Source organism: Rhodobium gokarnense (genome assembly GCF_025961475.1).
Classification (GTDB): Bacteria; Pseudomonadota; Alphaproteobacteria; order Rhizobiales; family Rhodobiaceae; genus Rhodobium; species Rhodobium gokarnense.
Map to the genome: position 1 here is coordinate 1 of NZ_JAOQNS010000019.1, position 56,833 is coordinate 56,833.

The window sequence follows — 56,833 nt, forward strand, 5'->3', positions numbered from 1 at the left end:
TCCGTTCGATCGTCCGGTCATAGCTGTTGTCGCGCATGGGTCGCTCCTTTCCGCGATCCCATCACCGAATATCTGAACTCGCACAATTGCGAGCGAGCGAAGCGAGCGCGGCAATCCAGGGCCGCGCGTTCCGAGCAAACTGCTCTGGATCGCCGCGTCGCCTGCGGCTCCTCGCGATGACGCGAGAGGAGGCGTGGTTGTCCTATTCATATCGTTACAGGATGCCGAGGTCGGTGCCGACGGCGATGAAGGCCTCAAGGGCGGTGTCGATGTCGGCGTCGCTGAGCGCGGCCGACATCTGGGTGCGGATCCGGGCCTTGCCCTTCGGCACCACCGGATAGAAGAAGCCGGTGACGTAGATGCCCCGCTCGTCGAGCGCCGCCGCCATCTTCTGGGAAAGCGCCGCATCGCCGAGCATCACCGGGATGATCGGCGTCTCGCCCGGCAGGAGGTCGAAACCGGCCTCCGTCAGCCCGGCCCGGAAGCGCTTCGTGTGCCGGGCAAGGGTCGCGCGCCGGTCGTCGGCGGCTTCCGCGATGTCGATGGCCTTCAGCGATCCGGCGGTGACGGCAGGCGCGAGACTGTTGGAAAAGAGATAGGGCCGCGCCCGCTGGCGCAACAGGTCGATGACGGGCTTGCTTGCTGCAACGAAGCCGCCCATGGCGCCGCCGAGTGTTTTGCCGAAGGTGCCGGTGACGATGTCGACCTTGTCACCAGCCCCGGTCAGCGCCGGCGTGCCGCGGCCCTTCTCGCCCAGGTGCCCGGTGGCGTGGCAGTCGTCGACCAGGACGAGCGCGCCGTAGCGCTCGGCAAGGTCGCAGATGGCGGGAAGGTTCGCGACGGCGCCATCCATGGAAAAGACGCCGTCCGTGGCGATGAGCTTGAACCGTGCCCCGTCCGCATCGGCGGCCTTGAGCTGGTCCTCCAGGGCATCCATGTCGCCGTTCGCAAAGCGGTAGCGCTTGGCCTTGGAGAGCCGCACGCCGTCGATGATCGAGGCGTGGTTGAGGGAATCGGAGACGATCGCATCGGCGTCGGTGAGGAGCGGCTCGAACACCCCGCCATTGGCATCGAAGCAGGCGGCAAAGAGGATCGCATCCTCCTTGCCGAGATAGCGCGCGATCCGCTCCTCGAGCTGACGGTGCAGGGTCTGTGTGCCGCAGATGAAGCGCACGGACGCCATGCCGAAGCCGAACTCGTCGAGCGCCTGCTTGGCCGCAGCGACGATCTCGGGATGGTTGGCAAGTCCCAGATAGTTGTTGGCGCAGAGATTGATGACCTCGCGTTTGCCCCCATCGGAGGCGATGTCGATGCGGCCGCCCTGCGGTCCGGCGATCAGCCGCTCGCGCTTGTAGAGTCCGGCCTCCTCGATCTCCTCAAGGGTGTTTTTGAGGTGGGCCGTGAAATCGTCCGACATATCGATCTCCATGTTCAATATAATGGATAATCTATCATTCCGGACGTCGTCAAGCGGGAAATCAGCGGTTGCGGCCGAAAGGCCGGGCGGCGTCAGCGATAGGCGACCACCAGAAGCGCCCGTGCCGCCGCGTCGCCCCGGTTGGCGATGCTGTGCGCTGTGTCGGCCGGATAGCGCGCCGTGTCGCCGGCATGGGCCCGTTCGCTGGCGCCGCCGCTCGTCACCGTGAGGGCGCCCTCATAGACCGTCAGATGCTCGGTCGCGCCGTGAGTATGGGCGCTGCTGTCGAGGATGCCGCCGGGCTCGACGGTCAGCTCGTACCATTCGGTCATGCCGGCCATCTGCGGCGGGCTGAAGATACGCAGGCGGCACTGCCCGTCCGGGCTGCGCATTTCCGGGATGGCATGCGGCGAGACGATCTCGATGGTGCCGCCGGTGCCGGCCGGCACCGCGCCGTCGACGAGGTCGGCCAGTTCGATGCCGAGGGCCCGGGTCAGGCTCCAAAGGACGGCGAAGGTCGGGTTGGCCTGGCCGCGCTCGATCTGCGACAGCATCGACTTGGAAACGCTCGATCGCTCCGCAAGCTGTCCCAGCGTCAGGCCCTCGGCCTTGCGGCGGCGTTGCAGGACAGGTCCGATCTCCGGTGTCGACATGGGGCATTTGTATCCGAAAAAATCCAGTATATCGGATTTCTATCACGCGACATGCCGGTCGTGCAATTGCCGCCCGGTCCGAGTGACTGGTTCAGAGCTTCTTGATGGCATAGGCCATCGCGCCTGCGACCACGAGGGCGGCGGAGGCGGCGGCAGACGGAATGAGGAAGCTGCCGGTGGCATCGAAGAGGGTGCCGGCAAAGGCCGGGCCGACGATCTGGCCGAGGCCGAAGGAGGCGGTCATCAGGGCCAGCATCCGTTCCGCATCGCCGCTGGAGAGCCGCCGTCCGGCGGAAATGCCGAGCGCGACGATGCCCATGAAGGTGCCGCCGAAGAGGATGGCGGCAATGAGGATCGCCGGCGGGGTCAGCACCGTGACGCTGACGATGACCGCCAGCGCCTCGATCAGGCAGGCCGCCGCGAAGGCGGCAAGGTCGCCGATCCGTCTCGCCACCATGCTCCAGATGGCGATGGAGGGCGCGGCCGCGAGTCCGACGACGAGCCAGATCGCCGGCTCCAGCGGCGCGATGTCGGGCGCATCGCGGACGATGGCGACGAGGAAGGTCGCGGTGATGACGTAGCCGAAGCCGTAGAGCCCGTAGGCGGCAATGAGGATGGAAAGTCCCGGGTTGCACCCGCCGTCGCGCCTGACCGGGGCCGACGGCGCCGTTTTTCGCTCCGGGATGAGGAAGGCAACGGCGACGAGGGCGACGGCGGTGACGGCAGCGCTCGCCCACCAAAGGGCCTGCCAGTCGGCGCCCCCGACCACCATTAGCGCCATCAGCGCGGCCGATCCGGCAATGCCGAGGCCGACACCGGCAAAATGCACGGAGGCGAGCCCGGCGCGGCCGGCCCGCGCAAGGCGGTCGAGGACGAGGGCGGAGGAATAGACCAGCACGAAGGCACTGGCGACGCCGCCGACAAAGCGCAGGATGAGGAAGGCGGCGAGCGACTCGGTGACGCCCATCAGGCCGGTGGTGACGGCGCTGAGGGCGAGGCCGCCGAGGAACCAGCCGCGCCGCGAACCCTTGATGATCGGCGTTGCGGCAAGCAGCGCGCCGAGGAGATAGCCGGCATAGTTGGAGGAGGCGACGAGGCCCGCCGCGCTCTTGGAGAGCCCGAGGGCGGAGACCATAACCGGCAGGATCGGCGTATAGACGAAACGGCCAACGCCCATTGCGGCCGCCAGCGCGATGAGCCCGCCGATGGCGAGCCTCAGGGGGTGGTTACGATCTTCGGTCACTCCGAAGCATTGCCGCGGCGCCGACGGCCGATCAAGCAGATTCAACCGCCGGCGCTATCGCAATCGTACTTCGCGCTTCCCGCGACTACTCCTCCAGCCCGTCGAAGAGGGCCGTGGAAAGATAACGCTCGGCAAAGGACGGGATGATGAGGACGATGTTCTTGCCCGCCATTTCCGGCCGCGAGCCGACGCGGATGGCGGCCGCGATCGCCGCACCGGAGGAGATGCCGACCGGAATGCCTTCCACTGCCGCGGCCTGGCGGGCGAAATGGAACGCATCGTCGTTGGAGACGGTGACGACCTCGTCATAGACCGAGGTGTCGAGCACACCCGGCACGAAGCCGGCGCCGATGCCCTGGATCTTGTGCGGACCGGGATTGCCGCCGCTGAGGATCGGGCTGTCGGCCGGTTCCACGGCGACGACGCGCACGTCGGGCTTGCGCTGTTTGAGCACCTGGCCGACGCCGGTGATGGTGCCGCCGGTGCCGATGCCGGAGACGAAGGCGTCGACGGCGCCGCCGGTGTCGGTCCAGATTTCCTCGGCCGTCGTGGCGCGGTGGATCGCCGGGTTGGCCGGGTTCTCGAACTGTTGCGGGATGACGGCGTCGGGGATTTCCTTGACCAGTTCCTCGGCCTTGGCGACGGCGCCCTTCATGCCCTTCGGGCCTTCCGTGAGGATCAGCTCGGCGCCGAGCAGCCGCAGCATCTTGCGGCGCTCGATCGACATTGTCTCCGGCATGACGAGGATCAGCCGGTAGCCGCGGGCGGCCGCGACGAAGGCGAGCGCGATGCCGGTATTGCCGGAGGTCGGCTCGACCAGCGTCGTCTTGCCCGGCGTGATCTTGCCGTCGGCCTCCATGGCGTCGATCATCGCCGCGCCGATGCGGTCCTTGACGCTGGCGATCGGGTTGAAGAACTCCAGCTTGGCAAGGAGGTTGGCCTTGACGCCGGCGGCCTTGGCCAGCCGGTCGAGGCGGACCAGCGGGGTGTCGCCGATGGTCTCGATGATGGAGGAATAGATCCGTCCGCGGCCGGGCGCGGGGGCATCTTCGGTCTTAAGGGCAGCGGCATTGCTCATGGTCTGACCTTTCTGAAAAAGCGAGCTGGAAGAAGTCCGGCGGCGCCGCATGTGAGGAGCGGCCGGCACGCCGGTGCGTTGGCGGGAATTTTAGCGAAAGGTTGCGAACGGAGCGAGGGCGACGCGCGGACTGTATACGCCTATTTGGGGCAATCTGTTCTGAAATTTTGACTAGGGCTAGAATCGTTTTGCGCCGTAGCGCCGGAAAACCCTGCTGCAGCGCAAAATTTCAGTCGCGGCCCGTGGAGCCGAAGCCGCCGGCGCCGCGCACTGTGGCCTCCAGATCCAGGGCCGGCTGAAAGTCCGCCTGCAGCACCGGCGCCAGCACCATCTGGGCAATGCGCTCGCCGCGGCGGATGGTGAAGGGGGCCTCGCCGTGATTGATCAGGATCACGCCGATCTCGCCGCGATAGTCCGCATCGATGGTGCCGGGGGAATTGAGGACGGTGACGCCGTGCTTCAGGGCAAGGCCGGAGCGCGGCCGCACCTGCGCCTCCGTGCCCGAGGGGAGGGCAATGGCGATGCCGGTGGGGATCAGGGCGCGGGCGCCGGGGGCGAGCGTCACAGGCGCGTCCTCGGCAACGGCGGCAAGGAGGTCGAGGCCGGCGGCGTCCGCGCTCTGATAGGCCGGCAGCGGCAGGCCGGCGCCGTGCGGGAGCTGTTTGACGGAAACGCGCGCGGTCACGATGCGTCGGCCTTCGAAAGAGCCTCGGCGATCGCGGCCACGAGCCGGGCCGCGACGTCGCCCTTGGAGAGCGTCGGCCAGTCCTCGACGCCGTCCGCCCGGACGATGCGCACGGTGTTGGCGTCGCCCCCCATGACGCCGGTGGCCGGCGACACGTCGTTGGCGACGATCCAGTCGGCGCCCTTGCGGGTCAGCTTGCCCGTGGCGTTGGCGATGAGGTCGTTGGTCTCGGCCGCAAAGCCGACGACGAGGCGCGGCCGCAGCGTTTCGTGCCGGCCGATGGTGGCGAGGATGTCGGGGTTTTCGACGAGGGTGAGGGCAGGCGGGCCGCTCCCCGGCGTCTTCTTCATCTTCGCGGTGGTCTCCGTGGCCGGGCGCCAGTCGGCAACGGCGGCGGCCATGACCGCGACGTCGGCGGGAAGGGCGGCCTCCACGGCCGCAAGCATCTGCCGCGCGGTCTCCACATGGACGGTTCTGACGCCGGCCGGATCGCCGAGCGAAACCGGCCCCGAAACAAGGGTCACCTCGGCGCCGGCAGCGGCAGCGGCAGCGGCAATCGCATGACCCTGCTTGCCGGAGGAGCGGTTGGCGAGGAACCGGACGGGATCGATCGGCTCCACGGTTGGCCCGGATGTGACGACCACCTTGCGGCCCGAGAGCGGCTTGGCGGCCCCGTCGAAATGGGCTTCGACAGCGGCAACGATTTCCATCGGCTCGGCCATCCGGCCGGTGCCGGCCTCGCCGCTCTCGGCCATCTCGCCGACGGCAGGGCCGACGAAGGCAATGCCGTCGCCGCGGAGCGTCGCGACGTTCCTCTGCGTTGCCGGATGCGCCCACATCATCGGGTTCATGGCCGGCGCGGCAAGGACCGGCGTGTCGGTGGCAAGGAGCACGGTGGAGGCGAGGTCGTTTGCGATCCCGTTCGCCATCCTGGCGAGAAGATCGGCGGTCGCCGGCGCGACGACGATGAGGTCGGCTTCCCGCGACAGGCGGATATGGCCGATGTCGTGCTCATCGTCGCGGTCGAAGAGGTCGGTGAAGACCCGGTCGCCGGAGATCGCGGAAAAACTCATCGGCGTGACGAACTCGGTCGCCGCCGCCGTCATGACGACCCGCACGGACGCGCCGCGCTCGCGCAGACGCCTGACGAGGTCGAGGCTCTTATAGGCGGCGATGCCGCCGCTGACGATGAGGAGAATGCGCCGGGAGTGCAGCATGGGAGGTATTCGCTCGCCCGCGCCCGGAAAAGGGCTCCGGGCGCTCCTGTCGTGGGAAGGACGGTCCTAGTAGCCGGCGGAGAACGATTTCGGCGCCGGATCGATCTCGCGGGGCTGGCCGCCCGCGACCTCATAGACCGCAAGGCCGCGCTCGTTGGTGCCGTCGCGGCGGAAGCGGAACACGCCGTCGATGCCGAGGAAGCCGTCCGGATTGGTCAGGATGTCCTCGGAGAACCGGCGCGCGCCCGCGCTGCGGACAAGGCCCGCGGCAAGGATCGTCGCGTCATAGGCAAGCGTTCCGGTCCGCGGCGGGCTGACGCCATAGGCCGCCTGGTAGCGGCTCGCGAACTTCTGGTAGCCGGCCTTGTCGGTGCCGGGGAACCAGCCGCCGCGCAGCGACGAATCGGCAAGGATCGCCGGATTGTCCCACTGGCTGGTGCCGAGCATCTGGACGGTCTGGCTGGTCACGCCCTTCTGGGCGAGGACGCCGGCGATGATCCGCGCCGCGCCGCCGCCATCCGGAATGAACACCGCATCGATCTGCGGGCCGAGGGTGGCGATCGCCTCGGCCTTGGCGCGGATGTCGGCCTCCGTGCCGTCATAGCGCTCGATGCCGAGGACGCGGACGCCGAACTGGCCGGCATACTGCCGGAACGAGGCCTCGACCACCTGGCCGTAGGCGTTGCTCGGCACGATCGCGGCGAACGACTTCTTGCCCCGCTTGGAGGCGAAGGAGACGATCCGGCGCACGTCGTTCTGCGGCAGGAAGGAAAGCAGGTAGACGCCGCGCGCAGCAACGCTGGAATTGCTCGAAAAGGCAACGACCGGAACGCCCGAGGAGCGCGCCGCGCTGGCAGCGCCGCCGACGGCCGGGGCGAACACCGGGCCGATGATCAGTTCGGCACCTTCCGCGATCGCCGCCTGGGCGGCCGCCTTGCCGCCTTCCGACGAGCCGTTGGTGTCCTTGACCAGGAGCTGGATGTCGCCGCCCTGGAAGTCGTTGATCGCAAGCTCTGCGGAGTTGCGGAACAGCCGTGCGACGGAACTGGCATCGCCCCCGGCCGAGTTCGGCAACAGCAGGCCGACCCGCACGGAGCCGGAGCCGATGGTCTCGCCGCTCGGCGCCACCGGACCTGACGAGCGCGACGGGCCGCTGCCCCAGCCGGAAAAGCCGCCGCCACCGCCGCATGCGGCAACGGCGAGCACGGCTGCAACGACGGCGCCACGCTTTAGATTGCCCATGGAAAGTGAGGCAAAAAGACGGTTTACTCGATACACCCTAGCCTCCCCTGCCGCATGAGGATGCAATCTGGAAATTGTTCCGACCCCATCCGGCATACTGAACGCCTTGTCTGACCATGTCAAAGGACATTGGCCGGTCCTAAATTCTTTGCCGAGGCCGGTTTTTCTGAAGTTTGCCTTCCAAAAGACCGGTCTCGTCTTGCCCGCCGGAGCGGGCGTCCGGGCCGTCAAGGGTCGCAGTCCCCGCGCGCCCCGTTTCGACCTGCCGTGGGGTCCCTGCAAGGCAACCCTCTGGGCATCGGCCCTGTCCTTAGCATAAGTTCCAATAATTAAGACAATTTATAGCCTTGCCATAAAGGAACCGGAAAACGATGGCTTCCCCGACCCCGAAGGACGCGCCGCGCGCCTTTGCCGTCTTCGGCGCTTCCGTTGCCGCGCCGCGCCTGGAGCCGGGGCTCTATGTGGTCTCCACCCCCATCGGCAATCTCGGCGACATCACCCTGCGGGCCCTGCAGACCCTGGCCGCCGCCGACGTCATCGCCTGCGAGGACACCCGGGTCTCGCGCGTCCTCACCAACCACTTTGCCATCGCCACGCGGCTCCTTGCCTACCACGACCACAACGCGGAAAAGCAGCGCCCGAAACTGTTGCAGATGCTGGCCGACGGCGCTGCGGTGGCGCTCATTTCCGATGCCGGCACGCCGCTGATTTCCGATCCCGGCCTGAAGCTCGTCGCGGAGGCCCTCGATGCCGGCCACAGGGTGGTGCCGATCCCCGGTGCCTCGGCGCTCCTTGCCGCAACGGTCGCCGCCGGCCTTGCCACCGACACGGTGCTCTTTGCCGGCTTCCTTCCCAACAAGGGTGGCCCGCGCAAGCGGCGCATCGAGGTGCTGGCCGGCATTCCGGCAAGCCTCGTTTTTTATGAGTCGCCGAATCGCCTTGCCGCGGGGCTGAAGGACCTGGCCGAGGTGCTCGGCGCCGACCGGCCTGCAGCCGTCGCGCGCGAACTGACTAAAAAATTCGAGACCGTGCGGCGGGGCACCCTCGGGAGCCTTACTGAGGCCTATGCCGGCGAATCGGTGAAAGGCGAGATCGTCATCGTCGTCGGCCCGCCCGAGGAGGTCGCCGAGACGGAGATCGACATCGACGCCGCCCTTGCCGAGGCCCTGTCGCGCAGCGGCGCCTCGGCCGCCGCCGGCGAGGTGGCCAAGGCCACCGGCCGCGACCGGCGCACGCTCTACAAGCGCGCCGTGGAACTTAAGAATGCTGCGGCCGTGGGGGAGGGCGGGTCGTGACGTCGGAGGCAAAAGAAACCGGCAAGCGCCGCGCCGCGTTCCGCCGCGGGCTCTCTGCCGAGGCCGTCGCCGCCATGTTCCTGCGCCTCAAGGGCTACCGCATCCTCGCCCGCCGCTTCCGTTCCGGCCGCGGCGAGATCGACCTGATCGCCAGGCGCGGCGACGTCGTTGCCTTCGTCGAGGTCAAGGCACGCAAAACGGAAGCGGCCGCCATCGAGGCGGTCGATGCCCGCACCCGCGCCCGCATCGAGGCCGCCGCCAATGCCTGGATCGCCCGCCAGCCGGCAAACCCTGAAGCGACCTATCGCTTCGACGTGGTGCTCATCGTGCCGGGGCGCCTGCCGGTCCATCTCGCGAGCGCCTTCGAAGGCGCCTGACGGCCGGACAGGGCAGGCATGCGGCCATGGACAAACGGGCCGCAAGCGCACATATCAACGAACGACTGACTGCCCTCCCCAGGAGCTTTCCGAAAAATGCCGCTCACCGTCGCCTTCCAGATGGATCACATCTCCGGCATCAAGATCGCCGGCGATTCCACCTTCGCCCTGATGCTGGAGGCCGAGGCCCGCGGCCATCGCCTCTATCACTACACGGTCGACAGCATGGCCATGTGGGACGGCAAGGTGACGGCGGTGGCCGAGCCGGTCTCGGTGCGCGATGTCGCCGGCGACCACTACACGCTGGGCGCCGGCGAGCGCGTGGAACTGTCGTCCTTCGACGTCATCCACATGCGCCAGGACCCGCCCTTCGACCTTGCCTATATCTCCGCCACCCACATGTTGGAGCGCATCCACCCGGAAACGCTCGTCGTCAACGATCCGGTCGAGGTCCGCAATGCGCCCGAAAAGCTGTTCGTCGTCGATTTCGCCGACCTGATGCCGCCGACGCTGATCACCCGCGACCGCGGCGCCATCAAGGCGTTCCGCGAGGAGCACGGCGAGGTCGTCATCAAGCCGCTCTACGGCCATGGCGGCAACGCCGTCTTCCGGCTCCATCCCGACGACCAGAATTACGGCTCGCTGATCAGCCTTTTCGAGGGCCTTTATCCGGAGCCCTGGGTGATCCAGCGCTACCTCACCGAGGTCCGCGCCGGCGACAAGCGCATCCTCCTCGTCGACGGCGAATTCGCCGGCGCCGTCAACCGCATCCCGGCCGCCGACGACCTGCGCTCCAACATGGTGCAGGGCGGCCAGGCGGCGGCCACCGAGCTGACGCCGCGCGAGCGCGAGATCTGCGAGCGCCTTGGCCCGGAACTGAAGAAGCGCGGCCTCATCTTCGTCGGCATCGACGTCATCGGCGATTACCTGACGGAGATCAACGTTACCTCCCCGACGGGCATCCGCTCGGTGCAAAAACTCTCCGGCATCGACGTCGCCGCCAAGATCTGGGATTCCATAGAGAAACGCCGCGGCTGACGCGGTTCCGATAGACTGCAGTCCGGACAGATTGAATCCCGTTTATTCCGCGAATCCGATTCTTCGGAAATCGGCTTTTTGCGCCGCGCTTAGACGCCAATAAGCCCCTTAGCAAACGATAACGCCAGCGCCACGGTGACGACGGCGATCACCGTGGAAACGAGGATCGCGGCCGAGACCCGCCTGGCGCCGACGCCATATTGCTCAGCGATGACGAAGACGTTGCCGGCGACCGGCATTGCCGCGACCACCGTGCCGACCGCGACCGTTTCTGCCGAAAGCCCGAACCCCGACAGCATGAAATAGGCAACGACCGGATGGACGATGAGCTTCAAGAGGCTCATCAGCGCGATGCCGGGAAGATCACCGCGAAGCCGGCGTCCGGCGAGTGACAGGCCGAGGGCAAAGAGCGCGGTCGGTCCGGCCGCCGCGCCGAGGAATTCCACGAACCACTCGAGCGCGGACGGGACGCCGATGCCGGTGGCTGATAGCAGCACGCCGGCAACGATGGAGACGAGGAACGGGTTGAACACCATCCCACGCGCCACCCGCTGTGCCGTCGCCGAAAGCTCCGTGCCGCCGCGCGAGACCTCGATGAGGCCGATGGAGAGCGGGATGAGGACGACGAGATCGATGATGAGGGCGGCGGCGACCGAGCCGATGCCGCCCGGTCCGAATGCAACCAGGACAAGCGGCAGGGCGAGGAAACCCACATTGCCGACGGCCGATGCCTGGCCGGAGATCGCCGCGCTGGCAAGCCCCTTCATGCCGGCGAACCGCGCCCCGAGGGCGCCGAGGGCGAACAGCAGGACCCCCGCGCTGATCCAGGCGGCAAGGAATTGAGCGTCGAGGAGCACGGTGACCGGCTGCCTGGCCAGCGCGCCGATGATCAGCGCCGGCATCGAGAAATAGAAGACGAAGGTGTTGAGATGCGGGATGCCGGCCGGCGGGATCAGCCGCCGCGCCCCGGCGAGATAGCCGAGCCCGATCACCGCAAAGAACGGCACCGTCAGGCCGAAAAAAACCTCCACCGAACCGTTCTCCCTCCGCCTTGTCTGCCGCCCGCCCTTCGCCTATCGCGTGTTTTCGCCGCCGCGGTCAAGGCGCGGATTATGGGCGTCTTGCGGCCCGCGCGCGGCCGCCGTCCGCCTCCGATCCGGATTTGTTCTCTTATTGTTCTTGACTTCCCGGAAAGGTTGTGTCTGAGTTGTAAAAGGGAAGGGTGAGGCGATGGTCAGTCACGTCACGACGGTAGCGTTTCAGGGGATCGAGGCGGTCCCTGTCGACGTCCAGGTGCAGATCGGGCCGGGCGTCGTCGCCTTCACCATCGTCGGCCTGCCGGACAAGGCGGTCGCCGAAAGCCGGGAGAGGGTGCGCTCCGCGCTGATCGCCTCCGGACTCGCCTTGCCGGCAAAGCGCATCACCGTCAATCTCGCCCCCGCCGACCTGCCGAAGGAGGGCAGCCACTACGACCTTCCCATCGCGCTCTGCCTGATGGCGGCGATGGGCGCCGTGCCGGCCGACCAGCTCGCCGGCTTTTCCGTGCTGGGCGAACTCGCCCTCGACGGCACCATCACGCCGGTCGCCGGCGTGCTGCCGGCAGCGATCGGCGCCAACGGGGCCGGCAAGGGGCTGATCTGCCCGGCCGAAAGCGGTCCCGAGGCGGCCTGGGCGAGTGCCGACATGGAGATCGTCGCCGCCCGCAGCCTCATCGGCCTTGCCAACCACTTCAAGGGAACCCAGGTGCTCTCCCGCCCGGAGCCGAGGATTCGCTCTGCGGGCGCCCCACTGCCCGACCTTGCCGACATCAAGGGCCAGGAGAGTGCCAAGCGGGCCCTCGAAGTCGCCGCCGCCGGCGGCCACAATCTTTTGATGATCGGCCCGCCCGGCGCCGGCAAGTCGATGCTCGCCGCGCGGCTGCCGTCCCTGCTGCCGCCGCTCCAGCCGCGAGAACTGCTGGAAGTGGCGATGATCAACTCCATCGCCGGCAGCCTTTCCGACGGAAGGCTGTCGACGGCGCGCCCGTTCCGCGCGCCGCACCATTCGGCCTCCATGGCCGCGCTCGTCGGCGGCGGGCTCAGGGCCCGGCCCGGCGAGGTCTCGCTCGCCCATAACGGCGTGCTCTTCCTCGACGAGCTGCCGGAGTTCACGCCCCAGGTGCTCGATTCGCTGCGCCAGCCCTTGGAGACCGGCGAGACGGTGATCGCCCGCGCCAACCACCGGGTCACCTATCCCTCGCGCTTCCAGTTGATCGCCGCCATGAACCCCTGCCGCTGCGGCTATGCCGGCGAGCCGGGCCACACCTGCCGGCGCGGCGCCCGCTGCGCCGCCGACTACCAGGCGCGCATCTCCGGCCCGCTGATCGACCGCATCGATTTGCGCATCGAGGTGCCCGCCGTCACTGCCGGCGATCTCATCGCCCCCGCGCCGTCGGAGCCCTCCGCCGCCGTCGCCGAACGCGTCGCCGCCGCCCGCGACATCCAGCGCGAGCGCTTTGCCGATCTCGGCCTTGCCGTCTCCACCAACGCCCAGTGTGCACCCTCCGCCATCGAGCGCATCGCCGAGCCCGATGCCGGCGGCCGCACGCTTCTCGGCGAGGCAGCGGACGCCTTCCACCTGTCGGCCCGCGGCTACCACCGGGTCCTGAAGCTCGCCCGCACCCTTGCCGACCTCGACGGATCGCCCTCTGTCGGCCGCATCCACCTCGCCGAAGCGCTCAGCTATCGTGGCGCCGCAACGGCCCTCGCCAGCGCCGCCTGAGCCGGCCGGCACGATCCCGCCGCCTGCCATATCCCGCAGAAGTGCAGGCATTTCCGTCGCTGTTCTATTGCGTCAAGCCTTTCGCAATGCTCTGCCGGCATACTCCGGATCAGGACGTCGGTGCGCAAGACGTCCGCCCGCGTTCCGGAGTACCCCATGCCCCTGCCGCTCTTTGCCGTCGACGACGAAAAGACCGCGCCCCGTCCGCGCCGCATTGCGGCGACCGTCGTGCCCGTCCTCGCCTTCGCTGCGGCCCTGCTCTTCGTCCTCGCGGCCATCTTCGTCGCGACGCCGGTCGCGCCGCCCGCGGTCTTCGTCGTCCTTGCCGCGATCGCCGGCACCGTCGGCGGCATCCGCCTCGTCACCCCGAAGCTCGATGCCCTCTCGGCGAGCCGCCGCGAGACGCTGCAGGACGCGAAACTTCTCAGGGAGCGCGTCGAAAGCCTTGCCGACGAGGTCTGGGGCCTGCGCGAGGACCTGGAGCGCCACCGCAGCGTCATCGACACCGTCGGCGACGTCGTCATCCGCCGCGACGGCGCCGGCCGCATCGTCTTCGTCAACGACGTCTTCGCCCGCACCTTCGGCATAGATGCCGAGGCCGCCATCGGCGGCCCGCTGGAACTGCTGCCCCAGGCGGAGGAAAAGCACGAGACCCTGCAGGACGGCGAGCGCCGGGTGAAGCTGGCGACCGTCGCCGGCCCGCGCTGGTTCACCTGGATCGACGCGCCGGTGCGCTCGCCCGACGGCCAGCCGCTGCTGCAGTCGGTGATCCGCGACGTCACCGAGGCGATCGAGGCGGAGCGCGCCCTCATCGTCGCCCGCGACCAGGCCGAGGCCGCCAACCGCGCCAAGTCCCGCTTCGTCGCCATGGTGAGCCACGAAATCCGCACGCCCCTCAACGGCATTCTCGGCATGGCCGGCCTCCTGATGGACACCAAACTCACCGCCGAGCAGACCACCTACGCCCGCGCCGTGCGCACCTCCGGCGACGCGCTCCTGTCGCTGATCGACGACGTGCTGGACTTTTCCAAGATCGAGGCCGGCCGGCTCGACCTCGCTCCCGCCGAAACTGACATCCGCGGCTTGGTCGAGGAGCTTGCCGAACTCGTCGCGCCGCGCGCGCAGGCCAAGGGCATCGAAATCGCCACCCACATTGCGCCGGACGTGCCGGCGCGCGCCATGCTGGATGCCGCGCGGCTGCGCCAGGTGCTCCTCAACCTTGCCGGCAACGCCGTCAAATTCACCGAGATCGGCGGCGTCGCCATCGAGGTCTCCGCCGGCCGTGCGGCGGGCGAGGACAGCGCGCAAATCCGCATCTCCGTGCGCGATACCGGCATCGGCATGTCGCCGGAACAGACGGCCCGTGTCTTCAAGGAATTCGAGCAGGCCGACCACGGGCCCAGCCGGCGCTTCGGCGGCACCGGCCTCGGCCTTGCCATCTCGCGCCGCCTCGTCGGGCTGATGGGCGGGCGCATTTCGGTGGAAAGCGCGCTCGGCCACGGCTCGACCTTTTCCTTCGCGCTGACCGTACCGGTGGTGGAGGCAGCCCGGCCCGGCCGCGACCTTTCCGGCATCCGCGTCGCCATCCTCGCCGATGGCCCGGTCGAAGGCCCGATGATGGCAAAGAGCCTCAACGACCTCGGCGCCGCCATCATCGAAGGCGGCGACCCGGCGGCCTTCGCCGCGGTGTCCGGTATCGACGTCGTCCTCATCGATGCGGCCTGTCGCGATGGCATCGAAGCAGCGCTCGCCGGACTGAAGCGGGCCGGCATCGAGGCCCCCACGGTCGTCCTCCTTGCCCCGACGGAGCGGCCCGACCTGCCGAAATACCGGGCCGCCGGCGCCGGCGCCTATCTCGTCAAGCCGATTCGCGCCGGCTCTCTGGCCAAGATCGTCGGCGGCCTTGCCCGCGGCGAGGCCGATGTCGGCATGATGGCGGAGGAGGCGGCAGCGGGCGCGCCGGCCGCCCGGCGCCGCCTCGACGTCCTCCTTGCCGAGGACAACGAGATCAACCAGCTCCTGACCCGCGCGGGCCTGGAACGCCTCGGCCACAGCGTCACCGCGGTCGACAATGGCGAGGCGGCCGTTACGGCCCTGGAGGCCGCGATTGCCGGAACCGGGACGCCCGTCGATCTGGTGCTCATGGACCTCCACATGCCGGGCATCGACGGCTTCGAGGCGATCCGGCGCATCCGCGCCCTGGAGGCCGCAGCGGGCGCCGCGCGCCGTCCGATCCTGGCGCTGACGGCCGACACCATGGCCGAGACGGAGGAGGCCTGCCGCGCCGCCGGTGCCGATCGCCGCCTCATCAAGCCGCTCGACAGCGACCGCCTCGCCGAGGCGATCGCCGCCGAGATCGACCGCGACCGGGCGCTCGGCCAGACCGGCTGACCACGGCAAAATACAGCGTATGCATCTTCAGGATACGGTGCATACGATAAGACTTCGGATCGCTTCCTGGCTCCGTGGTCGCGACCCGCTGCGACCGGTCGTCGGCAATAATGACCTGTCCACCTACATGGAAAAATCGCGCCGCGATTCCGCCCGGCCTTGCCCCGGTCGCAGGCGGCTTATGCGCGGTTTCTGGGCCCGGATGCATCAAAAGACCGCAGTGTGATTCGCATTTGCGGCAAGGGGCGATGTCGGGAATGCTTCGCCATTGCATCCGTTTCCGCTATCATATCATTGTCATACAAGCGTCGGAAAACTATCGTTTAGCTGTCGTCCTACGACCGTAGGCCGGAGAATTCGGAATGCGGCAGCCATCATTGCGAGGGAGAGGCCGTCGATGAAGTATCGCAATCGGCGGCAGAAAAGAGGCCAGATGAAGGGCTCCGACAAACAGCCGCAACGCGGCGGCGCACGACGTTTCACACCGATCGGAAAGCGGCCGGTCACCGGCAACCGATGGATCCCGGGGCTGCGCAGCCCGACCGGGCGCATCCTGCCGGCGGCCCGCGCCGCGGCGGCGCCGACGCTCGGCCAGATCGGTTCGCTGGAGGTGCGCCTGGCGCGCTCCTGGCGCGAGATCAAGATCGCCCAGCAGCTTCGCTACCACGTCTTCTACGAGGAGATGTCGGCCGTTGCCGACGCCCAGACGCTGGCGACACGGCGCGACAGCGACAGCTTCGACAATTTCTGCGACCACCTTCTGGTGCTCGACCACGACATCAAGGTCAAGACCAATGCGCTCGGCCGCAAGAAGCCGCAGATCGTCGGTACCTACCGCCTGCTGCGCCAGGAAGTGGCGGAGATGCATGGCGGCTTCTACACCGCCGACGAATTCGACATGCAGCCGCTGCTCGACCGCAAGCCGGACCTCAACTTCATGGAGCTCGGCCGCTCCTGCGTCCTGAAGCCCTACCGCAACAAACGCACCATGGAGCTGCTCTGGCACGGCATCTGGGCCTATGTCCTGATGAACAAGATCGACGCCATGATCGGCTGTGCCAGCCTGGAAGGCACCGATCCGAACCGGCTCGCCCTGCCGCTCTCCTTCCTGCACCACAATTTCCTGGCGCCGGAGGAATGGCGGGTCCGCGCGCTGGGTGAGCGCTACACGGAGATGAACCGGATCCCCAAGGACGAGCTCGACGGCCGCGCCGCGCTGCACGCCCTGCCGCCGCTCATCAAGGGCTATCTCCGCCTCGGCGCGATGATCGGCGACGGCGCGGTGATCGACCACCAGTTCGGCACCGTCGACGCCCTCATCATCATGCCCGTCTCCGAACTCAACCCGCGCTACGTGAATTATTACGGAGCGGACGCCAGCCGGCATAAGGCGTGAGATTAGGCGGCTAAGGGTCCGGCTTCTGCGCGCGGGTGGCGGCAACACCTGGTCGAAGAGGAATGCGGGGAGCTATGGCCTCCGCCCTCACCCCATCTCCACGAATGCCCGCGCCAGCCAATGGGCGATCGCCAGCGGATGCGGCGCCTTGAGGCCGTCCGGGTGGGCGCCGTCGAGCATGGCCGCGATCTCGGCGCGCTCGAACCAGCGCGCGTCCTGCAGCTCTTCCGGGTCGATGGTGATCTCGGTGCTGGTCGCCTCGGCGAAGCAGCCGAGCATCAGCGTCGAGGGAAACGGCCAGGGCTGGCTGGCGTGGTAGACGACCCGGCCGACCGTGATGCCGGCCTCCTCCAGGATCTCCCGGCGCACCGCCGCCTCGATGGTCTCGCCCGGCTCCACATAGCCGGCGAGCGCGGAGTACATGCCCTCGGGAAACTGCGGCTGGCGCCCGAAAAGGGCGCGGGTCCCGTCGATCGCCATCATGATGACGACCGGATCGGTGCGCGGAAAATGGTGGGCGCCGCAGGCCCCACAATCGCGCCGCCAGCCGCCGGGGGCGGGCGCCGATTTTTCCCCGCAGCGGGCGCAGAAGGCGTGGCTCTCGTGCCAGAGCGTCAGCGAGCGCGCCTCGGCGAGCGCGCCGACGATCCCCGCGCCAAGCGTGCCGGAGCTGGCGAGCGTGCGGAAGTCGGCGATCTCGATCGAGCCTGAGCCTGCCGCCATGACGATGCCGGCAACGACGCTACCGGAGCGGAGGCGGCCGGCAAAGCGCGGCCGGTGCTCCTCAAGGCCCAGGAAGACGAGGCTCTCCGCGTCGAGCCCGAGTGTTTCCGCCGCCGCGCGGTCGAACTGCACCGCGTCCGCGCCGTCTTTCGAGCCGTCGACGACCGCGTTGCCATTGTCGAAGAGATAGATGCGCATGTCGGAGCGGGCGATCTGCGTCTCGACCCAGGCCGGGTCCTCGCGGCGGTCGGCGGCGCGGTCGAGGTCGTTGCCGCAAAAGCCGGGGAGCAGCGAGGCCTCGCGCTCGCGAAAGACGAGGCCCTTCATCGCCCGGCTCCGGCAAGGGCATCCGTGAGCCGGGCAATGAGGCTGGATTTCTCGTCCGGTGCATAGGGCCGCGCCGGCACCTTGCCCCAGACCGGGCCCGGCCAGGCCGCATCCCCCTTGAAGCGGGCAATGACGTGGATGTGGAGCTGCGGCACCATGTTGCCGAGCGCGCCCACATTGAGCTTGTCGCAGCCGGTCACGGATCGAAGCGCGGTTTCGGCCGCCGCGATCTCGTCCATGAGGAGGTGCCGGTCGTCGCGCGAAAGGTCGATCAGTTCCACCGCACCCGGCACCCGCGGCACCAGCAACAGCCAGGGATAGGTGGCATCGTCCATCAGCCGCACGGTCGAAAGGCCAAGGTCCGCGATCGGGCTGCTGTCGGCGTCAAGCTGCGGGTGGAGGGAGAAGGCATCGGTCATGAAACGGGGGGCTCCGGTTGGCGCCGGGACCTTATCCGAGTCGTCCGCCGGGCGGGATGCCTCACAGACGAAAACCGGTGCCGACCCGAGGGGGGAGGAAGGGAAGGCACCGGTTCCGCGTCGAGCGGGTTTTACGCCGCTGCGATCTTTTGCAGGAAGTCGCTGACGGCCGTCCTCAGATTGTTGGCCTGGCCGGCGGCTTCCCGGGCGAGCTGTTCGACCTGGTCGGCCGACTGGTTGGTCTCCGCGACCCGCTCCATGACGCCGCTCATGTTCTGGGCGACGCGGAGCGTGCCCGAGGCGGCCTCGCCGGCATTGCGCGAGATCTCGTTGGTCGCCGCGCCCTGTTCCTCGACCGCGGCGGCGATCGAAGAGGTGTAGCCGTTGACGTCGACCATGGTCTTGGCGATGCCCTCGATGGCCTCGACCGCCTCGCGGGTCGATTCCTGGACGAAGGCGATCTGCGAGCCGATCTCCTCGGTCGCCTTGGCGGTCTGGTTGGCGAGCGTCTTGACCTCCGAGGCAACGACCGCAAAGCCCTTGCCCATCTCGCCCGCACGCGCCGCCTCGATGGTGGCGTTGAGGGCGAGGAGGTTGGTCTGCTCGGCGATGTCCTGGATCAGGTTGACCACGTCGCCGATCTTCTGGGCGGCCTCGGCCAGCGCCGCGACCTTCTCGTTCGCCGCCTCGGTGGACGAGGTGGCGACGTCGACGATCTGGTTGGTGCGGCCGACCTGGCTGGAAATTTCCGAGATCGAGGCGGCGAGCTCTTCGGAGGCCGCGGCGACGGTCTGGACGTTGTTGGAGGCCTCGTCGGAGGCGCCGGCGGCGCCCGTTGCCTGGGTCGAGGTGCTCTCGGCGATGCCGGCAAGGGCCTTGGCCGAATTCTGCACCTGGTCCATGTAGTCTCCGACGGCGGCGAGCGCTTCCTCGCTGGAGCCCTGGAAGATCTGGATCAGCTCCTCGACCCGGCGCTGGCGCTCCAGGCGGCGGTTCTGCTCCGCGTCCTGCTTGTCGCGCAGGGCCTGGCGCTCCACGGCGTTATCGCGGAAGACGACGACGGTGTCGGCCATCTCCTTGATGTCCGGCGGCATGTGGGCGTCATCGAGTTCGATGTCGGTGCGTCCGTCGGCAAGCTGCAGCATGGCCGCCTTGATGCGGGCGAGCGGCTTGTTGATCGAGCGCGAGATCATCACCGCGAGGAAGCCGACCACGGCCAGCACAGCGAGCGCCATCGCGCCAACGAACAGAACGGTATTGAAGATCTTGGCGTTGAGGTCGTCGATATAGACGCCGGTGCCGATGACGTAGCCCCAGGGCCTGAACAGCCGGACGTAGGACTCCTTCGGGAATGACTTGTCCTTCGCCTCGCCGGGCTTGGCCCAGTAATAGGTGTAGTAGCCCGAGCCGTTGTTGTTGCGGATGACATCGTTCATGCCGAGGAAGAACTTGTCGCCCTTGGCGTCTTCGAGGTTGGCGAGGTTCTTGCCGACGAGACCCGGATTGAGCGGGTGCGCGATCATGATGTCGTCGAGATTGTGGATCCAGAGATAGCCGCTGCCGCCGTAGCGCATCGCCATGACGGCGTCGATGGCCTGCTGCTTGGCCGCGTCCTCGGTCATTTCGCCGGCTTCGGCGCGCTTGGCGTAGCTTTCGATGATGGTGTAGGCGTTTTCCACGTAGTTCGCGAGGCCGGTCCGGGTCTGCGCGATCATCTCCGATCGGTAGGACAGGGCGAACACGACGATGAGCGCTATCAGCCCGACGGACACAATGCCCAATTGTCCGAGCAGGCGCTGGCGGATGGTGAGGTTCATTCTTGTTGATCTCCAAACCCAACGGTTGGTTCAATTAGGCTTTTAACTGCTTAAAGAAGGCTAAAAGACTCGCAAAAAACGTCGTATTTTAGGGATAAATCCTTACGCGATCTCCGACTTTCGAAGTAAAAGACATATACCATTAATTGTACCAGCGAAAAATCTATCCAAATACGAAGTCTTTTCGGCAGTTTTTGTATACAGTGCATGCTCACCGGTGCTGTTTAAGGTCAGCAGCATTGCCGTTTTTGCTGGGGGTGCCCGGCATCGTTTCGCGCGGCAGGCGCCGCCGGCGCACGGGGTCCGGCGTCGTGACCATCCGGCAGCGCCGCCCGGCCGCTCCGCCGGCGCGGCCGAGACGACTTGCACGCCGGCACCGAAACTGCCATATCGGAAGCGGGAGGTTGGCTGTGGACGTGCCACTCGCCAACCGGGTCAGGTCCGGAAGGAAGCAGCCCTAACGAGATCGGTCCGGGTCACTGTTCAGCCTCCCACCCGCCCGCCGCCAGGGGATGGCGGCCGCGCCGCAGGCGAGCACGCGGATGCGGCGTGGGCATTGAGGTCCGCCCGATATGGCGCCGACACGGGCGCCCGCGGGCGAGGCGAGCGGTGATGACAGCGGCATGGACGGCACCTCTCAGACGGACGGCGCCCCTTCCACGGACGGTGCCCCTTCGCCCGAATCCGGGGCCTCCGGCGCCGGGACGACGGGCGTCTACCGCGTGCTTGCCCGCAAATACCGCCCGGAGACCTTCGAGGAGCTGATCGGCCAGGCGCCGATGGTCCGCACCCTGTCCAACGCCTTTGAGACCGGCCGCATCGCCCAGGCCTGGATGCTCACCGGCGTGCGCGGCGTCGGCAAGACGACGACCGCCCGCATTCTCGCCCGCGCTCTCAATTACGAAATCCCCGGCAAGATCGACCAGCCGACCATCCACATGCCGGAGTTCGGCGAGCATTGCGCCGCCATCATGGAAGGCCGCCATGTCGACGTGGTGGAGATGGACGCCGCCTCCCACACCGGCATCGCCGACATCCGCGAGATCATCGAGCAGGTGCGCTACCGGCCGGTGTCGGCGCGCTACAAGGTCTACATCATCGATGAGGTGCACATGCTCTCCGCGGCGGCCTTCAACGGCTTGCTGAAGACGCTGGAAGAGCCGCCCGAGCACGTGAAGTTCGTTTTTGCGACCACGGAAATCCGCAAGGTGCCGGTGACCGTGCTGTCGCGCTGCCAGCGCTTTGACCTGCGGCGCATCGACGCCGATCTCCTGGTCGAGCATATGGCAAAGATCGCCTCGGCGGAGAACGTCGCGGTCGTCCCGGAGGCGCTGACCCTGATCGCCCGCGCCGCCGAGGGCTCGGCGCGCGATTCCCTGTCGCTGCTCGACCAGGCGATCGCCCATGCCGGCGGCAGCATCCGCACCGAGGATGTGCGCGACATGCTCGGCCTTGCCGACCGCGCCCGCGTCATCGACCTGTTCGCCAGGCTGATGGCCGGCGACGTCGCCGGCGCACTTGCCGAACTGGCGGGCCAGTACGAGGTCGGCGCCGATCCCGCCGTGGTGCTGATCGACCTTGCCGAATTCGTCCACTTGGTGACGCGGCTGAAATTCGCGGCCGATGCCGTCGGCGGCGTCGCCGTCACGGAGGAAGAGCGCCGCCGCGGCGGTGAATTCGCCGAGAGCCTGTCCGTCCGCGTGCTGTCGCGCGCCTGGCAGATGCTCCTGAAAGGCATCCAGGAGGTGCAGACGGCACCAAAACCCCTTGCCGCGGCCGAGATGGTGCTGGTGCGGCTGTGCTATGCCGCCGACCTGCCGACCCCGGACGAGGCCCTGAAGCTGCTGCGCGAGGGCGGCCCGGTGCCGACCCGCCCGGCGACGACCACCGGCAGCGCTGCGTCCGGGCCGAGCGCGCAAGCGACGGCAGCGCCGCCGCGCGCCGACTATTCGTCCGCAGGGCGGGGCGGCGGCGACGGCCGCGCCCGGCTCAGCCTTGCCAGCGAGCGGGCCGCCCCCGACGCCATGGCGGACCTCACCGCGCCGGAACCGCTAGCGGCCACGTCCGCGCCGCAGGTCGCCGGGATCGTCCTTGCCTCCCTCGCCGATGTGGCCGAGCTTGCCCGCACACACCGGGACCTGAAGCTGAAGGACCAGGTCGAAACGCTGCTGCATCCGGTTCGCTTCGAGCCCGGCCGCATCGAGGTCGAACTGGAACCCGATGCGCCTTCAGGCCTTCCCGGTGAACTCGGCGCCCGGCTCAGCGACTGGACCGGCACGCGCTGGGTGGTCACCGTTGCCCGCGAGGGCGGCGGCGCGACCCTGCGCCAGCGCCGCGACGCCGAGCGCGACCGCCTCCTTGCCGAGGCGAAGGAAGATCCCAATGTCGCGGCGATCCTTTCCGCCTTTCCCGGCGCCGAGATCGTCGGCGTCCGCGTCACCAAACCGGAGCCGGCGGCGGCCGACCCGGACGCCGAGCCCGGCGACGGCGAGACGGACGACGACGCCGACTGACCGGGCGCGGATTTCAGGCAGCTTTTGACACCGATATCAGCCCACGCAAACGAGGACGCCATGGATTTTCTGAAGATGATGAAGCAGGCCAAGGACCTGCAGGGCAAGATGGCCGAGATGCAGCAGCAGATCGCCGAGATCGAGGTCGAGGGCAGCGCCGGCGCCGGCCTCGTCACGGCAACGCTCTCCGGCAAGGGCGAGCTGAAGGCCCTGAAGATCGATCCCTCGCTGGCAAAACCGGAAGAGATCGAGATCCTGGAGGACCTCGTGATGGCCGCCGTCAACGACGCGCGCGGCAAGAGCGAAGAGGTCATGCAGGAAAAGACCAAGGAAATGATGGGCGGCATGGGCCTGCCGCCGGGCATGAAGATGCCGTTCTGAGGAAGCGAGTGGCGGATGGGACGCGGATTTCTCGTTGCGCGTCTTCTACTCTGAGCGTCCTTGCTGGCCTCGAACGATGCCGTCTTTGCTCGGCCTCACCCTTCACTCCGCGTCACCACCGGGCTTGACCCGGTGGTCCATGATGAGGGAGCGGCAGGGCGCAATGCCCGATGGATTGCCGGGTCAAGCCCGGTAATGACGCCGAGAAGGGGAAAAGCGCCGGCGAGGTCGCGCCAGCCGGACGATCCGGCAACCGCCGCAAGCCCGCCGCTCCGTTGAAAAACGAAAACCGAACAGTCGGCAAAGCGCATAATGTGCCTTGCGCAATCTCCAGGGAACGACACGACACATGACGGCGAGTTCGCCCATCGGACCGGAAATCGAGCGGCTGATCCAGTTGCTGGCCAAGCTGCCGGGGCTGGGCCCGCGCTCGGCCCGCCGGGCGGCGCTGCACCTGGTGAAGAAGAAAGAGTCCCTGCTGGTGCCGCTCGCCGCCGCCATGGCGGCTGCCCGGGACACCATCGTCACCTGCCAGGTCTGCGGCAACATCGATACCGCCGATCCCTGCACCCTGTGCCGCGATCCGCGCCGCGACCCGTCCGTCATCGTCGTCGTCGAAGACGTCGCCGACCTCTGGGCGCTGGAGCGCGCCGGCGCCGTCAGCGGCCGCTATCACGTGCTCGGCGGCGTCCTGTCCGCCCTCGACGGCGTCGGCCCGGAGGACCTCAACGTGGAAAGCCTGATCGATCGGGCACGCGAGGACGGGGTGAAGGAGATCATCTTCGCCGTCAATGCGACGGTCGAAGGCCAGACGACGGCCCACTACGTCTCCGACCAGCTCGCCGGCCTCGATGTCAAGATCTCGCGGCTCGCCCACGGCGTTCCCGTCGGCGGCGAGCTCGACTATCTCGACGAAGGAACGCTCGCCGCCGCCATCCGCCAGCGCACGGCGCTCTGACGCCACGCTACGCCATGCCGGCGCGGGCCGATCAGGAGATCGGAAAGCCGCGCTGCGCTGCCAGGTCGCGCAGCGACTTCTCCGGCCGCGCGCCCACATGGGTGATCACCTCGGAAGCCGCGATGCCGCCGAGCTCGGCGCAGTCGGCATGGTCGAAGTCCCGCGACAGGCCGAACAGGAAGCCGGAGGCATAGAGGTCGCCGGCGCCGGTGAGGTCCACCACCCGGTCGACCGGGGCGGCGGCAACCTCGGTCGTCTCCTCGCCGCAGACCACCATCGAGCCCTTGGCGCCGAGCGTGATGACCGCGAGCGGCGCATCCTGGCGGACGGCCGCGATCGCGGTCGCCAGATCCGCGGTCTGGTAGAGCGCGTGGATCTCGTGCTCGTTGGAGAACAGGACGTCGACGAGGCCGCTGCGCACCAGGTCCAGGAACTCCTCGCGGAAGCGATCGACGCAGAAGGAATCCGACAGCGTCAGCGCCACCTTGCGGCCGGCCTCGTGGGCATATTTGGCCGCCGTGCGGAACGCTTCCTTGGCTGCCGGGGGGTCCCACAGATAGCCTTCCAGATAGGTGACCGCGGCGGCCGCCACCGTGTCGCGGTCGATGTCGGCCGGGGTCAGCTCCTGGCTGGCGCCGAGATAGGTGTTCATGGTCCGCTCGCCGTCCGGCGAGATCAGGATCATGCAGCGCGCGGTCGGCGATCCGTCGACCAGCGTCGGCGTGTCGAAGCCGACGCCGAAGGCGCGGATGTCGTGGCGATAGGCATGGCCGACATCGTCGTCGGCGACCTTGCCGACGAACGCGGCCGAGCCGCCGAACGAGGAGACGCCGGAGACGGTGTTGCCGGCGCAGCCGCCCGAAGCGCCGACGGCCGGACCCATCTTGGCATAGAGCCGTTCGGCTTCCTCGGTCTCGACCAGGCGCATGGAGCCCTTGATCAGGTTCTCCTGGACGAGGAAATCGTCCTCCACATGGGCGAAAAGGTCGTAGATGGCGTTGCCGATGCCGAGGACATCGAAGCGGGTGTCGGTCATGGAGCCGGTCTCCGGAACGCTGCGTTGCTGGGGGCCGCTCTGCCGGTCGCCGGTGCGGGAGGAAAAGGCGCCAACCCGGGAGCGTTTGAACGAATGCAACGTGCAAATGTGGAACAACGCCGCCTTTTGCCATAACAGGTCGGTGCCGCGCAATGCGCGGAAGGGAACCGGGCAAACGGGAGGAAATGTGTGTCGCCGGAGCAACTCGCAATCGTCGCCGCCGGTCTCTTCTTCGCTGCCTTCGTCAAGGGCGCGACGGGCCTCGGCTTTTCCACCTCCGCGCTGCCGGTGCTGGCGCTCGCCATCGGCCTGAAGGCGGCGATGCCCCTCGTCATCGTCCCGTCCCTGATCAGCAACAGCCTGGTGATGATCGAGGCCGGGCACTTCCGCACGACCCTTTCGCGGTTCCGCTGGCTCTACCTGGCAAGCCTGCCGGGGCTCGTCCTCGGGCTATACCTCCTGGACCGGGTGGATGGGGTTGCGGCCGGCGCCGTGCTCGGCGTCGTGCTGGCGCTCTACGGGGCCTTTGCGCTTGCCAGCCCGGAGCTTGTCGTGCCGCGCCGGCTGGAGGCGCCGCTGGCGCCGCCGACCGGGTTCCTGGCCGGTTTCTTCAACGGCCTGACGGGCTCGCAACTGATGCCGATCCTGCCCTACCTGATGGCGCTCAGGCTGGAGCCGGACCGCTTCATCCAGGCGATCAACATCTCGTTCTGCCTGTCGAGCGCGGTGATGGCCGTCGGGCTCGCCAAGATCGGCCTGATGACCTGGCACACCCTGGCGATCTCGATCGCCGGCCTCGTCCCGGTCTTTGCCGGCATCAAGGCGGGAACGGCCCTTCGCCGCCGCCTGTCGGTGGACGCGTTCCGGCGCCTCGTCCTGGTGGTGCTGATCGTGCTCGGAGCGGCGCTGGTCGTCCGCCCCGTGCTCGGCTGAGTGCGGCGCTCAGGCCGGCGGCGCCGTCGCCTCCATGGAGGGGCGCTTGGCGAAGGCGTCGTACCAGGCGGCAAGCTGCGGCCGCGCCTCGCGCCAGTTGATGTCGGCGAAGCGGAAATCGAGATAGCCGAGCGCGCAGCCGACGGCGATCTGCCCCAGCGTCATCGGCCCGGTCAGGATCTCCATCCAGTGCGCCTCCAGCTCGTCGAGCGCGGTGTCGATCTTGGCCATCTGGCCGTTCAGCCAGGGCTCGTTGCGCTTGTCCTCGTCGCGTAGCGTCAGTTCATAGCGCACCAGGACCGCCGCATCGGACAGCCCGTCGGCGAGCGCCTCCAGCGTCAGCGCGGCAAAGCGCTTGATGCCCGAAGCCGGGATCAGCGGCGCGCCCTCGTGCTGGGTGTCGAGGAAGGCGGCGATCACCCGGCTGTCGAACAGGACGGAATCGTCGTCGAGCACCAGCGTCGGGATCTTGCCGAGCGGGTTCTGGATGACGACGTTCTCGTCCCGGTCGATCGGGTGGGCGGCGGCGGATATCTTTTCGATCTTGTCGGCGATCCCGGCCTCATGGGCCAGCACCATGACCTTGCGCACGAACGGCGACGTCTGGGAAAAGAACAGCTTCATCAATCAGCCTCCAAGGATCGGCCCGCCATGAAAAGGGCCACCGCGGAGCCGCCAGTGGCCGGGATCGGACCCGCCGCATCGGCTCTGCTCGGGCCGCGCGGTACGGTTTGAATGCGGTCCACGGGGGCGTCGGCGATGCGCCACCCCCCGTGAATTCCCTTAGGCCCAACCCTTAATCTATCCGGCAAGGGGAGGAAAGGGGCAATCGGCTACCGCCCTGTCAGGCGAACGGGCCGCGCGAAAAAGCGGAACCCTCGATTGCCGGACGTATTCGAAAGCCCTAAAGTATCAAGGTCGACACCCGAATGCCTGCGATCCGAAAGGCGGCCGAAAGATGTGCCTCGCCGTTCCCGCCAGAGTGCTCTCCGTCGACGGTGCCACCGCCGTCGTCGAACGCTATGGCGCGGAGCTGACCGTGAGCCTTGCCATGTTGCCGGAACCGGTCGCGGCCGGCGATTTCGTGGTCCTGCAGATGCAGCGCTTTGCCGTCGCCAAGATGGACGCGGAGACGGCCGCGGAATCCTACCGGCTGTTCGACGACATCCTGGAGGCCATCGGCGAGCGGGAGCGGCCGCAATGAGCGGCGCACCGGGCGAGGCCTCCGGCGGGCCGATGGCCGAGCGCCTTGCCGCGCTCGTTGCCGACTTTGCCGAGGTCGGCGAGACCCAGATGCGCGACCTGCCGGTCTATAATCGCAATGTCGAAATCGAGACCATGGGCTTCCGGCCCTATTGCGCGGACTATCTTGGCGTTCTCATCGCGCCGTGGTTCATCAGCGTGGTCGCCCTGCCGCGAGTCTGGGCGCCGGAACGCGCCGGCACCGGCCAGGCGAGCCACTTCCTGCCCTCCGGGCCGGAGGTGTTCCTGGAGGCGTTTTCCGAAAAGATCGGCGCCTATGCCTCGCTGTCGCTGGTGACCGCGCTTTTCCATATCCACAGCCAGGACGACGCCCGCAAGGAGGCCCGCGAGGGGCTTGTGAAGCTGATGACGCCGGTCGCCGCCGGCCGGGCGAAAAAACAGACGGCGATGTCCCGCCGCGACCTCTTCAGGGGCAGGGTGCGATAGCGCCGGGCGATCCGAAGAAAACGACACGGGCGGACCGGACAGCACCGGCCGAGGGGGGGGGGTAAAAAATGTCCAGCGATATCGGAGACAGGATCGGCCAGCGCGACTGCGGCATCGAGGGCCGCCTTGCCGTGCGGCTTGAGGTTTCGGATGGCGCGGTCCGCGCTGTCGACATTTCCTCCACCCGCCCACTCGGTGCGGCGTCGGTGCTGGAAGGCCGCGAGGTCATGGACGCGATCAAGTCGCTGCGGCTGCTCTACAGCCTCTGCGGCACCGCCCACACGGTCGCCGGGCTTGAGGCCGCCGAAGACGCGCTCGGAATCGCCCCGGCGCCGGCCGTGACGTCCGCGCGCCGCCTGCTGGTCGCCGGTGAGGCGCTCGGCCAGGCGATGTGGCGCCTGATGCTCGACCTGCCCCAGATGGCCGGCGAGGAGACCGCCTTCGACGCCCTGCGCGATGCCCGCGCCCGCATCGCGCGGCTCGCCAAGACCGTCTATCCGCGCACCGACTGGGTTCGACTGGGGGGCGCCGGCGCCGATCCGAAGCCGGCAAAGGTCACGGCCTTCGCCAACACCATGGAGGAGATCGCCCGGCTCGGCATTTTCGGCCCGGACGTGCGCGCCGCCGAGGTCCTCGCCACCCCCGAGGCACTCGCCATGTGGGCGGCGCGCGGCGCAACGCCGATCGCCCGTGTCGTGCGGACCGTGCTCGATCGGGACCTTGCCGGCTTCGGCGCGGCAGCAACGCCGCCGCTGCCGGACCTCGATCGCAAATGGTTGGCGGAGCAGCTTGCCGGAGAGGCGGGCAGGGCCTTCGCGGCCCGCCCGGAGATCGACGGCACGGCGTACCAGACCGGGGCAGGGGCCACCTATCGCGGCCATCCGCTGATCGTCGACCTGACCCAGACCCACGGCGCCGGGCTCCTCGCCCAGCTTGCCGCCCGCATCGTCTCCGTTGACGCCTTGATCACGGACATTCGCAAGATCGCCGGGGAATTGGAGGCGAAGGACGAGACGGCCGAGCCCGGCGCCCCGGCCCGCGCCAGCGGCGCCGGTGTCGCCACGGTCGAGACCGCCCGGGGCCTCCTCGCCCATTACGTGGAGATCGAGGGCGGGCGCACGGCCACATACCGCATTCTGGCGCCAACGGAATGGAATTTTCACCCCGAGGGGGTGCTCGCTACGGGGCTCAAGGGTGCTGGCGCTGAGGAAGTGTCGCGGCTGAAGGAAGCCGCGTCGCTGCTTGTCACCGCCATCGATCCATGCGTTCAGTTCGACGTGGAGATCGTCTAGCAGGCGCCGCTGTCTGGATTGCTTCGCTGCGCTCGCAATGACGTTTTTCTCTATGATTTCAGCGTCATTGCGAGGAGGCCGCCAGGCCGACGCGGCAATCCAGGGCCACGTGCACGGCGCCCACCGTCATCCCCACCCCTCAAACCGGCTCCACCACCTTATATCCCCGCCAGGCACGCACGGTGCGGAGCGAAAAGTTGGACTGCACCCGCGCCACCCCCGGCAGCCGGGCGATCAGCTCCCGGTGGATGCGCTCGTAGTCGGCAGGGTCCTTGGCCGCGACGCGGATCAGATAGTCCGCCGGCCCGGCCATCAGGTGGCATTCCAGGATCTCCGGCGCCGCATCGATCGCCGCCTCGAACTTCGACAGCGCCGCCTCCGACTGGCTCGACAGCGAGATCTCCACGAACACCACCATGGAAAATCCCAGCGCCTGCGGGCTCAGTCGGGCGACGTAGGATTCCACGATCCCCGCCTCCTCCAAAAGCTTGATGCGGCGGTGGCAGGCGGACGGCGACAGGCCGATCTCCTCGGCGATCTCGGCGATGGAGATCCGGCAGTTGGTCTGCAGGATGGCGAGGATCTTGCGGTCGGCGCGGTCGAGGGAATCGTATGCCATTCGAAAAAACGGGGCGGTTACCGGAGAATTTTCCGACGATTGCCTGATTGTGACGACTAATCGGTGAGAAATCCACCTAATCTTCGGCTAGCATACCTGCATTGCAGCCCTGGAGGTGGTCATGCTCATCGGCGTTCCCAAGGAAATCAAGAACCACGAATACCGCGTCGGCATGACGCCGGAAAGCGCGCTCGACGCGGTCCACCACGGCCACCAGGTGCTGGTGGAGACCAACGCCGGCGACGGCATCGGCGCCACCGACGACGACTATCGCGCGGTCGGCGCGACGGTGGTGGCAACCCCGGCCGAGGTCTTTGCAAAGGCCGACATGATCATCAAGGTGAAGGAGCCCCAGGCCCATGAGCGCAAGATGCTGCGCGAGGGCCAGATCCTCTACACCTACCTGCACCTGGCGCCGGATCCGGAACAGACGAAGGACCTTGTCGCCTCCGGCGCGATCTGTATCGCCTATGAGACCGTGACGGATGCGCAGGGCGGCCTGCCGCTCCTCAAGCCGATGAGCCAGGTCGCGGGCCGCATGTCGATCCAGGCCGGCGCCCATGCGCTGGAAAAGGTCAATGGCGGCCGCGGTGTCCTGATCGGCGGCGTGCCCGGCGTCGGCGCGGCGAAGGTCCTGGTCCTCGGCGGTGGCGTCGTCGGCTTCAACGCCGCCCAGATGGCCGTCGGCATGTTCGCCAACGTCACCGTGCTCGACCGCAGCCCGATGGTGGTGGAGCGGCTCGCGACCCATTTCGAATCCCGCGCCCGCATCCTCTATTCCACCCGCGCCATCCTCGCCGACCACGTCGCCAATGCCGACCTCATCATCGGTGCGGTGCTGGTGCCGGGCGCCGCTGCGCCCAAGCTCGTCACCCGCGACATGCTGAAGACGATGAACCGCGGCGCGGTGCTGGTCGACGTCGCCATCGACCAGGGCGGCTGCTTCGAGACCTCGCGGCCGACGACCCACGACAATCCGATCTTCGTGGAAGAGAACATCGTCCACTACTGCGTCGCCAACATGCCCGGCGCCGTTGCGCGTACCTCCACCTACGCGCTTAACAACGTCACCCTGCCGCATGCCCTGGCGATCGCCGACAAGGGCTGGAAGCAGGCGCTGAAGGACGATCCGTTCCTGCGCGACGGCCTCAACATCTGGAACGGCAAGGTCACCTGCGAGCCCGTCGCCCGCGAGCTCGGCTACGACTACTTCCCCGCCGAAGAAGCGATTATCTGAACGAAAACAAGATATTCCCGCGCCCTGATATGTGGCGCGGGGCCCCTTTCCCCCTTGACCGCCGGGCCCGCCGGCGCTTCCATCGGCGGGTCGCGCCCTCGGGAGTCACAGCATGTCGATCAAAACCCCTTACGTCCTCTTCCTCGGCGACGCGCCGGACCTGCTTGCCGGCAAGGTCGCCGTCGGCATCCGCCAGTGGCGGCCGGAACATTGCGTCGGCCAGATTCGCTTGGCCGGCTGCCAGGCCGATTGCGGCCTGCCCGACATGACGCCGGCCGAGGCCTATCGGAACGGCGCGCGCACCCTCGTCGTCGGCGTCGCCAACCGCGGCGGCATCATTGCCGGCAACTGGATCTCCGTGCTGCACGATGCCCTGGAATGCGGCCTCGACATCGCCGCCGGCCTGCACAACAAGGTCGCCGACATTCCCGAGCTGAAGGCCGAGGCCGACCGGCTCGGCCGCTCCATCTTCGACGTCCGCCACCCGACGAAGACCTTTTCCGTCGGCAAGGGCTCCAAGCGCCCCGGCAAGCGGCTCCTCACCGTCGGCACCGACTGCTCCTGCGGCAAGATGTTCACGACGCTGGCCATCGAAAAGGAGATGCGCGCGCGCGGCATGGACGCCGACTTCCGCGCCACCGGCCAGACCGGCATCCTCATCGTCGGCGACGGCGTCTCGGTCGACGCGGTGGTCTCCGATTTCATCTCCGGCTGCATCGAGGAACTGACCCCCGACGCGGCCGACGACCACTGGGACGTGGTCGAGGGCCAGGGCTCGCTGTTCCATCCCTCCTTTGCCGGCGTCACCACGGGCCTCATCCACGGCGCCCAGCCGGATGCGCTGGTGCTCTGCCACGAGCCGACCCGCACCCATATGCGCGGCGTGCCGGACTTCGCGCTGCCGGGCCTGGAGGAGTGCATGGACCTGAACCTCAGGACCGCGCGGCTGACCAACCCGGACGTCCGCTTCGTCGGCATCTCCATGGACACCTCGCGGCTTGGCGAGGACGAGGCGCTGCGCCTCCTTGAAGACACCGGAACGAAGCTCGGCCTGCCGGCCGTCGATCCGGTGCGCATCGGTGTCGGCCCGATCGTCGACAATCTGGGCTGAATTCAAACGGGGGCTGACACATGGCACGCACGGTTTATGTCAACGGCGCGTTTCTCGCCGAGGACGACGCAAAGATTTCCGTCTTCGACCGCGGCTTTCTGTTTGCCGACGGGGTCTATGAGGTAACGACGGTCCTGAAGGGCAAGCTGGTCGATTTCGAGCCGCACATGGCCCGGCTCACCCGCTCGCTGAACGCGCTGCAGATGGCCCGCCCGGTCGGCGAGGCGGAGCTTCGCGACATCCACGAAAAGCTCGTCGCCCTTAACGAGCTCGACGAGGGCATCGTCTATCTGCAGGTGACCCGCGGCATTGCCGATCGCGATTTCGCCTATCCGGCCGATGCGGCGCCGAGCCTCGTTATGTTCACCCAGGCCCGTCCGGTGGTCGACAATCCGAAGGTGGAAAAGGGCATCGCCGTGATGACCGTGCCGGACATCCGCTGGCGCCGCCGCGACATCAAGACGGTCGGCCTCCTGCCCGCCTCCATGGCCAAGCAGGCGGCGCTGGAAGCCGGCTACGGCGATGCCTGGTTCGTGGAGGACGGCCTCATTACCGAGGGCAGCTCCAACAACGCCTTCATCGTCAATGCCGACGGCGCGGTGATCACCCGCCAGCTCACCAGCGACATCCTCCACGGCATCACCCGCGACGCGATCCTGCGGCTCGCCCGCGAGGACAACATCACCATCATCGAGCGCCCGTTCACCCCCGGCGAGGCGGAGAACGCCAAGGAAGCCTTCATCACCTCGGCCTCCACCTTCCTGATGCCGGTCGTTGCCATCAACCATTCCACCATCGGCGACGGCAAACCCGGCCCGATCTCCCGCAAGCTGCGCCAGCACTATGTGGACGCGGCGTTTGCCTCCATCGGGGAGGCTGTCGACTGAGCCGGTTCGCTCGATAGCTCTCCGCGTCGTCAACAACCCTCGACTCCGCGCCGTTTCTGCGGCATCCATCTCGCCGTTCTGTCCGGGAAAAGCGCGGGGGATCCTCGATGAAGCCGACCAATGCCATCTTCACCGGCGTGCCGACCACCGTCTTTGAGGTGATGTCGCGGCTGGCGATCGAGCACAAGGCCGTCAATCTCGGCCAGGGCTTTCCCGATGTCGACGGGCCGGAGGAACTGCGCCGCATCGCCGCCGAGGCGACCGTCGACGGTCCCAACCAGTACCCGCCGATGCTCGGCCTGCCGGAGTTGCGTGAGGCCGTCGCCGACGCCAACCGGCGCTTTTACGGTCTCGACATCGACCCGGCTACCGAAGTGCTTATTACCTCCGGCGCCACGGAAGCGATCGCCGACTGTCTGTTCGGCATCGTGGAACCCGGCGACGAGGTGATCCTCATCGAGCCGCTCTATGACTGCTACCTGCCGATGGCGCGGCGCGCCGGCGCCGAGGTCAGGCCGGTGCGCGTCTCCCCGCCCGACTGGCGCCTCGACCGGGAGGCGCTTGAGGCCGCGTTCAGCGAACGCACTAAGGCGATCCTCCTCAACAACCCGATGAACCCGGCGGCAAAGGTCTTTTCCGAGGACGAACTGGCGCTGATCGCCGAACTCTGCGTCAAATATGACGCCTACGCGATCTGCGACGAAGTCTACGAGCACCTCGTCTTCGACGGCAGAAAGCACCGGCCGTTGATGACGTTTCCGGGCATGCGCGAGCGCTCGGTGCGCATCGGCTCGGCCGGAAAAACCTTTTCCTTCACCGGCTGGAAGGTCGGCTATATCAGCGGCCCCGCACGCCTCGTCGGCCCGATCGCCAAGGCCCACCAGTTCGTCACCTTCACGACGCCGCCGAACCTGCAGAAGGCGGTGGCGAAGGGGCTTGCCAGCGACGATGCCTATTACGAGGGTTTTGTCGCCGACATGACGGCCAAGCGCGATCATTTGTCGGAAGGGCTCTCCCGCCTCGGCTTTCCGGTGCTGCCCTGCGAGGGCACCTATTTCGTCTCCGTCGACATCGCCGGCATGGGCCTTGGCGAGGACGACGTCGCCGCCTGCCGGACACTGACGGTGGAGGCCGGCGTTGCGGCCATCCCGCTCTCGGCCTTTTATCCGTGCAGGAACCCGCCGAAGACCTTCGTGCGCTTCTGCTTCTGCAAGAGACCGGAGGTGCTCGATGCGGCCCTCGACCGGCTGGAGGCCTATCTCGGGCGCGACCGGCAGGCCTCGGCCTGAGCCCTTAAAAGTCCGGCCTGCCTTGCCTACATCTATGGCATGACAGGGCTTTTATCGTTGAGCGACGACCTCCAGCGTCGCCACAAATTCCGCAACACGCTGCACACCTGGCTGCTCGCGGCGGGCAGTCTGGCGCTTCTGGTGCTCTGTGTCGTCATCGTCATGGGGCCGGACGGCATCCTCTTTGCGCTGATCGGCGGCGGGCTCGGCCTGTTCCTTGCCACCCGCGCCTCGCCGGAGCTGGTGCTGCGCATGTACCGGGCCCGCGAGCTGCCCGAGCACGTCTTCGAGGAGGGCCACCGGGTGCTGGCGCTGATCGCCGAGCGCGCCGGCCTGCCGCGCGTGCCGAAGCTCTATTACGTGCCGAGCCGGATGATGAACGCCTTTGCCGTCGGCCGGCCGGAAGACGCCGTCGTCTGCGTCACCGACGGGCTGATCCGCGGACTCTCCTTGCGCGAATTCGCGGCCGTTATCGCCCACGAGGTCAGCCATGTGAGGAACGGCGACATCAAGGTGATGGCGCTCGCCGACATCGTCGCGCGCATGACCGGCGTGCTCTCCACCTTCGGCATGATCGTGCTGGCCCTGAACCTTCCGGCGATCCTTGCCGGCAGCGGCACGGTGCCCTGGCTCGGCATCCTCATCCTGCTCGCCGCGCCGACCATTGGCGGCCTGATGCAGCTCGCCCTGTCGCGCGCCCGCGAATACGACGCCGACCTCGACGCCGCCGATCTGACGGGTGATCCGGACGGCCTTGCCTCGGCGCTCATGAAGCTGGAACGCGCCCATGGCCGCCGGTGGGAGAGTATGGTGCTGCCCGGAAACCGCCTTCCGGACCCCTCCCTGCTGCGCTCGCACCCCAGGACCGAAGACCGCGTCGCCCGGCTGAAAACCCTGCAGTCGAGGCACGATCCGGTCTTTGCCGCCCTCGACGCCCCGGTCGTCGTCGGCAAATCCTTCATCCCCGTCACCCGCGGCCCGAGGCGGCGCATGACGGGGGTGTGGTATTGAGACAGCGCTCCGTCAGCTCACTTGTTGTTATGGAGTGTGAAATATTTCAAATCCAGGGATTCGAGCGTCTGCGGAGACACCTGCTTGGACGTCGATCGCATTACGGGTTTCGACTTCCGCACACCACCCTTTTTGGGCGCAGTCTCTTTGCCTTCCCGGTCCTTCCGCTTCTCAGCGACTATCGTCAACTTATGCGATTTGACATCGGCGGGGGCGAATTTGAAGGAAAAATCGGCAGAACTTCCAACCTTCGTGGTATGATAAATGTTATCGTCGATATGGTAGTTCGGCGCTAATTCCAGCTTCTTGGTTATGATGAATTCGACTTCATAGCTTAAACTGGTCGGTTTCTGGTGAATATTGTCAAGAGCTACGACGGACTGTCCGATCCAGTCCTTAAGACCCAATTCGCCATCTATGCGCTTAACTTTCTTGGGTTTCGTTTCTTTTGTGCACACCTCGATGGCGTCGAAATTGAAGGCCGCCTGCACCGTTCCGGTGCGTTTCACCTGACGGCTGTAACTGCCATCGAAATTCATAGAGAATTTTCTGGCAAGGAAAGGCCCTTGTTGTGGGGCTGGTATGTAGTGGTGAACCGGGACAGTGAAATTCGCTTTGGCCCCGCCGCCCATCGTCCGGTCTGCAATCAGTTCAAGCGTTACAAGTGCTGCCCAATCGTTTAGCCAAGGATCTTTTGGTTTCTTTAGATTGTTCCCAAATCGTTCTTTAACGCTGTCTGCGACGATGCATTCAACGCTGTAGAGGATGCTTGAGATGTCGACCTCGTCCGGCTTCTGGAAAGCGGGCATGCCGGCGCAGCTCACAAGCAGTCCTGCAGAAAGAGGCGGGGCAAAACGTCGGGAAAACGCCAATATGGTACGCATTGGACCCTCGAAAACATACAACGACAATAAATAATACTAAGAAGCAACCTAAAATAGCAACATTAAATTAATACTACTGATGAATATGACCGACGTCCGAGAGGTTCTCCGCCGACGTAATCCAGCCCCCGTATCCGCAAAACACTCCTTCACCGCTCCGCGCAATAGGCCTCTGCCGCATTCAGGAACGCCCGGAACAGGCGCCTTTGCGAGGCGCGGTAGATGAGGAATTCGGGGTGCCATTGGACGCCGATGAGGAAGCGGGCCTTGGGGTCCTCGATGCCCTGGACGATGCCGTATTCGTCGCGGGCGGAGACCTCCATGCCCTCGCCGGGCCGGTCGATCGCCTGGCGGTGCAGGCTGTTCGCCTTGAAGCGCACCCGGCCGAGGAAGTCGGCGAGTTTCGAGCCCGCCTCGATGGTCACGTATTTGCGCGGCAAGGGCGTCCACATATGCGGAACGTCCTCAAAGCTCTTGTGCAGGTCCTGGTGCAGCGAGCCGCCGCGAAAGACGTTGAGGAGCTGGGCGCCGCGGCAGACGCCCAGCACCGGCACCTTGCAGCGCGCGGCAAGCTCCAGCAGCCGCAGTTCCATGGCGTCGCGTGCGGGGTCGATGTTGACGTCGAGGGTGAGATCGCCCTGGTAGAGCCCGGCGCCGATATTGTCGCCGCCGCCGATGATCAGCCCGTCGAAGCTGGTGATGTCGATGCCGTCGATCGGCGCGATCAGGCGCACCGGCCGGACCCCGTAGAGCCTCAGCGACAGGAAATAGAACCACCACATGTAGCGCCCGCCGCCCGCCGAGGTGGTGACGCCGATGCACGGCATCGATTTGCCCTTGCGCGGCTTCATGAGACGAGCAGCCACTCGCTGGCGCGGATTGCCCAGTTCTCCGAGATCCACTGCTCGCGGTTGGCCCGATAGGCCCGGCCCATGGCATCGAGCTTCGCCCGATCTGCGGCAAGCTCCTCGACCACGCACCAGCGGTTCCATTCCAGCGTGACCCCCCAGTCCGGCTCGGAAAACCGTGCATCGGGCAGGCGGTAGTGGAAGGTCGGCCGCTTCTTGATCAGCGGGTCTGGCGCCAGCGCCTTCACCTTTTCCTCGTCGAAAAAAGCGAACAGCGGCAGCAGGTCGAGCTCCCGGTTACGGGTCGGATTGGCGTGCAAATAGTCCTCGATCAGCCGGTCCCGGTCCGGCCAGTAGTCCGGGTCGACGACGGAAAGGACGTAAGGGTTCGGGAACGGGTCGGCGAAGGAGGCAATGCGCCGCGTCGGGTCGATCGACATGATCTCGCGCAGCCATTCCGACAGCAGCAGATAGGCCTTCAGCACCGAGGCAATCCACTCGCCGCTATCCTCGGCGATCTCCGGATTGAGCTGGGCGCCGAAGGCGTAAAGCGGATTGGACCGGGTGCCTTCCGCGCCGGCCGCGCGCAGCGCCTCGACCAGGGTCTCGATCCGGCCGAGCTCATCGATCGGGACCGGCGGGCAGACCACCTCGCACGGCACCAGCACCGCACTGACATCGCCGATGAGCGCCCTCAGGCGCGCTTCGAAATCGGAAAACGCCGCCCGGATGCCGCTGTCGTCGCCCCGCAGCGGCCGGTGGACATATTGGGAGTCGAGCTCGCAGACGAAGTCGCCGAGGTCCGTTCCGCGAATGTGGAAGCGGTGCGGATCCTCCTCCTCGATGGTGCCGCCGAAAAGGCTCTGCACCTGGCGCGATCCGTCCCGGGCCGAGACGGCGGCAAATTCCAGTTCCACGCCGACGCGGCGGGTCTCACCGTCCGGATTGGTCCGTCGCGGGGGCATCTTCAGGGAAAAAGGTTTCATGGGGCTCGCGTGTCGGCTCTTCAAAGGGATGGCGCCCGGGCAAAAGGGCGCCCGAGGCATATGGGACCGTATGGCGCGAGGCAAAACGGCCGCGTTACATCGGCCGGGCGCGCCCTGCGTTAGGCAAACGACTAAGACGGTGGATTGTTCCGGTACCGGTCGTGCGGCTTACCCGCCGCGCATATGGGCGACGAACTCGGCGACATAGTCGTCCGCCGGGTTGTCGACGATATCGTCGGGCGTGCCGTGCTGGACGATCCGACCGCCCTCCATGATGGCGATATGGCGGCCGATCTTGGCGGCCTCCGTCAGGTCGTGGGAGACGAAGAGCACGGTCTTGTCGAGCCGGGCCTGCAATTCGATGAGTTCGTCCTGCAGCCGCGAGCGGATCAGCGGATCGAGCGCGGAAAACGGCTCGTCCATGAGGAGGATATCGGCATCGGTGGCAAGCGCCCTGGCGAGCCCGACCCGCTGCTGCATGCCGCCGGAAAGCTCGTGGCCGTATTTGTCGGCCCATTCGGAAAGCCCGACGGTCGCCAGCTTTTCGCTCACGATCTCGTCGATGCGGGCCGCGTCCTCGCCGCGTACCTCAAGGCCGAAGGCGACGTTCTCCCTGACCGTGCGCCAGGGCAGCAGCGCGAACTGCTGGAACACCATGGCGCAGTGCTCGCGCCGGATCGTGCGCAGCATCGACGGGCCGCAGGTGACGACGTCGACCATCTTGGCGCCGGTATTGACCAGCACCTTGCCGCGGGCGACCTCCGTGAGGCCGTTGACGGCGCGCATCAGGGTCGACTTGCCGGAGCCGGACAGCCCCATCAGGACGCAGATCTCGCCGCGCTTGACGGAGAGGCTGGCGCCGGCGCAACCGAGCACCAGGCCGGTTTCCTCAAGGATCTCGCTGCGGTCCCTGCCGGCATCGATCAGCGGCAGCGCCTCCTTCGGGTCGTCGCCGAAGACGATGTCGACCTTCTCGAAGCGGATCGCATCCTCTGCGCCGGATGTCGGGTCGTCTGCGGCAAGGGGGGCGGTCTCGGTCATCGGATCACCGCTGCTCGGACGGCGGTTCGGCGCGCCGGAACACCCGGTCGAGCAGGATGGCGACGATGACGATGGCAAGGCCGGATTCGAACCCCTTGGCGATGTTGACGGTGTTCAGCGCCCGCAGCACCGGCTCGCCGAGCCCGTCGGCGCCGACGAGGGCCGCGATCACCACCATGGACAGCGACAGCATGATGCACTGGGTGAGCCCGGCCATGATCGTCGGCATGGCGGACGGCAGTTCGACCTTGAAGAGGAGCTGGGTCTTGGTGCAGCCGAACGCCTCGCCGGCCTCGACCAGCGCATTCGGCGTCGACTTGATGCCGAGGGTGGTGAGTCGGATCGGCGCCGGAATGGCAAAGATCACGGTGGAGATCAGGCCCGGCACGACGCCGAGGCCGAAGAGGATCAGCGTCGGAATGAGATAGGCGAAGGTCGGCAGCGTCTGCATCAGGTCGAGCACGGGACGCAGGATCGCTTCCAGCCAGGGCCGGTGGGCGGCGGCAATGCCGATCGGCACGCCGATGACCATGCACACGAAGGTGGCGAAGACGACGAGCGCCAGCGTTTCCAGCGTCTCGTCCCAATAGCCCATGTTGATGATCAGGAAGAGGCCGAGGACGACGCCGAGCGCCAGCTTCCAGCTTTTCTTCAGATAGCCGGCAAGGGCGGCGAAGATCAGGACAAGGAGCACCGGCGGCACGGCGGCCATGCCGTCGGTGAGGCCCTCGATCAGGGTCTGAAGCGTTTCGGAAACGGCGTCCAGAAACCCCGACGCCCAGGCGTTGAAGGCATCCACGCCTGCCTCGACCCATTTGCCGAGCGGGATCTTGGTCTCGGTTAGCCAGTCCATTGCCGTTCAGACCATGAAAAAGGGATTTTGCACGGTTCCGTATTTTCGAAATTCAGACCGTGCGACCTCCGGAAAGAGAAAAGGGCGGCCCGCCGGCCGCCCTCGTCGATTGGCTTGCCCGCCTAGAGGCCGAGGTCTTCCTTGGCCGCGGCCATGGCGTCGCCGCCGTCAAAGGTGGTGACGCCCTCAAGCCAGCCTGCGACGACGTCCGGGTGCTCCTTCAGCCAGGCCTTGGCGGCGGCGTCCGCCTCGGTGCCGTCATTGAGGATCGCGCCCATGATCTCGTTTTCCATGGCCAGCGAGAACACCAGATTGTCGAGGAACTTGCCGAGGTTCGGGCATTCCGCGGCGTAGCCCTTGCGCACGTTGGTATAGACCGTGGCGCCGCCGTAATTCGGGCCGAAGACGTCGTCGCCGCCGGACAGGTACGCCATGTCGTAGTTGGCGTTCATCGGATGCGGCTCCCAGCCGAGGAAGACGATGTCGACCTTCTTCTTCACGTCGCGCGCGACCTGGGAGAGCATGCCGGCCTCGGAGGACTCCACCAGCTCGAAATCCTTCAGCCCGAAGGTGTCCTTCTCGATCATGTCAAGGATCAGCCGGTTGCCGTCATTGCCCGGCTCGATGCCGTAGATCTTGCCGTCGAGGTCATCCTTGAACTTGGCGATGTCGGCAAAGCTCTTCAGGCCCTTGTCATAGGTGTATTTCGGCACGGCGAGGGTGTATTTCGCGCCTTCCAGATTGGCGCGCACGGTCTCCACAGAGCCGTCCTCGCGATAGGGCTTGATGTCGCCTTCCATGGTCGGCATCCAGTTGCCGAGGAAGATGTCGATGTCGCCGTTCGACAGCGAGCGATAGGTGACCGGGACCGACAGCAGCTTGGTCTCCGGCTCGTAGCCGATGGCGGCAAGCACCGCCGAGGTCGCCGCGGTGGTGGAGGTAATGTCGGTCCAGCCGACGTCGGAAAAGTTGACGGTCTTGCAGCTTTCCGGTTCCGCCGCCTGGGCGGAGCCGGCGGAAAGGGAGATGAGGGCGGCGGCGAGTGCGCCGCCGAACAGCTTCGTGACAGTGCGTGCCATGACGTTTCCCTGCTCTTTCTGGGTGAATGGGCCGTGCGGCCGTTTGGTTGTCCACATGGAAGCACCCAAGCCCGCAGGGATCAAGCGCAGGCGCGGGGCTTATTTTTCCGGGCGGGGAAAACGGCTGTGCCATTCGACCTCGTTGAGGTCGAGATGGTTGCGCATGTACTGCTCGTGGGCCTCCGTCTTCGGCTGGTAGTCCCAGGGCTGGAATTTGCCGGTGCGAAGCGCCTTGTCGATGAAGCGCCGGTTGCGCTGGTCGGCGAGAACCGCCTCCCGAAGCGCCTCGAAATCCCAGCGCTCCGCGACCTCGGCCGCGAACGCCGCCTCGGTCTCGGCGACCTCCGGGGTGCCGCAGAGATTGGTCAACTCGTCCGGGTCGCTGGCGAGGTCGTAGAGCTGCGGCGGGTCGGCCGGGCAGGCGATGTATTTGTAGTTGCCGCGGCGGATCATGACGAGCGGGGCGACGGCGCCCTCACCGAAGAACTCGCCAAAGACGGTGTCCTCGTCCTCGTCCGCGTCGCCGGCGATCAGCGGGGTGAGGTCGCGGCCGTCGAAGGCGGGCTCGAAATCCTCCGGCGCGCTGTCGGTCAGCGTCATCAGCGTCGGCGCCAGGTCGATGAGCGAGACGTTCCGGGACACCCGCCGCGGCCCGAAACGCTGCGGCGCGTGGACGATCATCGGCACCCGGGCGGCGTTTTCAAAGAAGCTCATCTTGTACCAGAGCCCGCGCTCGCCGAGCATGTCGCCGTGGTCGCCGGTGAAGAGGATGATGGTGTCGTCAGCGAGGCCGCAGGCCTCCAGGGTGTGCCGGATGCGGCCGACCCATTGGTCGACATAGGAGATGTTGCCGTAATAGGCGCGCCGCGCCCGCTTGATCTCCGCTTCGGTGATCGTCGCCGCATCCCGGTCGAGGGCTTCCATTAGCCGCCGGCTGTGCGGATCGAGCAGGGTCCGCTCCGGCTCCGGCACCCGCGGCAGGTCGATGTCGACGCCCTCATAGAGGTCCCAGAACTCCTGGCGCGTCGTATAGGGGTCGTGCGGATGGGTGAAGGAGACGCAGAGGAAGAACGGCCGGCCGTCCTCGGCGCGCGCGAGATTGCGGATGCCGCGCACGGCGTGGAAGCCGGTCTCGTCGTCGAAGTCGAGCTGGTTGGTGACTTCGGCAACGCCCGCCTCCGTCACGCTTGACATGTTGTGGTACCACCAGTCGATGCGCTCCTCGGCCTCGTCCCAATTGGCCACCCAGCCGAAATCGCCGGGATAGATGTCCGTCGTCAGCCGCTCCTCGAAGCCGTGGGTCTGGTCGGCGCCGATGAAATGCATCTTGCCGGCCAGCGCCGTGCGATAGCCAGCGGCCCTCAGCACATGGACGAAGGTGAGCTGGTTCGAGGGGAAATAGGAAGCGTTGTCGTAGGCGGCGATCTTCGATGAGGCCCGTCCGGAAAGCATGGTGAACCGCGACGGCGCACAGAGCGGATTGTTGCAATAGGCCGCGTCGAAGGTGACGCCCTCGGCGGCCAGCCGGTCGATGTTCGGGCTTTGCACGATCGGGTGCCCATAGGCCCCGAGCGCCGACGGGGTGAGCTGATCGGCCATGATCATCAGGATGTTGGGACGCCGGCCGTTGGCCATTTGACTGTTCCTTCCAGACGCCGGTGCGGCGTCGCGGTTCGGGTGAGACTCTCGAGCCGGAAATGTCGCACGGCCGGGCTCCGAAATCACCGTAGGTTTTTATTGATTGACGCGTCAATCAAAAATAAGATGGCTGGTGAGATTGAAGAGCGGAGACCGGAAATGCCCAAGGTCGGAATGGAGCCGATCCGCCGCAAGGAGCTGATCGCGGCCGCCATCGACGAGATCCACGCCCATGGCTCGCTCGACGTCACGGTCGGCCAGATCGCGCGCCGCGCCGGCGTCTCGTCGGGCCTTGCGCACCACTATTTCGGCAACAAGGACGGCCTCCTCGTCGCCACCATGCGCTACCTTTTGAAGGGCCTGTCGCGGCGGGTTGCGGAACGCCTGCGCGATGCCGACGATCCCCGGGCCCGGCTCTCCGGCGTCATCGCCGGCAATTTCACGCCCGAGCAGTTCCGCCCGGAGGTGATCTCCGCCTGGCTCGCCTTCTATGTGCACGCCCAGGCCTCCGACGAGGCGCACCAGCTTTTGCGCATCTACGCCCACCGGCTGAATTCCAACCTTCTGGACGCCTACGCCCGGCTGCTGCCGCGCGCCGATGCGGCCGTGGCCGCAGAGGGCACGGCGGCGATGATCGACGGCGTCTGGCTGCGCCGGGCGCTGCGCGAAGGGCCGGCCGATGCCGCAAGCGCCGCCGCCCTCGTCGAGGACTATGTCGAAACGCGCCTCATCGCCGCGGGAGCGCCACCCAAAGGGCATTGACGACCTTCGGCGCAGCCTGCGCGGAGGATTTGGACCATGGGGGCTTTGCCGACTACGCAAGCAGTACGGTCAATGCCCGTCCGAAGAAAAGCGCATTGACGACCTTCGGCGCAGCCCGCGCGGAGGAACTGGAATTCGGGGCATTGCGGCTGCTCAAACAGTCCGGTCGATGCCCGTCTCGAAAAAGAAAGATCATTGATGCCGAACGCCCAACCCAAAGGCTCCCACTTCATCGCCGGTGCGTATGTGCCGGGTGCCGGCCTGGCCGTGCCGGACATCTATCCGGCGACCGGCGAGGTCGTCGCCGAGATCCGCCATGCAGTGCCGGAGGAGATCGAGGCGGCGATCGAGGCGGCAAAGCGCGGCTTCGCGGTCTGGTCGAAGACGCCGGGGGCGGAACGCGCGCGGGTGCTGCGCCGCGCCGCCGATCTCCTTCGCGCCCGCAACGAGGAGATATCCCGCATCGAGACGCTGGACACCGGCAAGCCGATCCAGGAAACGCTGGTCGCCGATGCCCTGTCCGGCGTCGAATGCCTGGAATATTTCGCCGGCGTAGCTTCCAGCCTTTCCGGCGACTACGTCGATCTCGGCGGCGACTGGGTCTATACGCGCCGCGAGCCGCTCGGCATCGTTGCCGGCATCGGCGCCTGGAACTATCCGGTCCAGATCGCCTCCTGGAAGGCCGCCCCGGCGCTCGCCTGCGGCAACGCCATGATCTTCAAGCCGTCCGAGGAAACGCCGCTTTCCGCGCTGATCCTTGCCGAAGTCCTCCTTGAGGCCGGGCTGCCGGCCAGCGTCTTCAACGTGATCCAGGGCGCGGCCGAGGTCGGTGCGGCGCTGGTCGCCCACCCCGAGATCGCCAAGGTCTCGCTCACCGGCGAGGTCGGCACCGGCAAGCGGATCATGGGTGATGCGGCAAAGACCCTGAAGCACGTCACCTTCGAACTCGGCGGCAAGTCGCCGATCCTCGTCTTCGGGGACGCCGATCTCGACGCCGCCGTCGGCGGGGCGATGCTCGGCAATTTCTATTCCTCCGGCCAGATCTGCTCCAACGGCACCCGCGTCTACGTCCATTCCAGCATCAAGGACGCCTTCATCGAACGCCTTGTCGCCCGCACGAAGGCCTTGAGGCTCGGCGACCCGCTCGATCCGGAAACCCAGATCGGCCCGCTTGTCTCCGAGCGCCACATGGAAAAGGTCCTCTCCTACATGGAGATCGGAAAGGCCGAGGCGCGGTGCCTCGTCGGCGGCGGCCGCGCCACCGGGCCGGGGCTCGACAGCGGCTTTTACGTCGAGCCGACTGTGTTCGATGCCAGCTCCGACCAGGCCCGGATCGCCAGCGAGGAGATTTTCGGCCCGGTCCTGACCGTCCTCACCTTCGACGACGAGGCCGATGTCATTGCGCGGGCCAACGCCACGCCCTTCGGCCTCGCCGCCGGCGTCTTCACGAAGGATCTCGCCCGCGGCCACCGGGTCGTCGCAGACCTCCAGGCCGGCACCTGCTGGATCAACACCTACAATCTGACGCCCATCGAGATGCCCTTCGGCGGCGTGAAGCAGTCCGGCATCGGCCGCGAGAACGGCAAGGCGGCGATCGAGCACTATTCGCAGGTCAAGAGCGTCTATGTGGCGATGACGCCGACCGAAACCCCGTTTTGACGCCCGCCGGGAGCGGACGTCGCCTTGAGAGAACGCACCCGATCCTCCCCGACTCGATCAGAGGGTGCGCAGGAGTATGAGAAATGCAGGAAGGCGAGACCTTTGACTTCCTCGTCGTCGGCGCCGGCAGCGCCGGCTCGGTCCTGGCAAGCCGCCTGACGGAAGACGGCACGACGACCGTCGGCGTCATCGAGTTCGGCGGCACCGACGCCGGGCCGCTGATCCAGATGCCGGCAGCATTGTCCTATCCCATGAACCTGCCGTTCTACGACTGGGGGTTCCAGACCGAGCCGGAGCCCCATCTCGGCGGCCGCCGCCTCGTCTGCCCGCGCGGCAAGGTGATCGGCGGCTCGTCCTCCATCAACGGCATGGTCTATGTGCGCGGCCACGCCCGCGACTTCGACACCTGGGAGGAGATGGGCGCGACCGGCTGGGGCTTCCGCAACGTCCTGCCCTATTTCAAGCGCGCCGAGACGAGCCATGGCGGCGAGGACGGCTGGCGCGGCACCGACGGCCCGCTGCACGTCACCAGAGGTCCCCTCGACAATCCGCTCCACCACGCCTTCATGGAGGCCGGCGAGGAGGCCGGCTACGGATTGACCGAGGACTACAACGGCAGCCGCCAGGAAGGCTTCGGCCGGATGGAGATGACCATCTGGAAGGGCCGGCGCTGGTCGGCCGCCAACGCCTATCTGAAGCCGGCGCTCGGCCGCAAGAACCTGTCCCTGATGACCCGCACCTTCGCCCACCGCATTGTCTTTGAGGAGGGCCGCGCCGTCGGCGTCGAAGTGGAGAATGGCGGCGGCCGCCGCATCATCCGCGCAAGGCGCGAGGTGATCCTGGCAGCAAGCGCCATCAACTCGCCGCGACTCCTGATGCTCTCAGGCATCGGCGACGGCGAGCACTTGCAGGCGCACGGCATTACGACCCGCGCCCACCGGCCGGGCGTCGGCCAGAACCTGCAGGACCACCTGGAACTCTACCTGCAGATGACCTGCCTCAAGCCGGTCTCGCTCTATTCCAAGCTCAACTGGTTCTCCAAGGCGCTGATCGGCGCGCGCTGGATGTTTGCCGGCGACGGCATCGGCGCCAGCAACCAGTTCGAATCCTGCGCCTTCGTGCGTTCCGCCGCCGGCGTCGACTATCCCGACATCCAGTACCATTTCCTGCCGGTGGCGATCCGCTATGACGGCAAGCTGCCGGCCAAGTCGCACGGCTTCCAGGCCCATGTCGGGCCGATGCGCTCCAAGAGCCGGGGCCGCGTCGCGCTCACCGGCCCGACGCTGAAGGACCCGCCCTCGATCCTCTTCAACTACATGTCCCACGAGGATGACTGGGCCGACTTCCGCACCTGCATCCGCCTGACCCGCGAGATCTTCGAGCAGCCGGCCTTTGCGCCCTATCGCGGCGAGGAGCTATCGCCGGGCGCCGACAAGACCTCGAACGAGGACCTCGACGCCTACATTTCCGAGGCCGTGGAGAGCGCCTACCACCCCTGCGGCACCTGCCGCATGGGCGATGCCGACGACAAATGGAGCGTGGTCGATCCGGAGTGCCGGGTCGTCGGCGTCGACGGGCTTCGGGTGATCGATTCCTCGATCTTCCCGCAGATCACCAACGGCAACCTCAACGGCCCGACCATCATGGTCGGTGAGAAGGGCGCCGACCTTGTGCTCGGCCGAACGCCGCTCGCCGCCGCCAATGTGGAGCCCTGGATCAACCCGGACTGGGCCGTCGCCCAGCGCTGAGGCTTTCCTTCGCCGCTGCTTGCGGGCACTCTCTGGGACAACGCTGCCGCGAAGGCAGCGATGAACGGGGAGACGTCCGCAAATGGAAGAAAACGACGCGCCGGAGGTGCGTGACGGGGAGGGACCGCCCAGTACCGGCCTGATGGTCCTGTTGGTGGCCGCGGAATTCCTCGTCTCGGCCGCCGGCCTCGTGGTGGAGATCGTCGCCGGGCGCATGCTCGCTCCTTACGTCGGCATGTCGCTCTATTCCTGGACGGCGGTGATCGCCGTCGTGCTCGCGGGCCTCACCATCGGCCACTGGGTCGGCGGCCGGCTGGCGGAGCGCGCGGAAAAGGCGATCGCCCTCGGCATCGCAGCGGCGCTAGCCGTTGCCGCGATCTCCACTGCGCTCGCCCTGCCGCTGCTCCAGGCGCTCTCCACCCCGATCCTCGGCAGCGCCGGCACCTCCGTCCTCGGCCTCGTCGTCCTCGCCATGGCGCTCTTCCTGGTGCCGTCCTTCATGGTCGGCGTGCCGGCCCCGGCGCTGACCAAGATCGCCATCGACCGGGCGCCCCACGCCGCGGGCAGAGCGCTCGGGCGCATGTACGCGGCCGGCGCGCTCGGCGCCATCGCTGGCACGCTGCTTGCCGGCTATCTGTTCATCTCCTGGCTCGGCACGGCGCGAACGCTCGCCGTCGTCGCCGCGGTCGATGCCGGCCTTGCCCTCGTCTTCCTCGGCTATGCCGGACGGCGCAGGGGCCGCACCGCGGTCGCCATCCTCGTCGCGGTTGCGCTTTCCGCCGCCGCCGCGGGCCTTGCCAATGCGAAATCGCCCTGCACGGTGGAAAGCGACTACTACTGCATCCGCAGCATCGACATGACAGAGGATGTCGGCGCGCCAGCCCGCCTCATGGTGTTGGACCATCTCGGCCACGGGATTAACGTGCGCGACGATCCCCGGCGCCTCGTCACGCCCTATGTGGCGACCATCGACCATCTCCGGCGCCTGCGCTTCGGGGCGCACCCCGTCTCGGCCTTCTTCATCGGCGGCGGCGCCTACACGCTGCCGCGCGCCTGGACGGCAGGCGAAAACCCCGATCTCGTCACGGTCGCGGAGATCGATCCGGCGGTGACGGAGATCGCGGTGCGCGACTTCTGGCTCGATCCCCAGAAGATGGACATCCACCACCGCGACGCCCGCCGGGTCCTCAAGAACAGCGGCGGCGACTTCGACATTATCGTCGGCGACGCCTTCACCGATATCGCGGTCCCGCCCCATCTGGTGACGAAGGAGTTCTTTGCCCTGGTCGCGGAGAAACTCAGCGACGATGGCGTTTATGCAATGAACCTCGTCGACCGCATGGAGCGTTTAGACGCCCTCGCCGCCGTCTACCGGACACTTCTAGAAATATTTCCCGTCGTCGAAGTCTGGGTCGAGGCGGAGGATTTTTCAGCGCAAGGCCGCACCACCTTCGTGCTCCTCGCCGCAAAGACGCCGACGGACACCCCGCGCGTCGTCGAGCCTGACACCGGTCGCATCTTCGCCCGCATCCCGCCCGATCGTGTCGCCCGCCTCGTCGCCGGGCGCGATCCCCCGGTGCTGACCGACGACTACGCCCCCATCGACCGGCTGATGGGCGCGCTGTCGTGGTGAGGGCTCGAAGGACGAAAGGTGGAGGGGCTTGATCGGACCGAACAGATAGGGAACAATTGCCCCTCCGTATCAAAGAACGCCCTGAACCCATGGCCCTTGTCCGCACCGCAGACCTTGCTCCCGACGGCCGCCAGTCGGAAACCGCGCTGATGATCCGGCGCGGCGTTGGCCGGCTGTTGCGCGGCCTCGGCTATGCCTATCTGCCGGAGCTGACGCTCGCCTCCGGGCGCCGGGCGGACATGGTCGCCGTCGGCCTCAAGGGCGATATCTGGATCGTGGAGATCAAGTCGTCGCTGGAGGATTTCCGGGCCGATTCCAAATGGCCGGACTACCACTGCCATTGCGACCGGCTGTTCTTCGCCACCCATCCGGGCGTCGATCCGGCGATCTTTCCCGAGGAGGCCGGGCTCATCCTCTCCGACGGCTACGGCGCGGAGATCGTCCGCGACTGCGGCGAGGACCGGCTCGCCGGCGCCACCCGCAAGGCGGTGATGCTGCGCTTTGCCCAGGCGGCCGCGAACCGGCTGCACGAGCTGGCCGATCCGCGCCTTGCCGGCACGGTCACCGAGATCCGCGAAGATTGAAACGCGTTAGCGCGGGGCGCGCTTGGCGAGGATCCGCTGCAGCGTGCGGCGATGCATGTTGAGCCGGCGGGCGGTCTCCGAGACGTTGCGGTCGCAGAGCTCGTAGACCCGCTGGATGTGCTCCCAGCGCACCCGGTCGGCCGACATCGGGTTCTCCGGCGGCGGCGCCTTGTCGTCCGGGTTGCGGGTCAGCGCCGCATAGACGTCGTCGGCATCGGCCGGCTTGGAGAGATAGTCGATGGCGCCCATCTTCACCGCGGTCACGGCAGTCGCGATATTGCCGTAGCCGGTGAGGATGACGGCGCGCGCATCCGGGCGCCGCTCGCGCAGGGTCGAGATCACGTCGAGGCCGTTGCCGTCGCCGAGCCGCATGTCGACCACCGCATAGTCCGGCGGATTGGCGTCGACCTTGCCGATCGCCTCCTGGATCGATTCCGCCGTATCGGTCTCGAAGCCGCGCTTTTCCATCGCCCGCGCAAGCCGGCTGAGAAACGGGCGGTCGTCATCGACGATCAGCAAACGTTTTTCGCCTGTGTTGGCCATCTGGGTTCCGTCGCTCATGGGACCGCCTTCGCTACACACTACTGTTGGAAACTTCGGACATAATGTTCGGTTGATGTTTAGCCGAACTATAGCCCGTCGGGCAAGCTCGCTGCGACGCTTGGTCGGATTGAAAATTCGTCGGGGTCGGCATTGGTATCGTCGCCGCCGCTGAAATCAAGCCGTGCACGCGACCAGGCGATCTCAACCACGGCCCCCGTTTCCGGCGCCGCCCGGTTGCCGATATCGACCTGTGCGCCGGTGCGCTCAAGCAGCGTCTTGGCGATGAAGAGCCCGAGCCCGAGCCCGCCGCCGGAGGAATGGCCCTCTTCGGCCTCGCTGTGCTTGCGGGTGGTGACATAGGGCTCGCCGAGCCGGTCGAGCACGCTCGCGGCAAAGCCGGGGCCGTCGTCGGCAATCGTCACCCGTACCGTGTCGTCGGTCCACTCGGCCGTCAGCACGACCTTTTCTTCCGCGAAATCGGCGGCGTTCTCCACCAGATTGCCGAGCCCGTAAAGCACTGCCGGATTGCGCACGCCGACCGGCTCCTTGCCGACGCCCGACTTGACCACCTCGATGTCGACGCCGAAATCGCGGTTCGGTGCCACCACCTCTTCCAGGATGTGGCTGATCGGCATGCGGTCGAAATGGGTGTCCGGCGCCGCCGACAGCGACGTCAGCTTGGCGAGGATCTCCCGGCAGCGCTCCGCCTGGGATCGGATGAGGGCGATGTCCTCGGCGACCGGACCGCCGTCGGCGAACTCGCCGGCAAGCTCCTTGGAGGTCAGTACGATCGTGCCGAGCGGCGTGCCGAGTTCGTGGGCGGCCGCGGCGGCCAGCCCGTCGAGGGCGGACAGGTGCTGCTCGCGGGCGAGCACCAGTTCGGTGGCGGCAAGCGCATCGGCGAGCTGGCGACCTTCCTCCGCCACCCGGAAGGCATAGACCGCGATGAAGGCAAGGCTGGAGGTCAGCGCCAGGAAGATGCCGAGGACGTAGAGCTGCGGGAACACCAGCCGCTCGCCCGGATACCAGGGCAGCGGCTGCGGAAAGAGCGCGAGCACGCAGCTTGCGCCGACCGCGAGCGCACCGAGAAGCGCGGTGCGCGTCGGCGGCAGCGCCGTCGCCGAGACGGTGACCGGGGCCAGCAGCAACAGCGCGAAGGGATTGGTCAGCCCGCCGGTCAAGAGCAGCAGGCCGGAAAGCTGCAGGATGTCGAAGGACAAAAGCAGCGTCGCGCTTCCCTCCGTCAGCCGCCGGCTCGAGGGATAGCGGATCTTCAGGAAAAGATTGAGCCAGGCGGAAAGTCCGATCAGGCCGAAGCACCACCAGACCGGAAACGGAAATTTCAGCCAGACGGCAACGGCGAGTACGGCAACGCTCTGGCCGGCAACCGCCAGCCAGCGCAGCCGCACCAGCGTATCGAGGCGCACCTTGCGGTGGGCAAAGCTCGGGCCCTGGGACGAGGGCGTTGCGACGGAACCAAACATCTTACCGCGCCATCCGTTCAACTCGAGGTCTCTATGCCCGGCTGGATTCTCCATCGGGCGGGTCCATATAATCGAATGCACAAGGATTTGCTGATATTTCTTTGAAGATTCGGCCGCGCAGAGCAAACGCGGCCGCTGTTTTTGGGAGGTCTCGTTGGACCAGTCCATCGATCAGCCGGCGATTTCCGTCACCGGCCTTGCCAAGAGCTATGACGCCGTGAACGCCGTCGGGCCCGTCGATTTTTCCATCGAAAAGGGCACCATCGTCGGCCTCCTCGGCGGCAACGGCGCCGGCAAGACGACGACGATCGCGATGATCCTCGGCCTGGTGCTGCCGACCGCGGGATCGATCCGCGTCCTCGGCCACGACATGCTGACCGACCGCCACCGGGTGCTGCACCGGATCAACTTCGAAAGCCCCTATGTGGACATGCCGATGCGCCTCACCGTGCGCCAGAACCTCACCGTCTTCGCCGGCCTTTACGGCGTCGGCGACGCCAAGGGCCGGGTTGCGGAACTGGCCGAGAGCCTCGACCTGACGGAGTTCCTCGACCGCCCCTCCGGCAAGCTTTCCGCCGGCCAGAAGACCCGCGTCAGCCTCGCCAAGGCGCTGATCAACCGCCCGGAACTCCTGCTCCTCGACGAGCCGACCGCTTCCCTCGATCCCGACACGGCCGACTGGATCCGCGGCACCCTCGACCGCTACCGCCGCGAGCGGAACGCCACCATCCTGCTCGCCTCCCACAACATGCCGGAGGTTGAGCGGCTCTGCGACGACGTCATCATGATGAAGGGCGGCAAAATCGTCGACCGCGGCGCGCCGAAGGCGCTGATCTCCCGTTACGGCCGTTCCAACCTGGAGGACGTCTTCCTCGACGTCGCCCGCGGTCGCGGCCACGCCGCCAGCCTTCAGGAGGCGTCCGCATGACAACCGACGCGGGCACTCCGGATACGGGCCCCATCGACCTCACCTACAAGGCGTTTTCGCCGGCCCGCACCTTCGCCATGGTGCGTCGCTACTGGTACCTGCTGCGCTCCTCCTGGCCGCGCACGGTGGAGCTCGTCTACTGGCCGACCGTGCAGATGCTGATGTGGGGCTTCCTGCAGACCTACCTGAACCAGCATTCCGGCTTTTTCGCCAAGACCGGCGGTACGCTGATCGGCGCCGTCCTCCTGTGGGACATCCTGTTCCGTGGCCAGCTTGGCTTTTCCATCTCCTTCCTGGAGGAGATGTGGGCCCGCAACATGGGCAACCTGATGATGAGCCCCTTGCGGCCGATGGAGTTCATCGCCGCCCTGATGACCATGAGCGTCATCCGCCTGACCATCGGCATGGTGCCGGTGACGCTGCTCGCCATCGGCTTTTTCGGCTTCAATATCTGGGGGCTGGGGCTGGCGCTCGCCGCCTTCTTCGCCAATCTCATCCTCACCTCCTGGTCGATCGGCATCGTCGTCAGCGGCCTCGTCCTGCGCAACGGCCTCGGCGCGGAAAGCCTTGCCTGGACGGTGATGTTCCTGCTGCTGCCGCTGTCCTGCGTCTACTATCCGGTCGAGACCCTGCCGGACTGGCTGCAATGGATCGCGCTCGCCCTGCCGCCGACCTATGTCTTTGAGGGCATGCGGGCGATCCTGATCGACAACGTCTTCCGCGGCGACCTGATGCTGATAGCCTTCGGGCTCAACCTCGTGCTGTTCGCGGTCGCCGTCTTCACCTTCTTCCGCCTCTTCGACAGCGCCCGAAAGGTCGGCTCGTTGCTGCAGCTCGGCGAGTAGAGACCCCGTTTTTTCGTCCCTCTGGCCGGATTCGGAAAACCTGTGACCGCCGTCACAGGCCTTGGAACCGTTTCCCGCCACCTTGGTTCCTGAGGACGCCGGCGATGCCGTCGGCGCGGACCGAGACGGAGAGGGAAATGTACGGTCTGACGAAGAAACCAGCCGCTGCGACACTGTTAGCCGCGATCATCGCAACCATTGCCGCCTCCACCATCGTGCTGCCGGCGGCTGCCGCAAGCCCGGTGCCGCGGGTCAAGCCGCCCGCGCCGGCGGTGACGCGCACGGCCGGCGAGGCGCCGAAATCGGACAAGCTGCGGCTCACCATCCGCACGGCCCACGGCACCAAGACCATCATCGACAACGGCAACGGCACCAAGACGATCATCCTGAGGTCGAAGGACGGCCAGCTCATCCGCGCCTACAGCGAAAAGAAGGGCGGCTCCTTCAAGATGAACTCCCTGACGAGCGGCTCCGGCGCGCGCAAGGTCGGCAAGGCCTCCCCGGCGCCTGGCTACATTCTCGTCAAGGCGAAACGCTGATGCGCATCCGGTGCGGCAACGGGGCCATGTGCCGCACCGGTGTGACACCATGGTTAATGTGACAAAAACGCCACAAATCCGGGCGGGATGCCGGAATTCCGGGGATATCGTCCGGTCCATTGCCGAGCGATCGATTGGGAATCCGCACGTTGTGCGCTATCCTCTGGACAATGACGCTGCAATGCAGAACAGTTACTGCAATGCAGCATGTGCAGAGGAGCTTCTCCCGTGCCCTATTACCATCTCTACGAGATGCACCACGCGGCCATGAGCCCGATGCGCGCGGCCTGCGACCTGACCCGGCTTTATTTCAACAACCCGCTCAATCCGCTGACCCACACCCCGCTTGGCCGCAAGATCTCGGCCAGTTGCGAGGTGTTCGAGCGCGCGACGCGGCGCTACGGCAAGCCGGAATTCGGCTTGCCGGAGACCGTCGTCGGCGGCGAGCGGGTCAAGGTCCGCGAGCAGGTCGTCTGGGAAAAGCCGTTCTGCCGGCTCCTGCATTTCGAGCGCCAGATCCCGACCCTGCGCCATCCGGTGCCCAAGCTCCTGATCGTTGCGCCGATGTCCGGCCACTACGCCACGCTCCTGCGCGGCACGGTCGAGGCGATGCTGCCGCGCCACGACGTCTACATCACCGACTGGGTCGATGCCCGCATGGTGCCGCTGGCCGAGGGCAAGTTCGATCTCGACGACTATGTCGACTACATCATCGAGATGCTGCAGACGCTTGGCAGCGATACCCATGTGGTCGCCGTCTGCCAGCCCTCGGTGCCGGTGCTTGCCGCCGTTGCCGTCATGGACGAGGCCGGCGATCCTTACGCACCGTGCTCCATGACGCTGATGGGCGGCCCGATCGACACCCGCGTCAACCCGACCGCGGTCAACGAGCTCGCCAAGTCGCGCGACATGGACTGGTTCCGCCGCAACGTCATCATGAAAGTGCCGATGCCCCATCCCGGCGCCTGGCGCGACGTCTATCCGGGCTTCCTGCAGCTTTCCGGCTTCATGAGCATGAATCTCGACCGGCACCTGTCGGCCCAGCACGACTTCTACAACCACCTCATTGAAGGCGACGGCGATTCGGCCGAAAAGCACCGCGACTTCTATGACGAGTACCTCGCCGTCATGGACCTCACCGCGGAGTTCTACCTGCAGACCGTGGAGACGGTCTTCGTCACCCATGCCCTGCCGAAGGGCGAGATGATGCACCACGGCAAGCGGGTCGACACCACCAAGATCCGCAACGTCGCGCTTTTGACCGTTGAGGGCGAGAAGGACGACATCTCCGGCGTCGGCCAGACCCACGCTGCCCACCGCATCTGCCCGAACATTCCGGCGGAGATGCGCGCCCACTACGTCCAGCCCAAGGTCGGCCACTACGGCGTCTTCAACGGCTCGCGCTTCCGCTCCGAGATTGCGCCGCGCATCTCCGATTTCATCATCACCCATTCGGTCGGCCACCGGGCCGTGCGCGCCCGGCGCGTCGCGGCGGAAGGCCCGGCGGTTGCCAACACCCTGCCGCCGACGGAAATGATGCCGAGGCCGGAACCGGCCGATCTGGTCGCCAAGGAAGCGGCAAGGAAAGCCGCGGTCAAGGCCGCCGCCCGGGCCGCCGCCGGCCCCAAGGCCGAAGAGGCCAAGGCCGAGGCCGCGAAGGCGCGTCCCGACAGCCCGGCCGACGATCTGAAGAAGATCAGCGGCGTCGGCCCGAAGATCGAAAAGCTGCTCAACGAGGCCGGCATCTTCCATTTCTGGCAGATCGCGGAACTTTCCGCCGACCAGCTTGCCGAGCTTGAGGAGCGGCTCGCCTTTTCCGGCCGCGCCACCCGCGACGACTGGGTCGGCCAGGCAAAGGGGTTGATCGAGAGCTGATCGCGCTCGGCTGGCAGCCGCTTTGCGGCGCACTTGAAAACGGCGCCAATCGTCCCCACGTCGCAGGAAGCGGCGTCCGACGCCCCCCTCTTGGGGGCCGGGCGCATTTTCGGCAGCCGACGGTTTTTTCTTTGCCGCTGCGGCGCCGGGGTTGGGATGAAATGAGCAGCACTTCGATAATCAGACCTGCCTGGACGCCGGCGATGATCGCCCTGATGGTCGTCGGCTTCGTCGTCTTCTGGCCGCTCGGCCTTGCCGTTCTCGCCTACATCATCTGGGGTGAGCGCTGGCAGGAGGCGCGCGAGGCCCGCCGCATGGGCAAGGCGCCCGGCGGCTTTTGCGGTCGCCGCCGCGACCGGTCGCGCGATTCGGCGCCCGACTTCGAGGCAGCGCGCCGCGAGGCGGCCGATGCCGATCCCGTCATGGCCGATCCCTATTATCGCGACGACGTGCCGTCCGGCTTCAACGCCGCCTCGGCCTCCGACGCGGCGTTCGAGGAATACCTGCGCGGCTTGCGCGCCGAAGCGGCCAACGAGGCTGAGGAGCGCGAGGCGTTCCACGACTATATGGACGACCTCCGCCGCGACGGCCGCTCGGCGCCGGGCGACCGGCATCCCCGATAGCCCGCTTTGCCGCGGGACGGAAAACGAGGCGGTATCGCGCGTGATGCCGCCTCTCGCTTTTTGGTGATGGCTCTTTCCCGAAAAAGGGTGCCGAACCTGCCCGGCATCTGGGATCATGCGGGCGGTTTCCGATTCGCCGACGACAGATGACGTTCTTCAAAAAACCGCGCCGCGCCAGAGCCCTGCCGAAGGAGGAGCATTTCCTCCTGACCATCGATGGCGCCGACATCCGCGTCCGTCTGCGCCGCGACGCGCGCGCCCGCCGCTTCACCCTGCGCCTGCCGGCAAGCGGCGGCGATCCCGTCGTCACCCTGCCGGCCGACGGCTGCTCCCGCGCGGCCAGGAATTTTGCCGAGCGCGAGCGCCATTGGCTTGCCGGCAGGCTGAAGCGCCGGCCGGACAGTGTTGCCTTCGAGGAAGGCGCGCTGGTGCCCCTGCGCGGCGTCGAGCATCGCATCATCTCCGGCGGCAGATCCCGCGGCACGGTCCGCCGCGAGGAGGGCGACGCCGAACCCCGCCTCGTCGTCTTCGGCGCCCCGGAGCATCTTTCCCGCCGGCTCACCGACTGGCTGAAGCGTGAGGCCCGCGCCGACATCGAGGCGGCCGTCGCTGCCCATGCCGCAAGGCTGCAGGTGACGCCTGGCCGCGTCACCTTGCGCGACACCACCACCCGCTGGGGCTCGTGCTCGTCCTCCGGCGCGCTCTCCTTTTCCTGGCGCCTGGTGCTCGCCCCGCCCGAGGTGCTCGATTATGTCGCCGCCCACGAGGTCGCGCATTTGAAGGAAATGAACCACTCGCCGCGCTTCTGGCGCCATGTGGAGACGCTCTGCCCCGGCATGGAAGAACCCCGCGCCTGGCTGCGCAGCAACGGCCCGCGCCTGCATTCCTATGGCGCCGGCGGCTGAGGGAAACCGGCCCCGGCGGAACTCCTCGGAATGGCGCACAAAAGAGCTTTTATTGCGCGCACCGGGCGGGCATGATCCGCCCCATGACCGACGATTCCAGCACCGCAAAGCCCATCGGCCCCGGCGACCACGTCTTCCTGGTCGACGGTTCCTCCTACATCTTCCGCGCCTACCACGCCCTGCCGCCGCTGACCCGCAAGTCCGACGGCCTGCCGGTCGGCGCCGTCTCCGGCTTCTGCAACATGCTGTGGAAGCTGCTGCGTGAGGGCCTGACCCCGGAAAAAGGCGACGAGCCGACCCACTTCGCGGTCATCTTCGATGCCTCGGGAAAATCGTTCCGCA

52 protein-coding genes, 1 other RNA gene and 1 pseudogene (1 of these 54 cut by a window edge) are annotated in these 56,833 nt (G+C 67.1%); 31 read left to right on the plus strand and 23 right to left on the minus strand.

Features of this window, described 5'->3' with window-relative positions:
* Positions 1-214: 214 nt before the first annotated feature.
* From M2319_RS22265 to M2319_RS22295, 7 genes are all read right to left on the minus strand, one after another.
* On the minus strand, positions 215-1,417 hold the full coding sequence (locus tag M2319_RS22265; protein WP_264603680.1) for a glycine C-acetyltransferase: 1,203 nt from the start codon (positions 1,415-1,417) through the stop codon (positions 215-217).
* A gap of 92 nt (positions 1,418-1,509) precedes the next feature.
* Complete coding sequence (locus M2319_RS22270; RefSeq protein WP_264603681.1) at positions 1,510-2,070, minus strand: helix-turn-helix domain-containing protein; 561 nt, start codon at positions 2,068-2,070, stop codon at positions 1,510-1,512.
* A 91-nt stretch (positions 2,071-2,161) separates the two neighbouring features.
* Positions 2,162-3,313, minus strand: a complete 1,152-nt coding sequence (locus tag M2319_RS22275) for a YbfB/YjiJ family MFS transporter (protein WP_264603682.1) — start codon at positions 3,311-3,313, stop codon at positions 2,162-2,164.
* A gap of 85 nt (positions 3,314-3,398) precedes the next feature.
* Positions 3,399-4,391 (minus strand): cysteine synthase A, encoded by a 993-nt coding sequence (cysK, locus tag M2319_RS22280; RefSeq protein ID WP_264603683.1) that lies wholly within the window; start codon positions 4,389-4,391, stop codon positions 3,399-3,401.
* A 229-nt stretch (positions 4,392-4,620) separates the two neighbouring features.
* On the minus strand, positions 4,621-5,076 hold the full coding sequence (dut, locus tag M2319_RS22285; RefSeq protein WP_264603684.1) for a dUTP diphosphatase: 456 nt from the start codon (positions 5,074-5,076) through the stop codon (positions 4,621-4,623).
* Positions 5,073-6,293 carry a bifunctional phosphopantothenoylcysteine decarboxylase/phosphopantothenate--cysteine ligase CoaBC gene (gene coaBC / locus M2319_RS22290; protein ID WP_264603685.1) on the minus strand — a complete coding sequence of 407 codons (1,221 nt, stop codon included), beginning with the start codon at positions 6,291-6,293 and terminating at the stop codon, positions 5,073-5,075. Before coaBC ends, dut begins: the two co-directional genes overlap by 4 nt.
* 66 nt (positions 6,294-6,359) lie before the next feature.
* Positions 6,360-7,535, minus strand: a complete 1,176-nt coding sequence (locus tag M2319_RS22295) for a penicillin-binding protein activator (protein ID WP_264603686.1) — start codon at positions 7,533-7,535, stop codon at positions 6,360-6,362.
* Positions 7,536-7,906: 371 nt separating this feature from the next.
* On the opposite strand from M2319_RS22295, the gene rsmI reads away from it, so the two are divergent.
* The 3 genes from rsmI to gshB all read left to right on the plus strand — a co-directional run bounded on the left by rsmI (position 7,907) and on the right by gshB (position 10,245).
* Complete coding sequence (rsmI, locus tag M2319_RS22300) at positions 7,907-8,830, plus strand: 16S rRNA (cytidine(1402)-2'-O)-methyltransferase (RefSeq protein ID WP_264603687.1); 924 nt, start codon at positions 7,907-7,909, stop codon at positions 8,828-8,830.
* Complete coding sequence (locus tag M2319_RS22305; protein ID WP_264603688.1) at positions 8,827-9,207, plus strand: YraN family protein; 381 nt, start codon at positions 8,827-8,829, stop codon at positions 9,205-9,207. The genes rsmI and M2319_RS22305 overlap by 4 nt, the downstream gene beginning before the upstream one ends.
* Positions 9,208-9,303: 96 nt before the next feature.
* Positions 9,304-10,245: a glutathione synthase gene (gshB, locus tag M2319_RS22310; RefSeq protein ID WP_264603689.1), complete on the plus strand. Its 942-nt coding sequence runs from the start codon at positions 9,304-9,306 to the stop codon at positions 10,243-10,245.
* Between the two features lie 89 nt (positions 10,246-10,334).
* Here gshB and M2319_RS22315 read toward each other — a convergent pair whose 3' ends face one another.
* Positions 10,335-11,276, minus strand: a complete 942-nt coding sequence (locus M2319_RS22315) for an AEC family transporter (RefSeq protein ID WP_264603690.1) — start codon at positions 11,274-11,276, stop codon at positions 10,335-10,337.
* Between the two features lie 199 nt (positions 11,277-11,475).
* On the opposite strand from M2319_RS22315, the gene M2319_RS22320 reads away from it, so the two are divergent.
* The 3 genes from M2319_RS22320 (at position 11,476) to M2319_RS22330 (ending at position 16,792) form a co-directional block, all read left to right on the plus strand.
* Positions 11,476-13,005, plus strand: coding sequence for a YifB family Mg chelatase-like AAA ATPase (locus tag M2319_RS22320; protein WP_264603691.1), 1,530 nt, complete (start codon positions 11,476-11,478; stop codon positions 13,003-13,005).
* A 156-nt stretch (positions 13,006-13,161) separates the two neighbouring features.
* Entirely contained in the window at positions 13,162-15,396 is a 2,235-nt protein-coding gene (locus M2319_RS22325; protein WP_264603692.1) for a PAS domain-containing hybrid sensor histidine kinase/response regulator, read from the plus strand.
* Positions 15,397-15,793: 397 nt separating this feature from the next.
* On the plus strand, positions 15,794-16,792 hold the full coding sequence (locus M2319_RS22330) for a GNAT family N-acetyltransferase (protein ID WP_264603693.1): 999 nt from the start codon (positions 15,794-15,796) through the stop codon (positions 16,790-16,792).
* 87 nt (positions 16,793-16,879) lie between these two features.
* Here M2319_RS22330 and nudC read toward each other — a convergent pair whose 3' ends face one another.
* The 3 genes from nudC to M2319_RS22345 all read right to left on the minus strand — a co-directional run bounded on the left by nudC (position 16,880) and on the right by M2319_RS22345 (position 20,078).
* On the minus strand, positions 16,880-17,842 hold the full coding sequence (gene nudC / locus M2319_RS22335) for an NAD(+) diphosphatase (protein ID WP_264603694.1): 963 nt from the start codon (positions 17,840-17,842) through the stop codon (positions 16,880-16,882).
* On the minus strand, positions 17,839-18,261 hold the full coding sequence (locus M2319_RS22340; protein ID WP_264603695.1) for an HIT family protein: 423 nt from the start codon (positions 18,259-18,261) through the stop codon (positions 17,839-17,841). The genes nudC and M2319_RS22340 overlap by 4 nt, the downstream gene beginning before the upstream one ends.
* Before the next feature lie 131 nt (positions 18,262-18,392).
* The gene (locus M2319_RS22345) at positions 18,393-20,078 is read right to left on the minus strand and encodes a methyl-accepting chemotaxis protein (protein WP_264603696.1); all 1,686 of its coding nucleotides are present in this window, start codon (positions 20,076-20,078) and stop codon (positions 18,393-18,395) included.
* 398 nt (positions 20,079-20,476) lie between these two features.
* Here M2319_RS22345 and ffs point away from each other — a divergent pair.
* The 4 genes from ffs to recR all read left to right on the plus strand — a co-directional run bounded on the left by ffs (position 20,477) and on the right by recR (position 23,930).
* An RNA gene (gene ffs, locus M2319_RS22350) (signal recognition particle sRNA small type) lies at positions 20,477-20,574 on the plus strand.
* Positions 20,575-20,701: 127 nt separating this feature from the next.
* Positions 20,702-22,591 (plus strand): DNA polymerase III subunit gamma/tau, encoded by a 1,890-nt coding sequence (locus M2319_RS22355; protein WP_264603697.1) that lies wholly within the window; start codon positions 20,702-20,704, stop codon positions 22,589-22,591.
* Between the two features lie 60 nt (positions 22,592-22,651).
* Positions 22,652-22,972 (plus strand): YbaB/EbfC family nucleoid-associated protein, encoded by a 321-nt coding sequence (locus M2319_RS22360; RefSeq protein WP_264603698.1) that lies wholly within the window; start codon positions 22,652-22,654, stop codon positions 22,970-22,972.
* A 349-nt stretch (positions 22,973-23,321) separates the two neighbouring features.
* Positions 23,322-23,930, plus strand: a complete 609-nt coding sequence (recR, locus tag M2319_RS22365; protein ID WP_264603699.1) for a recombination mediator RecR — start codon at positions 23,322-23,324, stop codon at positions 23,928-23,930.
* A 31-nt stretch (positions 23,931-23,961) separates the two neighbouring features.
* Here recR and M2319_RS22370 read toward each other — a convergent pair whose 3' ends face one another.
* Entirely contained in the window at positions 23,962-24,966 is a 1,005-nt protein-coding gene (locus tag M2319_RS22370; protein WP_264603700.1) for an adenosine kinase, read from the minus strand.
* Positions 24,967-25,155: 189 nt separating this feature from the next.
* Between M2319_RS22370 and M2319_RS22375 the strand changes: the two genes are divergently transcribed.
* Positions 25,156-25,899, plus strand: a complete 744-nt coding sequence (locus M2319_RS22375; protein ID WP_264603701.1) for a sulfite exporter TauE/SafE family protein — start codon at positions 25,156-25,158, stop codon at positions 25,897-25,899.
* Between the two features lie 9 nt (positions 25,900-25,908).
* Here M2319_RS22375 and M2319_RS22380 read toward each other — a convergent pair whose 3' ends face one another.
* Positions 25,909-26,523, minus strand: coding sequence for a glutathione S-transferase (locus tag M2319_RS22380; protein ID WP_264603702.1), 615 nt, complete (start codon positions 26,521-26,523; stop codon positions 25,909-25,911).
* 334 nt (positions 26,524-26,857) lie between these two features.
* Between M2319_RS22380 and M2319_RS22385 the strand changes: the two genes are divergently transcribed.
* The 3 genes from M2319_RS22385 to M2319_RS22395 all read left to right on the plus strand — a co-directional run bounded on the left by M2319_RS22385 (position 26,858) and on the right by M2319_RS22395 (position 28,880).
* Positions 26,858-27,103 carry a HypC/HybG/HupF family hydrogenase formation chaperone gene (locus M2319_RS22385; protein ID WP_264603703.1) on the plus strand — a complete coding sequence of 82 codons (246 nt, stop codon included), beginning with the start codon at positions 26,858-26,860 and terminating at the stop codon, positions 27,101-27,103.
* Positions 27,100-27,588, plus strand: coding sequence for a [NiFe]-hydrogenase assembly chaperone HybE (hybE, locus tag M2319_RS22390; RefSeq protein WP_264603704.1), 489 nt, complete (start codon positions 27,100-27,102; stop codon positions 27,586-27,588). Before M2319_RS22385 ends, hybE begins: the two co-directional genes overlap by 4 nt.
* A gap of 68 nt (positions 27,589-27,656) precedes the next feature.
* On the plus strand, positions 27,657-28,880 hold the full coding sequence (locus tag M2319_RS22395) for a nickel-dependent hydrogenase large subunit (protein ID WP_264603705.1): 1,224 nt from the start codon (positions 27,657-27,659) through the stop codon (positions 28,878-28,880).
* 139 nt (positions 28,881-29,019) lie between these two features.
* Here M2319_RS22395 and M2319_RS22400 read toward each other — a convergent pair whose 3' ends face one another.
* Positions 29,020-29,499, minus strand: coding sequence for an Lrp/AsnC family transcriptional regulator (locus tag M2319_RS22400; RefSeq protein WP_264603706.1), 480 nt, complete (start codon positions 29,497-29,499; stop codon positions 29,020-29,022).
* A gap of 121 nt (positions 29,500-29,620) precedes the next feature.
* Between M2319_RS22400 and ald the strand changes: the two genes are divergently transcribed.
* The 5 genes from ald to M2319_RS22425 all read left to right on the plus strand — a co-directional run bounded on the left by ald (position 29,621) and on the right by M2319_RS22425 (position 35,034).
* A complete protein-coding gene (gene ald, locus M2319_RS22405; RefSeq protein WP_264603707.1) occupies positions 29,621-30,736 on the plus strand; it encodes an alanine dehydrogenase in 1,116 nt (371 codons plus the stop codon).
* A 112-nt stretch (positions 30,737-30,848) separates the two neighbouring features.
* Entirely contained in the window at positions 30,849-31,847 is a 999-nt protein-coding gene (gene dgcN, locus M2319_RS22410) for an N-acetyltransferase DgcN (protein WP_264603708.1), read from the plus strand.
* Positions 31,848-31,867: 20 nt separating this feature from the next.
* The gene (locus tag M2319_RS22415) at positions 31,868-32,734 is read left to right on the plus strand and encodes a D-amino-acid transaminase (protein WP_264603709.1); all 867 of its coding nucleotides are present in this window, start codon (positions 31,868-31,870) and stop codon (positions 32,732-32,734) included.
* A gap of 107 nt (positions 32,735-32,841) precedes the next feature.
* On the plus strand, positions 32,842-34,023 hold the full coding sequence (locus M2319_RS22420; protein ID WP_264603710.1) for an aminotransferase: 1,182 nt from the start codon (positions 32,842-32,844) through the stop codon (positions 34,021-34,023).
* 57 nt (positions 34,024-34,080) lie between these two features.
* Complete coding sequence (locus M2319_RS22425; RefSeq protein ID WP_264603711.1) at positions 34,081-35,034, plus strand: zinc metalloprotease HtpX; 954 nt, start codon at positions 34,081-34,083, stop codon at positions 35,032-35,034.
* A 17-nt stretch (positions 35,035-35,051) separates the two neighbouring features.
* Here the strand turns inward: M2319_RS22425 and M2319_RS22430 are convergent, their stop codons facing one another.
* The 7 genes and pseudogenes from M2319_RS22430 to betC all read right to left on the minus strand — a co-directional run bounded on the left by M2319_RS22430 (position 35,052) and on the right by betC (position 42,360).
* Positions 35,052-35,918, minus strand: a complete 867-nt coding sequence (locus tag M2319_RS22430; protein WP_264603712.1) for a hypothetical protein — start codon at positions 35,916-35,918, stop codon at positions 35,052-35,054.
* 149 nt (positions 35,919-36,067) lie between these two features.
* Positions 36,068-36,769 carry a gamma-glutamyl-gamma-aminobutyrate hydrolase family protein gene (locus tag M2319_RS22435; protein ID WP_264603713.1) on the minus strand — a complete coding sequence of 234 codons (702 nt, stop codon included), beginning with the start codon at positions 36,767-36,769 and terminating at the stop codon, positions 36,068-36,070.
* Complete coding sequence (locus M2319_RS22440; RefSeq protein WP_264603714.1) at positions 36,766-37,752, minus strand: amidoligase family protein; 987 nt, start codon at positions 37,750-37,752, stop codon at positions 36,766-36,768. The genes M2319_RS22435 and M2319_RS22440 overlap by 4 nt, the downstream gene beginning before the upstream one ends.
* A gap of 180 nt (positions 37,753-37,932) precedes the next feature.
* Positions 37,933-38,793, minus strand: a pseudogene (locus M2319_RS22445) (quaternary amine ABC transporter ATP-binding protein); the annotation flags it as partial.
* A gap of 4 nt (positions 38,794-38,797) precedes the next feature.
* On the minus strand, positions 38,798-39,646 hold the full coding sequence (gene choW, locus M2319_RS22450) for a choline ABC transporter permease subunit (protein ID WP_264603715.1): 849 nt from the start codon (positions 39,644-39,646) through the stop codon (positions 38,798-38,800).
* 122 nt (positions 39,647-39,768) lie between these two features.
* Entirely contained in the window at positions 39,769-40,725 is a 957-nt protein-coding gene (locus M2319_RS22455) for a choline ABC transporter substrate-binding protein (protein ID WP_264603716.1), read from the minus strand.
* A 99-nt stretch (positions 40,726-40,824) separates the two neighbouring features.
* Positions 40,825-42,360 (minus strand): choline-sulfatase, encoded by a 1,536-nt coding sequence (betC, locus tag M2319_RS22460; RefSeq protein ID WP_264603717.1) that lies wholly within the window; start codon positions 42,358-42,360, stop codon positions 40,825-40,827.
* A 162-nt stretch (positions 42,361-42,522) separates the two neighbouring features.
* On the opposite strand from betC, the gene betI reads away from it, so the two are divergent.
* From betI to M2319_RS22485, 5 genes are all read left to right on the plus strand, one after another.
* The gene (gene betI, locus M2319_RS22465; protein WP_264603718.1) at positions 42,523-43,125 is read left to right on the plus strand and encodes a transcriptional regulator BetI; all 603 of its coding nucleotides are present in this window, start codon (positions 42,523-42,525) and stop codon (positions 43,123-43,125) included.
* 198 nt (positions 43,126-43,323) lie between these two features.
* Positions 43,324-44,784 (plus strand): betaine-aldehyde dehydrogenase, encoded by a 1,461-nt coding sequence (gene betB / locus M2319_RS22470; RefSeq protein ID WP_264603719.1) that lies wholly within the window; start codon positions 43,324-43,326, stop codon positions 44,782-44,784.
* A gap of 83 nt (positions 44,785-44,867) precedes the next feature.
* The gene (gene betA / locus M2319_RS22475; RefSeq protein WP_264603720.1) at positions 44,868-46,532 is read left to right on the plus strand and encodes a choline dehydrogenase; all 1,665 of its coding nucleotides are present in this window, start codon (positions 44,868-44,870) and stop codon (positions 46,530-46,532) included.
* Between the two features lie 82 nt (positions 46,533-46,614).
* Positions 46,615-48,165 (plus strand): fused MFS/spermidine synthase, encoded by a 1,551-nt coding sequence (locus tag M2319_RS22480; protein ID WP_264603721.1) that lies wholly within the window; start codon positions 46,615-46,617, stop codon positions 48,163-48,165.
* 89 nt (positions 48,166-48,254) lie between these two features.
* Complete coding sequence (locus M2319_RS22485; RefSeq protein ID WP_264603722.1) at positions 48,255-48,749, plus strand: MmcB family DNA repair protein; 495 nt, start codon at positions 48,255-48,257, stop codon at positions 48,747-48,749.
* Positions 48,750-48,755: 6 nt separating this feature from the next.
* On the opposite strand, the gene M2319_RS22490 is transcribed toward M2319_RS22485, so the two are convergent.
* Both M2319_RS22490 and M2319_RS22495 read right to left on the minus strand, forming a co-directional pair.
* The gene (locus tag M2319_RS22490; protein ID WP_264603723.1) at positions 48,756-49,310 is read right to left on the minus strand and encodes an ActR/PrrA/RegA family redox response regulator transcription factor; all 555 of its coding nucleotides are present in this window, start codon (positions 49,308-49,310) and stop codon (positions 48,756-48,758) included.
* 68 nt (positions 49,311-49,378) lie between these two features.
* Positions 49,379-50,776 (minus strand): ActS/PrrB/RegB family redox-sensitive histidine kinase, encoded by a 1,398-nt coding sequence (locus M2319_RS22495; RefSeq protein ID WP_264603724.1) that lies wholly within the window; start codon positions 50,774-50,776, stop codon positions 49,379-49,381.
* A gap of 154 nt (positions 50,777-50,930) precedes the next feature.
* Here M2319_RS22495 and M2319_RS22500 point away from each other — a divergent pair, with 154 nt between their 5' ends.
* From M2319_RS22500 to polA, 7 genes are all read left to right on the plus strand, one after another.
* Complete coding sequence (locus tag M2319_RS22500; RefSeq protein ID WP_406682263.1) at positions 50,931-51,704, plus strand: ABC transporter ATP-binding protein; 774 nt, start codon at positions 50,931-50,933, stop codon at positions 51,702-51,704.
* 77 nt (positions 51,705-51,781) lie between these two features.
* Positions 51,782-52,549: an ABC transporter permease gene (locus tag M2319_RS22505; RefSeq protein WP_264603731.1), complete on the plus strand. Its 768-nt coding sequence runs from the start codon at positions 51,782-51,784 to the stop codon at positions 52,547-52,549.
* A 137-nt stretch (positions 52,550-52,686) separates the two neighbouring features.
* The gene (locus tag M2319_RS22510) at positions 52,687-53,088 is read left to right on the plus strand and encodes a hypothetical protein (protein ID WP_264603725.1); all 402 of its coding nucleotides are present in this window, start codon (positions 52,687-52,689) and stop codon (positions 53,086-53,088) included.
* A gap of 267 nt (positions 53,089-53,355) precedes the next feature.
* A complete protein-coding gene (phaZ, locus tag M2319_RS22515; protein ID WP_406682265.1) occupies positions 53,356-54,963 on the plus strand; it encodes a polyhydroxyalkanoate depolymerase in 1,608 nt (535 codons plus the stop codon).
* A gap of 203 nt (positions 54,964-55,166) precedes the next feature.
* Complete coding sequence (locus tag M2319_RS22520; protein ID WP_264603727.1) at positions 55,167-55,586, plus strand: DUF2852 domain-containing protein; 420 nt, start codon at positions 55,167-55,169, stop codon at positions 55,584-55,586.
* A gap of 146 nt (positions 55,587-55,732) precedes the next feature.
* Positions 55,733-56,491, plus strand: coding sequence for a M48 family metallopeptidase (locus M2319_RS22525; RefSeq protein ID WP_264603728.1), 759 nt, complete (start codon positions 55,733-55,735; stop codon positions 56,489-56,491).
* A gap of 83 nt (positions 56,492-56,574) precedes the next feature.
* A protein-coding gene (polA, locus tag M2319_RS22530) for a DNA polymerase I (RefSeq protein ID WP_264603729.1) crosses the window boundary here: on the plus strand, positions 56,575-56,833 show its beginning. 2,693 nt of this gene lie beyond the right edge of the window; only the first 259 of its 2,952 coding nucleotides appear in the window; the start codon lies at positions 56,575-56,577; its stop codon lies beyond the right edge, outside the window.

Coding starts and splice junctions, on each gene's coding strand:
- M2319_RS22320 (WP_264603691.1), top strand. CDS start 11,476: ATGGTCAGTCACGTCACGACGGTAGCGTTTCAGGGGATCGAGGCGGTC.
- M2319_RS22330 (WP_264603693.1), top strand. CDS start 15,794: ATGAAGTATCGCAATCGGCGGCAGAAAAGAGGCCAGATGAAGGGCTCC.
- M2319_RS22385 (WP_264603703.1), top strand. CDS start 26,858: ATGTGCCTCGCCGTTCCCGCCAGAGTGCTCTCCGTCGACGGTGCCACC.
- betI (WP_264603718.1), top strand. CDS start 42,523: ATGCCCAAGGTCGGAATGGAGCCGATCCGCCGCAAGGAGCTGATCGCG.
- M2319_RS22370 (WP_264603700.1), bottom strand. CDS start 24,966: ATGACCGACACCCGCTTCGATGTCCTCGGCATCGGCAACGCCATCTAC.
- M2319_RS22270 (WP_264603681.1), bottom strand. CDS start 2,070: ATGTCGACACCGGAGATCGGACCTGTCCTGCAACGCCGCCGCAAGGCC.
- hybE (WP_264603704.1), top strand. CDS start 27,100: ATGAGCGGCGCACCGGGCGAGGCCTCCGGCGGGCCGATGGCCGAGCGC.
- M2319_RS22395 (WP_264603705.1), top strand. CDS start 27,657: ATGTCCAGCGATATCGGAGACAGGATCGGCCAGCGCGACTGCGGCATC.
- M2319_RS22360 (WP_264603698.1), top strand. CDS start 22,652: ATGGATTTTCTGAAGATGATGAAGCAGGCCAAGGACCTGCAGGGCAAG.
- M2319_RS22525 (WP_264603728.1), top strand. CDS start 55,733: ATGACGTTCTTCAAAAAACCGCGCCGCGCCAGAGCCCTGCCGAAGGAG.
- M2319_RS22510 (WP_264603725.1), top strand. CDS start 52,687: ATGTACGGTCTGACGAAGAAACCAGCCGCTGCGACACTGTTAGCCGCG.
- M2319_RS22400 (WP_264603706.1), bottom strand. CDS start 29,499: ATGGCATACGATTCCCTCGACCGCGCCGACCGCAAGATCCTCGCCATC.
- dgcN (WP_264603708.1), top strand. CDS start 30,849: ATGTCGATCAAAACCCCTTACGTCCTCTTCCTCGGCGACGCGCCGGAC.
- M2319_RS22380 (WP_264603702.1), bottom strand. CDS start 26,523: ATGAAGCTGTTCTTTTCCCAGACGTCGCCGTTCGTGCGCAAGGTCATG.
- M2319_RS22430 (WP_264603712.1), bottom strand. CDS start 35,918: ATGCGTACCATATTGGCGTTTTCCCGACGTTTTGCCCCGCCTCTTTCT.
- M2319_RS22345 (WP_264603696.1), bottom strand. CDS start 20,078: ATGAACCTCACCATCCGCCAGCGCCTGCTCGGACAATTGGGCATTGTG.
- M2319_RS22325 (WP_264603692.1), top strand. CDS start 13,162: ATGCCCCTGCCGCTCTTTGCCGTCGACGACGAAAAGACCGCGCCCCGT.
- M2319_RS22420 (WP_264603710.1), top strand. CDS start 32,842: ATGAAGCCGACCAATGCCATCTTCACCGGCGTGCCGACCACCGTCTTT.
- M2319_RS22415 (WP_264603709.1), top strand. CDS start 31,868: ATGGCACGCACGGTTTATGTCAACGGCGCGTTTCTCGCCGAGGACGAC.
- M2319_RS22480 (WP_264603721.1), top strand. CDS start 46,615: ATGGAAGAAAACGACGCGCCGGAGGTGCGTGACGGGGAGGGACCGCCC.
- M2319_RS22495 (WP_264603724.1), bottom strand. CDS start 50,776: ATGTTTGGTTCCGTCGCAACGCCCTCGTCCCAGGGCCCGAGCTTTGCC.
- choW (WP_264603715.1), bottom strand. CDS start 39,646: ATGGACTGGCTAACCGAGACCAAGATCCCGCTCGGCAAATGGGTCGAG.
- betA (WP_264603720.1), top strand. CDS start 44,868: ATGCAGGAAGGCGAGACCTTTGACTTCCTCGTCGTCGGCGCCGGCAGC.
- M2319_RS22295 (WP_264603686.1), bottom strand. CDS start 7,535: ATGGGCAATCTAAAGCGTGGCGCCGTCGTTGCAGCCGTGCTCGCCGTT.
- M2319_RS22455 (WP_264603716.1), bottom strand. CDS start 40,725: ATGGCACGCACTGTCACGAAGCTGTTCGGCGGCGCACTCGCCGCCGCC.
- M2319_RS22485 (WP_264603722.1), top strand. CDS start 48,255: ATGGCCCTTGTCCGCACCGCAGACCTTGCTCCCGACGGCCGCCAGTCG.
- M2319_RS22265 (WP_264603680.1), bottom strand. CDS start 1,417: ATGTCGGACGATTTCACGGCCCACCTCAAAAACACCCTTGAGGAGATC.
- M2319_RS22355 (WP_264603697.1), top strand. CDS start 20,702: ATGGACGGCACCTCTCAGACGGACGGCGCCCCTTCCACGGACGGTGCC.
- M2319_RS22435 (WP_264603713.1), bottom strand. CDS start 36,769: ATGAAGCCGCGCAAGGGCAAATCGATGCCGTGCATCGGCGTCACCACC.
- phaZ (WP_406682265.1), top strand. CDS start 53,356: ATGAGCCCGATGCGCGCGGCCTGCGACCTGACCCGGCTTTATTTCAAC.
- M2319_RS22490 (WP_264603723.1), bottom strand. CDS start 49,310: ATGAGCGACGGAACCCAGATGGCCAACACAGGCGAAAAACGTTTGCTG.
- M2319_RS22340 (WP_264603695.1), bottom strand. CDS start 18,261: ATGACCGATGCCTTCTCCCTCCACCCGCAGCTTGACGCCGACAGCAGC.
- betC (WP_264603717.1), bottom strand. CDS start 42,360: ATGGCCAACGGCCGGCGTCCCAACATCCTGATGATCATGGCCGATCAG.
- betB (WP_264603719.1), top strand. CDS start 43,324: ATGCCGAACGCCCAACCCAAAGGCTCCCACTTCATCGCCGGTGCGTAT.
- rsmI (WP_264603687.1), top strand. CDS start 7,907: ATGGCTTCCCCGACCCCGAAGGACGCGCCGCGCGCCTTTGCCGTCTTC.
- M2319_RS22505 (WP_264603731.1), top strand. CDS start 51,782: ATGGTGCGTCGCTACTGGTACCTGCTGCGCTCCTCCTGGCCGCGCACG.
- cysK (WP_264603683.1), bottom strand. CDS start 4,391: ATGAGCAATGCCGCTGCCCTTAAGACCGAAGATGCCCCCGCGCCCGGC.
- M2319_RS22520 (WP_264603727.1), top strand. CDS start 55,167: ATGATCGCCCTGATGGTCGTCGGCTTCGTCGTCTTCTGGCCGCTCGGC.
- M2319_RS22440 (WP_264603714.1), bottom strand. CDS start 37,752: ATGAAACCTTTTTCCCTGAAGATGCCCCCGCGACGGACCAATCCGGAC.
- recR (WP_264603699.1), top strand. CDS start 23,322: ATGACGGCGAGTTCGCCCATCGGACCGGAAATCGAGCGGCTGATCCAG.
- gshB (WP_264603689.1), top strand. CDS start 9,304: ATGCCGCTCACCGTCGCCTTCCAGATGGATCACATCTCCGGCATCAAG.
- coaBC (WP_264603685.1), bottom strand. CDS start 6,293: ATGCTGCACTCCCGGCGCATTCTCCTCATCGTCAGCGGCGGCATCGCC.
- ald (WP_264603707.1), top strand. CDS start 29,621: ATGCTCATCGGCGTTCCCAAGGAAATCAAGAACCACGAATACCGCGTC.
- nudC (WP_264603694.1), bottom strand. CDS start 17,842: ATGAAGGGCCTCGTCTTTCGCGAGCGCGAGGCCTCGCTGCTCCCCGGC.